Annotated in this window: 38 protein-coding genes; 21 read left to right on the forward strand and 17 right to left on the reverse strand. The window is 68.9% G+C overall.

The window, feature by feature from the left end; translation table 11 throughout:
• Positions 1–42: 42 nt before the first annotated feature.
• On the reverse strand, positions 43–978 hold the full coding sequence (lhpI, locus tag F3J14_RS16220; RefSeq protein ID WP_166723869.1) for a bifunctional Delta(1)-pyrroline-2-carboxylate/Delta(1)-piperideine-2-carboxylate reductase: 936 nt from the start codon (positions 976–978) through the stop codon (positions 43–45).
• A 263-nt stretch (positions 979–1,241) separates the two neighbouring features.
• Between lhpI and F3J14_RS16225 the strand changes: the two genes are divergently transcribed.
• From F3J14_RS16225 to F3J14_RS16255, 7 genes are all read left to right on the forward strand, one after another.
• Positions 1,242–1,979, forward strand: coding sequence for a GntR family transcriptional regulator (locus F3J14_RS16225; RefSeq protein WP_105831017.1), 738 nt, complete (start codon positions 1,242–1,244; stop codon positions 1,977–1,979).
• 121 nt (positions 1,980–2,100) lie between these two features.
• A complete protein-coding gene (locus tag F3J14_RS16230; protein ID WP_166723870.1) occupies positions 2,101–3,222 on the forward strand; it encodes a branched-chain amino acid ABC transporter substrate-binding protein in 1,122 nt (373 codons plus the stop codon).
• Positions 3,223–3,276: 54 nt separating this feature from the next.
• The gene (lhpH, locus tag F3J14_RS16235; protein WP_166723871.1) at positions 3,277–4,284 is read left to right on the forward strand and encodes a trans-3-hydroxy-L-proline dehydratase; all 1,008 of its coding nucleotides are present in this window, start codon (positions 3,277–3,279) and stop codon (positions 4,282–4,284) included.
• A 196-nt stretch (positions 4,285–4,480) separates the two neighbouring features.
• The gene (locus tag F3J14_RS16240; RefSeq protein WP_166723872.1) at positions 4,481–7,048 is read left to right on the forward strand and encodes a transglycosylase domain-containing protein; all 2,568 of its coding nucleotides are present in this window, start codon (positions 4,481–4,483) and stop codon (positions 7,046–7,048) included.
• A gap of 78 nt (positions 7,049–7,126) precedes the next feature.
• Positions 7,127–8,002, forward strand: a complete 876-nt coding sequence (locus F3J14_RS16245; protein ID WP_166723873.1) for a PilZ domain-containing protein — start codon at positions 7,127–7,129, stop codon at positions 8,000–8,002.
• Between the two features lie 281 nt (positions 8,003–8,283).
• Positions 8,284–8,613 carry a DUF4148 domain-containing protein gene (locus tag F3J14_RS16250; RefSeq protein WP_006755661.1) on the forward strand — a complete coding sequence of 110 codons (330 nt, stop codon included), beginning with the start codon at positions 8,284–8,286 and terminating at the stop codon, positions 8,611–8,613.
• A gap of 270 nt (positions 8,614–8,883) precedes the next feature.
• Entirely contained in the window at positions 8,884–9,288 is a 405-nt protein-coding gene (locus tag F3J14_RS16255) for a lysozyme inhibitor LprI family protein (RefSeq protein WP_006755660.1), read from the forward strand.
• Positions 9,289–9,359: 71 nt separating this feature from the next.
• Here F3J14_RS16255 and F3J14_RS16260 read toward each other — a convergent pair whose 3' ends face one another.
• Both F3J14_RS16260 and F3J14_RS16265 read right to left on the reverse strand, forming a co-directional pair.
• On the reverse strand, positions 9,360–10,007 hold the full coding sequence (locus F3J14_RS16260) for a response regulator transcription factor (protein ID WP_166723874.1): 648 nt from the start codon (positions 10,005–10,007) through the stop codon (positions 9,360–9,362).
• Positions 10,004–12,115, reverse strand: a complete 2,112-nt coding sequence (locus F3J14_RS16265) for a PAS domain S-box protein (RefSeq protein ID WP_166723899.1) — start codon at positions 12,113–12,115, stop codon at positions 10,004–10,006. The genes F3J14_RS16260 and F3J14_RS16265 overlap by 4 nt, the downstream gene beginning before the upstream one ends.
• 321 nt (positions 12,116–12,436) lie before the next feature.
• On the opposite strand from F3J14_RS16265, the gene F3J14_RS16270 reads away from it, so the two are divergent.
• The 4 genes from F3J14_RS16270 to F3J14_RS16285 all read left to right on the forward strand — a co-directional run bounded on the left by F3J14_RS16270 (position 12,437) and on the right by F3J14_RS16285 (position 16,262).
• Positions 12,437–12,910: a universal stress protein gene (locus tag F3J14_RS16270; RefSeq protein WP_166723875.1), complete on the forward strand. Its 474-nt coding sequence runs from the start codon at positions 12,437–12,439 to the stop codon at positions 12,908–12,910.
• A gap of 363 nt (positions 12,911–13,273) precedes the next feature.
• Complete coding sequence (locus tag F3J14_RS16275) at positions 13,274–13,780, forward strand: cupin domain-containing protein (protein ID WP_166723876.1); 507 nt, start codon at positions 13,274–13,276, stop codon at positions 13,778–13,780.
• A 166-nt stretch (positions 13,781–13,946) separates the two neighbouring features.
• Positions 13,947–14,975, forward strand: a complete 1,029-nt coding sequence (locus tag F3J14_RS16280; RefSeq protein ID WP_166723877.1) for a DedA family protein/thiosulfate sulfurtransferase GlpE — start codon at positions 13,947–13,949, stop codon at positions 14,973–14,975.
• Positions 14,976–15,326: 351 nt separating this feature from the next.
• Positions 15,327–16,262: a universal stress protein gene (locus F3J14_RS16285; protein WP_166723878.1), complete on the forward strand. Its 936-nt coding sequence runs from the start codon at positions 15,327–15,329 to the stop codon at positions 16,260–16,262.
• A gap of 531 nt (positions 16,263–16,793) precedes the next feature.
• On the opposite strand, the gene F3J14_RS16290 is transcribed toward F3J14_RS16285, so the two are convergent.
• Together F3J14_RS16290 and F3J14_RS16295 are read right to left on the reverse strand one after the other, a co-directional pair.
• Complete coding sequence (locus tag F3J14_RS16290; protein WP_166723879.1) at positions 16,794–17,198, reverse strand: hypothetical protein; 405 nt, start codon at positions 17,196–17,198, stop codon at positions 16,794–16,796.
• A 93-nt stretch (positions 17,199–17,291) separates the two neighbouring features.
• Entirely contained in the window at positions 17,292–17,690 is a 399-nt protein-coding gene (locus F3J14_RS16295; protein WP_166723880.1) for a hypothetical protein, read from the reverse strand.
• Between the two features lie 99 nt (positions 17,691–17,789).
• Here F3J14_RS16295 and F3J14_RS16300 point away from each other — a divergent pair, with 99 nt between their 5' ends.
• Both F3J14_RS16300 and F3J14_RS16305 read left to right on the forward strand, forming a co-directional pair.
• Complete coding sequence (locus F3J14_RS16300; RefSeq protein WP_166723881.1) at positions 17,790–18,047, forward strand: DUF3562 domain-containing protein; 258 nt, start codon at positions 17,790–17,792, stop codon at positions 18,045–18,047.
• Positions 18,048–18,289: 242 nt separating this feature from the next.
• Positions 18,290–20,089: a methyl-accepting chemotaxis protein gene (locus F3J14_RS16305; RefSeq protein WP_166723882.1), complete on the forward strand. Its 1,800-nt coding sequence runs from the start codon at positions 18,290–18,292 to the stop codon at positions 20,087–20,089.
• A 54-nt stretch (positions 20,090–20,143) separates the two neighbouring features.
• Here F3J14_RS16305 and F3J14_RS16310 read toward each other — a convergent pair whose 3' ends face one another.
• Positions 20,144–21,181 carry a sigma-54 dependent transcriptional regulator gene (locus F3J14_RS16310; RefSeq protein ID WP_166723883.1) on the reverse strand — a complete coding sequence of 346 codons (1,038 nt, stop codon included), beginning with the start codon at positions 21,179–21,181 and terminating at the stop codon, positions 20,144–20,146.
• A gap of 373 nt (positions 21,182–21,554) precedes the next feature.
• On the opposite strand from F3J14_RS16310, the gene F3J14_RS16315 reads away from it, so the two are divergent.
• Together F3J14_RS16315 and F3J14_RS16320 are read left to right on the forward strand one after the other, a co-directional pair.
• Positions 21,555–23,549 carry an ATP-binding protein gene (locus tag F3J14_RS16315; RefSeq protein WP_166723884.1) on the forward strand — a complete coding sequence of 665 codons (1,995 nt, stop codon included), beginning with the start codon at positions 21,555–21,557 and terminating at the stop codon, positions 23,547–23,549.
• 125 nt (positions 23,550–23,674) lie between these two features.
• A complete protein-coding gene (locus F3J14_RS16320) occupies positions 23,675–24,319 on the forward strand; it encodes a DUF4142 domain-containing protein (RefSeq protein WP_166723885.1) in 645 nt (214 codons plus the stop codon).
• Between the two features lie 28 nt (positions 24,320–24,347).
• Here the strand turns inward: F3J14_RS16320 and F3J14_RS16325 are convergent, their stop codons facing one another.
• The 3 genes from F3J14_RS16325 to F3J14_RS16335 all read right to left on the reverse strand — a co-directional run bounded on the left by F3J14_RS16325 (position 24,348) and on the right by F3J14_RS16335 (position 25,944).
• Positions 24,348–24,845 (reverse strand): PRC-barrel domain-containing protein, encoded by a 498-nt coding sequence (locus F3J14_RS16325; protein WP_166723886.1) that lies wholly within the window; start codon positions 24,843–24,845, stop codon positions 24,348–24,350.
• A gap of 67 nt (positions 24,846–24,912) precedes the next feature.
• Positions 24,913–25,344, reverse strand: a complete 432-nt coding sequence (locus F3J14_RS16330; RefSeq protein ID WP_105785220.1) for a CBS domain-containing protein — start codon at positions 25,342–25,344, stop codon at positions 24,913–24,915.
• A 348-nt stretch (positions 25,345–25,692) separates the two neighbouring features.
• A complete protein-coding gene (locus F3J14_RS16335; protein WP_166723887.1) occupies positions 25,693–25,944 on the reverse strand; it encodes a hypothetical protein in 252 nt (83 codons plus the stop codon).
• A gap of 570 nt (positions 25,945–26,514) precedes the next feature.
• On the opposite strand from F3J14_RS16335, the gene F3J14_RS16340 reads away from it, so the two are divergent.
• The 4 genes from F3J14_RS16340 to F3J14_RS16355 all read left to right on the forward strand — a co-directional run bounded on the left by F3J14_RS16340 (position 26,515) and on the right by F3J14_RS16355 (position 32,009).
• Complete coding sequence (locus tag F3J14_RS16340; RefSeq protein WP_006750981.1) at positions 26,515–26,826, forward strand: hypothetical protein; 312 nt, start codon at positions 26,515–26,517, stop codon at positions 26,824–26,826.
• Positions 26,827–27,033: 207 nt separating this feature from the next.
• Positions 27,034–27,912 carry a MipA/OmpV family protein gene (locus F3J14_RS16345; protein ID WP_166723888.1) on the forward strand — a complete coding sequence of 293 codons (879 nt, stop codon included), beginning with the start codon at positions 27,034–27,036 and terminating at the stop codon, positions 27,910–27,912.
• Between the two features lie 105 nt (positions 27,913–28,017).
• A complete protein-coding gene (locus tag F3J14_RS16350; protein ID WP_166723889.1) occupies positions 28,018–29,712 on the forward strand; it encodes a VRR-NUC domain-containing protein in 1,695 nt (564 codons plus the stop codon).
• Complete coding sequence (locus F3J14_RS16355) at positions 29,709–32,009, forward strand: ATP-dependent DNA helicase (RefSeq protein ID WP_166723890.1); 2,301 nt, start codon at positions 29,709–29,711, stop codon at positions 32,007–32,009. The genes F3J14_RS16350 and F3J14_RS16355 overlap by 4 nt, the downstream gene beginning before the upstream one ends.
• A 42-nt stretch (positions 32,010–32,051) precedes the next feature.
• Here the strand turns inward: F3J14_RS16355 and F3J14_RS16360 are convergent, their stop codons facing one another.
• Positions 32,052–32,822 carry an IclR family transcriptional regulator C-terminal domain-containing protein gene (locus F3J14_RS16360; protein ID WP_006759962.1) on the reverse strand — a complete coding sequence of 257 codons (771 nt, stop codon included), beginning with the start codon at positions 32,820–32,822 and terminating at the stop codon, positions 32,052–32,054.
• 249 nt (positions 32,823–33,071) lie between these two features.
• On the opposite strand from F3J14_RS16360, the gene F3J14_RS16365 reads away from it, so the two are divergent.
• Entirely contained in the window at positions 33,072–33,683 is a 612-nt protein-coding gene (locus F3J14_RS16365; protein WP_166723891.1) for a hypothetical protein, read from the forward strand.
• Positions 33,684–33,768: 85 nt separating this feature from the next.
• Here F3J14_RS16365 and F3J14_RS16370 read toward each other — a convergent pair whose 3' ends face one another.
• On the reverse strand, positions 33,769–35,070 hold the full coding sequence (locus F3J14_RS16370; RefSeq protein WP_166723892.1) for a UDP-N-acetylglucosamine 1-carboxyvinyltransferase: 1,302 nt from the start codon (positions 35,068–35,070) through the stop codon (positions 33,769–33,771).
• 211 nt (positions 35,071–35,281) lie between these two features.
• Positions 35,282–36,589 carry a shikimate transporter gene (gene shiA / locus F3J14_RS16375; protein WP_166723893.1) on the reverse strand — a complete coding sequence of 436 codons (1,308 nt, stop codon included), beginning with the start codon at positions 36,587–36,589 and terminating at the stop codon, positions 35,282–35,284.
• Between the two features lie 356 nt (positions 36,590–36,945).
• On the opposite strand from shiA, the gene F3J14_RS16380 reads away from it, so the two are divergent.
• The gene (locus F3J14_RS16380; RefSeq protein ID WP_166723894.1) at positions 36,946–38,073 is read left to right on the forward strand and encodes a VOC family protein; all 1,128 of its coding nucleotides are present in this window, start codon (positions 36,946–36,948) and stop codon (positions 38,071–38,073) included.
• Between the two features lie 54 nt (positions 38,074–38,127).
• On the opposite strand, the gene F3J14_RS16385 is transcribed toward F3J14_RS16380, so the two are convergent.
• From F3J14_RS16385 to F3J14_RS16405, 5 genes are all read right to left on the reverse strand, one after another.
• A complete protein-coding gene (locus tag F3J14_RS16385; protein ID WP_166723900.1) occupies positions 38,128–39,363 on the reverse strand; it encodes an NADH:flavin oxidoreductase in 1,236 nt (411 codons plus the stop codon).
• Between the two features lie 110 nt (positions 39,364–39,473).
• Positions 39,474–40,808, reverse strand: coding sequence for a type II toxin-antitoxin system HipA family toxin (locus F3J14_RS16390; RefSeq protein WP_166723895.1), 1,335 nt, complete (start codon positions 40,806–40,808; stop codon positions 39,474–39,476).
• Positions 40,809–40,810: 2 nt separating this feature from the next.
• The gene (locus F3J14_RS16395; RefSeq protein ID WP_166723896.1) at positions 40,811–41,242 is read right to left on the reverse strand and encodes a helix-turn-helix transcriptional regulator; all 432 of its coding nucleotides are present in this window, start codon (positions 41,240–41,242) and stop codon (positions 40,811–40,813) included.
• A 171-nt stretch (positions 41,243–41,413) separates the two neighbouring features.
• Entirely contained in the window at positions 41,414–42,538 is a 1,125-nt protein-coding gene (gene ribBA / locus F3J14_RS16400; protein ID WP_166723897.1) for a bifunctional 3,4-dihydroxy-2-butanone-4-phosphate synthase/GTP cyclohydrolase II, read from the reverse strand.
• Positions 42,535–43,013 (reverse strand): alpha/beta hydrolase fold domain-containing protein (locus F3J14_RS16405; RefSeq protein WP_166723898.1); only part of this gene is annotated, 479 nt, incomplete at its 5' end. The genes ribBA and F3J14_RS16405, both read right to left, overlap by 4 nt.

Here is a 43,013-nt window from a genome sequence, read left to right on the forward strand (position 1 = left end):
TCGGCCGCCGCCGTCGTTGCCGCCGGTGCCGCCGCCGTGGAATCAGCCGCGCCGGCGCGCGTCCAGCGCATCGCGTGCCGTGCGGCACGCGGCCAGATCCCATGCGGCACAGCCGACGGTCTTGAACAGCAGCGGTCCGCTCCGCTCGAATGTGCCGCCCAGGACGTCGGCGAGCGACGCGACCTGTTGCCAGTCGACCTGCGCGACGATCAGGTCGCCGGCCTCGTGGCGCGCGCCGGCCGGGTCGTCGACGACGAGCCGGCTGTGGCGCACGGTGTCGGCGTCGATCTCGGCGGCGTCCGCGGTGAACGCGCCGACGCCGACCACGAGGCGGCCTTCGCGCGCCGCTTCGCGATAGACGGGCGTGCGGCTTGTCGTCAGCGTGACCACGACATCGATCGCATCGGGAATCGCGTCGCCGTCGAGCGGCGCGAGCTGCGGCGCCTGCGCGCGGTGCGCGGCGCAGAACGCGTCCGCGCGGTCGGCGCGTGAGCCGCGCACATGCAGGCGCGCGTCCGGAAAGATCGCCGCGAGCGCTTCCGCGTGATTGGCCGCCTGCTTGCCGGTGCCGATCAGCAGGATGTCGCGCGGCGCGGCGCCGTGCAGCGCCTGGATGCCGAGCGCGGTGATGGCCGCCGTGCGGCGCCCGGTGACGGTCGGGCCGTCGAGCACGAAGCGCATCTCGCCCGTCGTCGCGTCGTACGCGCTCACCTGGCCGAGAATCGTCGGCAGCCCGCGCGCGGCGTTGCCGGGACACACGTTCACGAGCTTGTGGCTCGCGAGGTCGCGCGCGCTCGACGGCATCGACAGCATCACGCCGCCCGCCTGCAGCGGCACGACGAGCCGTTCGGGGCTGACGATTTCGCCTGCCGCGTATTCGGAGACGGTGTGCGTGAGCGTGGCGAGCAGCGCCGGGTAGTCGAGCAGCGCGGCCGTTTCGGCGGCATCGAAAGCGGGAATCCGGGAGAGGGCGGTCATCGTGTCGGTCGGTTGGGTCGGTGAGCGTGGACGACGGGCGCATCGCGCGCTCGCCACGAGATCTGCCGGAAATCGCGACGGCAGACGGTCTGGATCAAATCTATACCAGTTGATGGCCGCCCCGCAATCCGTAAAATCAGGCAGATTGCCGATTTTGGTTCTAATATCCGTCCAGATGGGCCGTCGCACGTGCCGGCCCGGTGCGCTTCGGTATCGTGCGCACCCATTCCCGAACCACGCCCCCGACCTGGCAGGAGCCCCAGATGATGTCCGCGCGTCCCGAATCCCTTGAAGCCGGTTTCCGGCCGCTGCAGATCTACGAGCAGGTCGCCGAGAAGATCCGCGACGAGATCCGCGCGGGGCGCTATGCGGCCGATTCGAGGCTGCCGTCGGAGCGCGAACTCGCGGCGCTGTTCCAGGTCGGCCGGCCGGCGGTGCGCGAGGCGCTCGGCGCATTGCAAAACGAAGGGCTGGTGTTCACGAAGCGCAATTCGGGCACCTACGTCGTGCCGGCGCCGCTCGACGTGCTCGCGCAGCGCGGCGACACGCGAAGCGCGCCGGATGCGGACTTCAGCCCGACGTCGACGCTCGACGTGCGGCTCATCCTCGAGCCCGCGATCGCGCGCCTCGCGGCCGCGCACGGCCGTGCCGATCCCGTCGCCGAAGGCTATCTCGCGCAGATGGAAACCATCACCGATGTCGACGACCCGCGGCAGCGCGCGCTGTGGAACGAGAGCGACCGGCTGTTCCACCGGCAGCTCGCGCTGATGACCGGCGACGCGCTGATCGTGAAGATCGCCGACGAAGTCGCGAAGACGATGGACCAGCCGCTGTGGAAACGGCTGAAGGACGACGGCATCTACGACGCGGGCCGAATCCGGCTCTACGTGTCCGAGCACCGGCTGATCTACGAGGCGATCGTGTCCGGCGACGCCGATGCGGCCGCGTTCTACGTGGAGCAGCACATTCTCCGGGTGCGGCGCGATATCACGCCGAAGTAACACATGTCGCGTCATTCTGGTCTGAAATATGACCAGAATCGTAAATAGTATTTTGAAATTGCTTGCGCCGTGACCATACGTGTCCTACATTGGTTTCACACAAAACCAATCAGGAGACATCATGCGACACCTCATTACCGCGCTGTCGGTGGCCGTTGCCGCCGGCGCGCTGACTTCCGCGCACGCGCAGGAAGTCGTGACGATCGGCCACTCGGCGCCGCTGACCGGCCCGCAGGCCGCGAACGGCAAGGACAATGAAAACGGCGCGCGCCTCGCCGTCGAGGAGCTCAACAAGGCGGGTGTGAAAGTGGCCGGCAAGACGGTCACGTTCAAGCTGGTGTCCGACGACGACCAGGCCGACCCGAAGGCGGGCGTGCAGGTCGCACAGAGCCTGGTCGACAAGGGCGTCGTCGCGGTGCTCGGCCCGTACAACTCGGGCGTCGCGATTCCCGCGTCGCGCGTGTACGCCAATGCCGGCGTGCCGATGTTGCCGGTCGCGTCGAACCCGGCGCTCACGCGCCAGGGCCTCAAGAACATCTTCCGGATCGGCGCGAGCGACGAGCAGCTCGGCGGCACGATGGCGACCTTCGCCGCGAAGACGCTGAACGCGAAGACCGCCGTGGTCATCGACGATCGCACCGCGTACGGGCAGGGCGTGGCCGAGCAGTTCGCGAACGTCGCGAAGGCCAACGGGATCAAGATCGTCGACCAGGAGTACACGAGCTCGTCGGCGACCGATTTCCTCGGCATTCTCACCAAGATCAAGGCCAGCAATCCCGACGTGATCTTCTTCGGCGGCTACGCGGCGCAGGGCGCGCCGATGGCGAAGCAGATGAAGCAGCGCGGCTTGCGCGCGAAGCTGCTCGGCGGCGACGGCATCTGCTCGGCCGACATGGGCAAGGTCGCGGGCGAGGCCGCTTCGATCGTCTATTGCGCGCAGGGCGGCGTCGCGCTCGAGAAAACCCCGGCCGGCCGCGCATTCCTGAAGAAGTACCACGACACCTATCACACGGAGACGCAGGTCTACGGCGTCAACTACTACGACGGCATGAAGCTGCTCGCCGACGCGATGGTCAAGGCCGGCACGACCACCGACAAGGCGAAGCTGATCGCGCAACTGGCGAAATCGAACTACGCGGGTGTCGCGGGCACCTATTCGTTCGACGAACACGGCGACCTGAAGGGCGCGCCGACCACCGTCTACGTGATCCGCAACGGGCTGCCCGAGCCGTACGCGAAGTAACCGCCACCGGACGGCGCCGCGGCGCCGTCCTTCGTCTTCACGCTTTCGATCCTCATGAAAATTTCCCGATCCCTTTCCACCGTCGAAGTCCATACCGGCGGCGAAGCCTTCCGCATCGTCACGAGCGGGCTGCCGCGCCTGCCCGGCGATACGATCGTCCAGCGCCGCGCGTGGCTCAAGGAGAACGCCGACGAAATCCGCCGTGCGCTGATGTTCGAACCGCGCGGCCACGCCGACATGTACGGCGGCTACCTGACCGAACCGGTATCGCCGAATGCGGATTTCGGCGTGATCTTCCTGCACAACGAGGGCTACAGCGACCATTGCGGGCACGGCGTGATCGCGCTGTCGACCGCCGCGGTCGAGCTCGGCTGGGTGCAGCGCACGGTGCCGGAGACGCGCGTCGGCATCGATGCGCCGTGCGGCTTCATCGAGGCGTTCGTGACATGGGACGGCGAACACGCGGGGCCCGTGCGCTTCGTCAACGTGCCGTCGTTCATCTGGCGGCGCGACGTGTCGGTCGACACGCCGTCGTTCGGCACCGTGACCGGCGACATCGCGTACGGCGGCGCGTTCTACTTCTACGTCGACGGTGCGCCGTTCGACCTGCCGGTGCGCGAAGCGGCGGTGGGCAGGCTGATCCGCTTCGGCGCCGAAGTGAAGGCCGCCGCGAACGAGAAGTATCCGGTCGTGCATCCGGAGATTCCGGAAATCAACCATATCTACGGCACGATCATCGCGAATGCGCCGCGCCATCCGGGCTCGACGCAGGCGAACTGCTGCGTGTTCGCGGATCGCGAGGTCGACCGCTCGCCGACCGGCTCCGGCACCGGCGGACGTGTCGCGCAGCTGTACCAGCGCGGCCTGCTCGCGGCCGGCGACACGCTCGTCAACGAGTCGATCGTCGGCACGGTGTTCAAGGGGCGCGTGCTGCGCGAGACGACGGTCGGCGAGATCCCGGCCGTGATCCCGGAAGTGGAGGGCAGCGCGCACATCTGCGGTTTCGCGAACTGGATCGTCGACGAGCGCGATCCGCTGACCTACGGTTTCCTCGTGCGCTGAACGCCGGCGCACGGCATCGGGTTGTACCAGGTTGGCGCGCGGTCCCGCTGCGGGCCGCGCGCCTTTTTTGTGGTGAAACTGCGCGATCGGATGCCATTCGCACGGGCCCGGCACGGCCGCCGGCCGGTGTGTCGCGCGAGTTTTGGTACGATGCTGCCTTTCCAGCCGATCCCCCACCCGCGTGAATCGCCGAAACGTGTCGTCAGTGCGTGACCTCTGTGTCAAATGGGTCGCGCGCGCCCAACCCGTCGCGGCCGCTGCCGCCGTGCCCGTCAAGCGTGTCCTGGCCACCGCCTGGCGCCGTCTCCGTCATCCGACGCGCCGCGGCGTGCTGCTCGCGGCCGCCGCCGTGCCGGTGCTGTTCCTGCTGTACGTGCTGGCGCTGATTCCGTTCACGCCCGGCATCGGCGACATCCGCAAGGCGCGCGTCGACCAGCCCGCGCAGGTGCTGTCCGCCGACGGCAAGCTGCTGGCGGAATTCAAGCCGTCGAACCGCGAATGGGTGCCGCTCAAGCAGATTTCGCCGCACATGGTCGATGCGCTGATCGCGACCGAGGACCACCGCTTCTACGAGCACCACGGCCTCGACTGGAAGCGCACGGCGTCGGCCGCGCTCCATACGTTCTCCGGTAACCGCCAGGGCGGCTCGACGATCACCCAGCAGCTCGCGCGCAACCTGTATCCGGACGAGATCGGCCGCGCGCCGACGCTCACGCGCAAGGTGAAGGAGGCGATCACCGCGCTGAAGATCGAGGCCATCTACAGCAAGCCCCAGATCCTCGAGACCTACCTGAACACGGTGCCGTTCCTGTACAACGCGTACGGCGTCGAGATGGCCGCGCGCACCTATTTCGACAAGTCGGCCGACCAGCTCGACGTGCTCGACAGTGCGACGCTCGTCGGGATGCTGAAGGGCAACAGCTACTACAACCCGGTGCTGAACCCCGAGCGCGCGCTGCAGCGGCGCAATACGGTGCTCGGCCAGATGGTGAAGTACGGCAAGCTGTCGCCGGCGCAGTTCGCGCAGTTGCAGCGCCGGCCGCTGCGCATCGACTTCGAGCGCCAGAAGGAGCCGCCGGGGCCCGCGCCGCATTTCGCCCAGCAGTTGCGCAAATGGCTGATCGGCTGGGCCGACCGCAACGACTACAACATCTACTCGGACGGGCTGATCGTGCGCACCACGATCGATTCGCGGCTGCAGCAGATGGCGACCCAGGCGCTGGCGCAGCAGGCGAACCAGTTGCAGGGGATCGCGAACAACGCGTGGAGCGGCCGCGACGGCTGCGGCACCGACAACGAGGTGTTCCGCACCTTCATGCGCGAGTCGCCCGAGTACAAGGCCGCGCAGGACGCCGGCAAGGACGATGCGGCCGCGATGAAGCAGCTCGCCGCCGATCGGGGCTTCATGCGCGCGCTGTGCAAGGCGAAGACCGACGTGCAGGCCGGCTTCGTCGCGATCGATCCGCGCGACGGGCAGATCCGCGCGTGGGTCGGCAGCCGCGACTTCACGAGCGAGCCGTTCGATCACGTGTCGCAGGCACGGCGCCAGCCGGGTTCGACCTTCAAGCCGTTCGTCTATGGCGTCGCGTTCGCGAACGGGATGAAGCCGGAGGACACGTTCGTCGACCAGGCGGTCGAGATTCCGCTGAAGGGCGGCGAGATCTGGCGGCCGAACGACGACGCGCCGCCGTCCGGCAAGCCGATGACGCTGCGCGACGCGGTCGCGCTGTCGCGCAACCGGATCACCGCGCAGGTGATGGAGAAGGTCGGCCCGGCGGCCGTGGCGCGGCTCGCGCGCGACATGGGCGTGCGCGAGAGCCCGCTCGAGCGCGTGCCGTCGCTTGCGCTCGGCACGAGCCCCGTGACGCTGAAGGAGATGGTCGCGTCGTACGCGACGATCGCGAACGGCGGGCTGTACGTCGAGCCGCAAATGGTCACGCGCATCGAGACCCGCCAGGGCGACGTGCTCGCCGAATACGCGCCGGCGCCGCCCGAGCGCGCGCTCGACGCCGAAACCGACAAGACGCTGCTCGACGTGATGCGCGACGTGGTGACGCGCGGCACCGGCGGCAGCGTCCGCACGCGCTTCGGGATTCGCGGCGACGTGGCCGGCAAGACCGGCACCACGCAGGACAACGCGGACGGCTGGTTCATCCTGATGCAGCCCGGGCTGGTCGCCGGCGCGTGGGTCGGCTTCGACGACGGCCGCGTGACGCTGCGCAGCGACTACTGGGGGCAAGGCGCGCACAGCGCGCTGCCGATCGTCGGCGACTTCTTCCAGCGCGCGCAACGCGCCCGGATCGTCGACACGAAGCTGAAATTCGATACCGAGCCGTCGCCCGGCTGGTTCGCGTCGGCGCGCGAACGGGTGACGGACCTGTTCGCCGGGTGGTTCGGGCCGGAGTCGAAGCAGGCGGCGGCGCCAGTAAGGACGCAGCGTATCGAGCGTCAGCCCGAGGCGGACGCAGACGAGGCGTCGGCCGCGTCCGCCGCGTCGGCGCCCGAGGCGGCATCCGGCGGCATCGTCGAGGAATGGATCCCGGCGTCTGAGGTGGCGGCGTCGGCGGCTGCATTGTCGGCGGGTGCGTCGCAACCGCAGGCCGTGCAGCCGCCGGCGGCGGGGGGCAGCGCGGCGAGTTCGGGCAACACCGCTGGCGGTGGCCTCGGCTCCGCACCGGCCACCGCGCCTTCTGCCGTACCGGCGCCGTCACCGGCACCGGCCCCGGCGCCGGTTTCACCCGACGCTGCCAGCGGTTCGGAGTAACGAGCCGTTCAGAATTCGCGCGATGCTGCCGTAATCACGTTGTCACGACAGCTCGCGCGGTTGCGCCGCGCCTTTCCGATGCGGCCTATCACCGATCACGTCGCGCTCGCGCGCGATGACGTCGCCGCCGGCGTCCCGCTCCGCTTCGATCTCTACGATGCGGGCGGCGCCGCGCTGTTGCCCGCCGGCGCCACGCTGCGCGATCCCGCGCAATATGACTTCCTGTTCGATCACTTCCGGCCCGTTCGCAGGCGCGATGACGCCGGACCCGGTGCGTCCGAGCACGACACCGTGCCGGCGGCCGCGCACATGGGACTGTTGGCCGGCGCCGCGATCGGCATCCGCCGGCGGGTCGGTGCGGCCCGCGTGCTGCAACGCTGCCGGTTGATCGGGGTCGGCGCATCGGGCGTGCTGTTCGTCGAACCGCGGCCGTCGGCCGTGTTCGATTTTGCCCGCGGCGACGACGTCGAGGCGGTCGCGATCGGCCGCTCGGCGGTGTCGCGCTTCGGTGCGACGGTCGAGGCTGTGCAGGCCGCGGGCGGCGCGCCGTTCATGGTGCTGTCGCCGCCGGGCTTCGTCGACCGGTTGCGCACGCGCGCCGAGCCGCGCGTGCCGGTACGGATTGCGGCCTGCTGCACCGGCGGGCCGACGCAGGCCGACGGCATCGGGATCGTTCACGATCTGAGCCTGAACGGATTGTCGATCACGGTCGACCGGCCGCTCGCCGCGGCCGGCGAGCCGTTGCACGTGCAGTTGCCGTACATGGACGGAGACCGTATCGCATTGCTGACGCTCGACGGCACGGTGCGCGCGGTGCACGTCGATCCCGCGACACCGGGCTGGACGCTTCATCACGCTGCGTTCAGCGAAATCGCCGCGGCCGACCGGATTCGCCTCAAGGCATTGCTGTTCGACCTGTCGGTGGAAAGCACCGAGGCCGATCAGGTCCGCTGACGTGCGCTCGCCGTTGCATATCGGGCGGCCGCCGTTCATGGCCCGGTGGATCGGCCGGCCCAGGCGGGGCATGTCACAGCGCGCCGCGGTTTATTGGGTGCGGATGTGACGTTAATCCTCTGATGATTAGACCGAATGCGCGGCAATTGTACGGAATTCGGTCAACAGTGAATTTGCGATTTAAGTATTTACCCTGATAGCCGAGCCGCCTAGACTTTCACTCATGCGCAACGACTACCGAGTCCGAAGCGCCTGACAAAACAATCTGGAGGTAACGCATCATGAAATCGCTGATCAAGGCAGTTGCACTGGCCGCACTGGTGGCCGCACCGATCGTGTCGTTCGCCCAATCGAACCAGCAGCCGCTGACGCGCGCGCAAGTGCGTGCCGAGCTGGTCCAGCTCGAGAAGGCCGGCTACAACCCGAACGACTGGATGAACTATCCGGAAAACATCCAGGCCGCACAGGCGAAGATCGCCGCAGCCCAGAACACCGGTGCGCAGGCTGACGCAACGGGCTACGGCTCGAACCCGGTCGCGACGTCGCAGTCGGGCCAGCGCGTGACGGTGCCGGCCGTCGCCGACCGTTCGTCGGTGTACTTCGGTCACTAAGCCATCCGCAGCGCGGCCTCCGGGCCGCCGGCGAGACCGTATCGAAAAGCCCGCACTCATGTCGAGTGCGGGCTTTTTTTGCGTCCGCGGCACGCGTGGCGCCGGCTGACAATCCGCCGCGCGTGCGCTAGCATCGCGGTCGGCATCGCCACGCCACGGCAGCCGTGGCGGATGGCGTGGCGCCGGCTTGTCCGCGATGCCGCGCGCCGAGGCGCGGCGGCAAGCCCGGCACGAGGTTCCACCAATCAACGAAAACAAACAGGAGCATCCATGCGTGTCTTGACCGGTCTGCTGTGCGCGCTCGCGCTGACGGCTAACCTTGCCCATGCGCAGTCGAATTGTGCGGACGTGACGGATCAGGCGGCGATGACGGCGTGTGCCGATCGCGCGTACAAGAAATCCGACGCGGAGCTGAATCGCACCTACCAGGCTATTACCGCGCGCCTGCGCGATGCGAAGCCGCTCGCCGAGAAACTCGTGAATGGGCAGCGCGCGTGGATCGCCTACCGCGATGCCGAATGCAACTTCTCCAGCGCGAACGCCGAAGGCGGCAGCGCATATTCGATGGTCGTGTCGACCTGCCTCGACGATCTGACCAAGATCCGCAACGAGACGCTGAAGGGGTATCTGTCCTGCGAGGAGGGCGATCTTGCGTGCCCGGTGCCGGCGAAGTAAAAGCCGCGCGGCGTCCGGCCGGCCCGCACGTCGCGCGGCCGGCGCAAGCCCGTGGTTAGCGTGAACAGGCGCTAGACGTCGTCCGTTTCGTCGAGCAGCTTGTGCCGCATCGCATAGCGGACCAGCGCCGCTTCGTGCGGCATCTGCATCTTTTCGAGGATCCGGGTCTTGTAGGTGCTGACCGTCTTCGCGCTCACGCACAGCGCCTGCGCGATCTCGGTCAGCGTCTGTCCGGCGGCGATCCGGCGGAACACGTCGAATTCGCGATCGGACAACCGCTGGTGCGGCAGCGTCTCGGCCGGCTCGTTCAGGCTCTGCGCGAACTGCTCGGCCATCGCGAGGCTCACATAGACGCCGCCCGACGCAACCTTGGTCACCGCGCCGACCAGTTCGGCGCTCGCGCTTTCCTTGGTCAGATAGCCCGATGCCCCGGCACGGAACGCGCGCACCGCGTATTGCTGTTCCGCGTGCATGGTCAGCACGAGCACGCGCAGCACGGGCTTCTCGTCCTTGATCTGCTTGATCAGCTCGACGCCGTTGCGGCCCGGCATCGACAGGTCGAGCACCAGCACCTGCGCGGGCGTCGAACGAACCAGCGCGATCGTCGACGGGCCGTCGCACGCTTCGCCGGCCACCTCGAATCCGGTGGCGTTCTGGAGGATGTGCCGCAGACCGTCGCGCACGAGCGTATGGTCGTCGGCGATGAGCACCTTGATCATGTGAGGGTGGTTTCCTGTTGAACTGTGCCGAGCGGGAAGGCGACGGTGATCGAGAAGCCGCGCGCGAGCGCGGTGTCGATCGTCACGTTGCCGCCCAGCATGTGTGCGCGTTCGCGAATGCCGATCAGCCCGAACGATTTGTCCTCGTGGGCGCTGCCGCCCGGTGCCGCGCCGCGGCCGTTGTCCGCGACACGCAGTACGCAGAAGCCTTCCTCGATGTCGAGCCGCAGCGCGACGCGTGTCGCATCCGCGTGGCGCGCGACGTTCGTCAGCGCTTCCTGGACGATCCGGAACAGCGTGGTCGCTCCCGCGCTGGTGAACGTGAGCCCGCCCGTTTCGATGTGGCGTTCGACGTCGATGCCGTAGCGGTTCGTGAAGTCGTTCGCCAGCCACTCGATCGCGGGCACGAGGCCGAGATCGTCGAGCATCACCGGGCGCAGGTCGGCTGCGATGCGCCGCACCGACGCGACGGTCGCGTCGATCAGACGGCGCATGCCCTGCAGGTGCGACAGCACGTCGTCGTCGGGTTGCGCACGGCCCGGCGCGCGCAATTGCTGCTCGATCACCGACAGGTCCATCTTCAGCGCGGTCAGTTGCTGGCCGAGATCGTCGTGCAGTTCGCGCGCGATGCGGGTCTTTTCCTCTTCGCGTACGTTCTGCAGGTTCGCCGAGAGTTCGCGCAGTTCCTCGCGCGACTGCTTCAGCGCATTCTCGGCGCGTTGCCGCTCGGTGATGTCGCGCAGCATCACCGTATAGAGCTTGCCCGACGCATCGCGGATCTGCGAGATCGACGCCTCGATCGGGAATTCCTCGCCGTTGCCGCGCAGCCCGAACAGCACGCGCTGGCGGCCCATTTGCCGCTCGGACACACCGGTCACGCCGAACTGATCGACGTGCTTCGCATGCGCGGCGCGAAACCGCTCGGGGATGAAGCGCGACAGCGGCGCGCCGATCGCCTCCATCGCCGACACGCCGAATACCTGTTCGGCCATCGGGTTGAAGATCACGACCGTCTGCTTCTCGTCGATCGTGATGATCGCTTCCATCGACGAACGGATGATGCCCATCATCCGCGCCTCGTTGAGGATGCCGCGGCTGCTGGCGCCGGTGTCGGCCGTACCGGCGCGGCCGCGCAGCAGTGCATGGATCAGTGCCGCGAACGCAAACGACGCGATCAGCCCGGCGGCGAGCACCGTGCCCGCCGCGCGCTGCGCGCCGGTCGCGCTCGGGCGGCCGTCCGCGGAATAGGCGAGCGTCAGCACGGTGCCGCCGAAATTCAGCTGGTCGGTGCGGCGCATCAGGTCGGGCGACGCGGAGGCTTCGTCGGTCGTCGTCTCCGCACTCGCGATCGGATGCGGATCGTCGCCGGCGCTCATCCGCAGGTCGAGCCCGCGTTCCGCGTCGAGCGCGCGCTCAACCACGCGATTCGGGCTGAGTTCCGCGAACAGCACGCCGCCTGCGCCCGTGTCATGGGCGCCGGCTGGCGTGACGGGCGTGCGCGATGAAGCCGTCGCCGGTACGAACAGCATGAGGATGCGGGTATCGCGGGACGTATCGTCGTCGGCCGGATGGATGCCGAGCGCGACATTGCCGGTCCGCAGCGCGCGTGCCAGCGGCGCCTGATCCGGTGCGCCGAAGCGCGCGCCGACCACGCTCGACGGCGGCGCGCTAAGCGTCGCGACCGCGAACGGGCCGGCCGGCATCGGCGCGTCGCCGGCGAGCGCGCTGCGCATCGCGGGCGACAGCGGCGCATAGCCGAGCTGCCGGACCGGCGAACGCCCGCTGTCGAGATCGAGCGTGTCGGCATACCGGCGCCATTGCTCGGGTGTCATCTGCGGCGCGAGCAGGAACGCGCCGCGCGCGCTTTCGAGCACGGCGGCGCCGGCTTGCAACTCGTGGCGCAGCATCGCCGTCACGTGCGTCGTGCGGCGTTCGAAACGCGTATGCACGGCGCCTTGCCACTGCTCGCGCACCAGCAGCGCGACGCCGAGCGACAGCGCCGCGCCGGCGAACAGCGCAGCGACGCCAGCCGCGAGCGGCTGGCGTAACATGGTTTGAAAGCGCGTGGGCCCTCGGGCGTCACGCGACGGGGTGCCACTGGCGGTCATTCGATCGGCCATTCTGGTGTCGGGGCCGCCCGTGGCGCTCGAGCGGTGCGGCAATAGCGGGAAAAACTCGCACCGGCCGCGTGCGACGTCTATTTTCAAGATGAAATTGTGCGCGTTTTATACGTTTTTTGTAATAGGGTCAGCTAAAAACGCGGTAGCCGGGCGGAGCGGCGGACGTTCCGGCGGCGTTTGACGCGCGTCAACGGGCGCGTCGGCATGTGGGGGCAGACTGTTCGGCAGACGAGCCGGCATCGGGCCGGCTCGCGGTGACGGGCGCGTCGTTGCGCGATGCGCGGCGCGTGCCCGGTCGGAGGGCGGACCATGTACAAGCGGATTTTCGTCGGGCTCGACGGCGGCCCGAGTGCGCGTCTCGCGCTGAACGAGGCGATCCGGATTGCGGTGGCATCCGGTGGCGAGGTGACGTGCGCGTATGTCGTCGAGCATCGGCCGCAACTCGTCGACGTCGACGCGGGTTTTGCGGCCGAACGCGACCGCGACGCGGCGGCGACCGCTGCGGCGACGCCCGTGCTCGACGACGCGAGAGCGGCGCTCGCGCAGCAGCATGTGCCGGGCACCGTGCGCGCGCTCGACGCGTACGGCGAGGACATCGCCACGGTGCTGATGCGCACGGCGGCCGAGACCGGTGCCGATCTGATCGTGATGGGGACGAGCGGGCGGCACGGTTTGCGCCGGCTGCTGCTCGGGAGTGTCGCGGAATCGCTGCTGCGCTCGGCCGACCGGCCGGTGCTGCTGGTGCGGCACGACGAGCCGGCCGCGGTGGCCACCGCGCGATGACGGTGGTGCGGCGCCGAGGCGCTGACGCGCGAGCGGCGGCGGGCAGGGGGCTGCCGCGCGGATGACGGCGTGAGGGCGTGACCGTGTTGTCGGTCGCGCGTCCGGCACATCGATCAACGGGCCGTGCATGCGCGGCCACACGGGGCGTGATCGCATCGCCCCGGTTGCATCGTGACCGGCACTTCTGGCAGCATCGACCGGTGTCCGCTTCATCGTCGCGCGGGTTCCTCGCGCGATCCCGTCGCCGCGTGCATGGCCGCGGCGATCGACGCAGCGGCACGCGACGGTGCGGGAGATTGCATGTGCGATCGGCCGCGCGGTGCGTCGCGTGCCCGGTTTCCTCCATTACCCACGTCATCCGCCATGCCGATTTCCGCCGCCGACCTGATTCACCAGTTCGATCTTCAGCCGCATCCCGAGGGCGGCTATTTCCGGGAAACCTACCGCGCGTCCGATACCGTCGTGCGTCCTGCCGACGGCGCGCCGCGCGCGGCGTCGACCGCGATCTACTACCTGTTGTGCGACGGCGCGTATTCGTCGTGGCACCGGATCCGTTCCGACGAGGTCTGGCATTTCTACGCGGGCGATCCGCTCGAAGTGTGGGTGCTCGACGAGCATGACGGCCTGACGATCCATCGGCTCGGCAACCCGCTCACGCATCCGGGCACCGTGTTCCAGGCCGTCGTGCCGGCCGGACGCTGGTTCGGCGCGCGCTGCGCGTCGCCGGAGCACGTGGCGCTCGTCGGCTGCACGGTCGCGCCGGGGTTCGAGTTCGCGGAATTCGAGCTCGCGGACGCGACGGCACTGGCCGCCGCGTTTCCCGAATACGCGGAATACGTCGCGGGGCTCGCGCAGCGCCCTGACGCGTGAGCGTGCCGGCTGCCGCCGACGGCAGCCGTTCCGCGCGGTCCCGGCCAAACCCGTTTAGAATGCAACGTGGTGCAGGATCGGCCGCGGACCTGCCGCAGCGATCGCTGCCAGCCGTATCGACGGCCGCCTCCGTCGCACGGTCCGCATGTTTTCCAGGAGCGCCGCCGTGTGGCACTTTCCCATTGCGATTCCCTCGTCGCTCGGCCCGTGGGCCGTGTTCGCGAGCGTACTGATCACGCAGCTCGGCGTGCCGGTGCCGGCCGTGCCGATGCTGATTCTCGGCGGTACGATGGCGGCGATGGGGCAGGCGTCCTGGACGAGCATGTTCGTGGCGGCGATCGGCGCGACGATGCTCGCCGATTCATTGTGGTTCTTCATGGGCCGCACGCGCGGGCGGCGTTTGCTGAACGGGCTCGTGCGCTTCTCGCTGTCGCTCGACACGACGTTGCGCTTCGCGCGTAATGTATTCGAAAGATACGGCGCGCCGCTGCTCGTTCTCTCCAAATTCCTGCCGGGCCTCGGCCTCGTGTCGGCGCCGCTGCTCGGCACGACCGCGATCGGCGTCGGCGTGTTCCTGTTCTGGGATCTGGCCGGCGCGTCGTTGTGGGCCGCGTTCTGGCTCATCGGCGGCGCGGCCGTGCATGACCAGATCGTCCAGTTCGTGCTGTGGGTGCGCGCGAGCGGCGGCACGATTCTCGACGCGTTCCTCGCGATCTTCATCACGTTCCTGCTGTACCGCTGGGTGCGTCGCGTGCAATTCCGCCGCTACCTCGCGCAGGTGCGCATCTCGCCGCCGCAGCTCGTCGAGATGATGACGTCGAGCGAACCGCCGCTGATCTTCGATGCGCGGCCGCGCGCGATTCGCGAACGGGAGCCGTACCGGATCGCCGGTGCGGTGCCGGTCGATCTCGATTCGCCGGACCTGCTCGATCCGGAGCTGCTGAAGCGGCCGATCGTCGTGTATTGCGTGTGCCCGAACGAGGCGACCGCGAAGCGTCTGATCGCGAAGATGCAGCGCAAGAAAATGCTCCACAACATCAGGGCGCTGAAGGGCGGCCTCGATGCGTGGGAGAAGCACGGTTATCCGGTCGAGCCGATGCCGGCCGATGCCGATGCGTCGCGGTATTTCGTGCGGCCGGCCCACGCCGCCCCGCTCGAGGGCGAATATACGGTGCGGGCGACGTTGTCGAAATGAATCGTGCGCGCGATGCCGCGCACGTTCCGATTCCGCCACCGGTTTCGCGCTTCTCGTTCGCGCGAAAATCGGCTGGCGCGAAACCTCTGATCCCGTAAGCGAACCAGCGAAAATCCGCCGCGCCGCGCGCCGTCCACGCGCACGCGGCGTATCTCGGCCCGCACGCGTATTGATCCCGATCATGCACGCGCCGGCCGGACGTCATATGCTGTCTGAATCGCTTGTCCGCGCTTCGCGTGGCCATCCACCGATCCCCGCGACCGCGCCGGCCGTCCGCCACGCCGCGTGCCGCTGCCCGCGCGAAGCTCCGGTCGTCGTCCGCGACGACGCGTCCGCAAGGAGGCCTTCGCCATGCAAACCACCCCGACCATCCCGCCGCTCGCGCGGATCGCGCTGGCCGTCGATCTGACGCCCGAGTCGCTGTCCGCCGCGCGCTATACGCGAACGCTGCTGCGTCCCGGCATGCAGGTGCGCATCGTCTGCGCGATCGACAATCCGCGCCTCGTGCTGCCCGACATCCCGCGCGTCGACGCGCTGCTGACATCGGCGCGCGAGGAGATGATGCACGAAGCGCAGGCGACGCTCGAACGGATCGGCGCACTGTTCGCCGGCAGCGGCGTGGTCATCGAGCAGGTGATCCTCGATACGTCGGTCACGGGCGGTACGGTGGCCGATGCACTCGCGAAGGACACGTCGGGATGGCATGCCGACGTGCTCGTGGTCGGCGCGAATCCGCACCACGGCCTGCTGCGGCTCGTCGAAGGCGCGATGTCCGACACGTTGGCCGCGCGCGCACGCTGCGCGCTGCTGATCGTGCCGGCCGACTATGCGCGGCCGGCGGACGGCCCGCTGCAGCGCCTGATGTTCGCGGTCGACGGCAGCGAGCCGTCGCTGCACGCGGTGCGCGTCGGGCTCGGCTTCGCGGCGCCGACGACGCTGCTGTACGCGGCCTATGTCGTCGATCGCGCGGTTCGTCTGACGGATCTCGTGCCGGTGCGCGCGCTCGAGGACGCGTATCGCGCGGAAGGCGAGGATGCGCTGGCGCGGATCGGCCCGCTGTTCCATGCCATGGGGAATCCGACCAAGCGCGGCGTCGTCGAAACCCGTCCGACCAGCGACGACGTCGCCCATGCGCTGATGCGCGACGCGGTGCACTGGCGTGCGGAATTGCTGGTGGTCGGCACGCACGGCCGGCGCGGCATCGCCGCCTGGCTGATCGGCAGCGTCGCGCGCCGGGTCGCGCATCTCGCGCAAGTGCCGGTGCTGCTCGTGCGCGGCGACGCGTGAAGAGCGCGATGCGATGGATGCGAAGCGGGCTTTCGTTGACCTGCATCAGAAACGTCGTGCGCGTCGCGTGAGACAGTGACACAGCGTCCGGCATGGCGGACCGGCTGTCGTCCGTATGTGATGTTGCGATTCGACGCGTCGAGTCCGAGCCGTGCGAACGCACGCATGTCCGAGGCCGTTGCGATCAACCGATTTCCGGAGCCGTGCCACGCATCGCGTGGCGCGTGAGCCGATCCAGAACTCTCCGGCACGAGGGTAGGCAGCCGACGGCTGCCTTGGAACGACGGACGGGGTGTATCACCCCGTCCGCTTCCTGGCCCCGTGCAGACTACTTTCCTCGCAGGTATTGTCTTCGTCGATGTCGCCGGGTGGAACGGCGCGTGGTGGCACGCGATCGCGCGACGGCGGATCGGTGTGAAGGGCGGTATGCGCTGTCGCGCGCGCTCGGCGCGCAGCGCTCGCTGCCGGATGGGTGTCGCAGTCGCCGCAGCCATCGCGCGGCCCCGTGCCGCGCCTGCTGCGTTCAGGTTCTCACACGTAGCACGGCGTTCGCTGGTCATGCCCGCGGCTGCTCATGCGGCATACGCAGCCGCCGCGACGCACGCCATGCAGACGTCCTCGTCCGCCCGGTGCGTGATTGCGCAACCGCGGCCAGCCGGGTCGCGCCTTGCGGCGCGGCTCCGCAACGACCGGTGCGTCGGCGCCGGCCCGCGCGCGCAGGGCAGCGGCGAACCGCTGCAGCGCGAGCACCGACCCCGCGACGCTCTGATATTTCTCGCGGCCGATCTGCCCGTCGAGCGTCACGAGCAAGCCCGCTTCGCGCGCGAGCGCGAGCAGCGCGTCGAGATCCTCGGGCGGCCGGATACCGGCCGGCGCAGCGGGCTCGGACAGCGTGCGCCGCCGTCCGTCCCGGGCCTTGAAGTTGCGATGTCTCATGGTTGGTCTCCTGCGCCGGACCCCGCGTGCCGGCTCAACGGCCGGCTGAGCGATGACCGGATATGAACGTATCGTTCATGAGATCAGTATCCGTCACCGATACTGCGCTGCCAATCGGCGCGCGCTGAAGTCGCTGTCAGACATTACGTGCGGCGTATCGGAATCCGCTGACAAGCTGGACCGGCGTTCGGCCGCCGCGGCGCGCTCCGCGGGCCGGACCCGCCATGTGCGGCGCGGCGATGCGGTGCATAAAAACAGACGAATCGCGGCCGGAACACGTCGCTTGACGCAGGATTTCGACCGGTCTAAGTTGCTCAGTGCATCGGCGTCGCGCGACGGTTCATGTCTGCGCGAGCGGCGATGCCGCGCCTCGGGGTGGCGTGGCAACCCTTCCAGTCGTTCGCGGGCCATGCGCACCGCGAATCCCGCGCGCGGGCCGATCCAGCAACCGATCGGCGCGGCGGCACGCAAGGTGCCGTTGATCGTGCGCAAACACGCTTCGGCGCATCGTACGCCGGGCGGCCGTCCAGTCTTTAATCTTCCGGTAGTGTCTTTTTTTCCTTTCGTTCCTCGACCGTCAGGAGCCCGTCGATGTCACAACAGGACAACATGCTTGAAGCCTTGAAAGCCGTCGCCGAACAGCGCGAGATCGGCGACGACCAGTTGCGCACGATGCTCGACGACGAAGTGCGTGCGTTGTCGTCCGATGCCCGCGTGCACGACTACATTCACGTCTTCGCGATTCGCCACCTGCGCGAACGGATGCGCAGACAGGACGAACTCGAGCGCGACACGTCGCCCGGTACGCAGCACAAGGAGCCGGACACGAGTGCCGATCGCCGTCTGTGACGGACGCTGGCCGCGATCCACGCCACCAGCGCTCCGGGGCCGCGGCCGGCCTTCGACCGGCGCACGCGCCTCCCGCAGCGGAAACCGCCGCCCGCGGGCCCGCAACACGCTTGCGCGCTGGCGGCGCCTTTCTTCATATGTTTCATTGAATTGCCACAACGGCCTCAAGTAAGCGGCGCGGATGCCGTTTACCCGGTGAATTCGTCCACCGGGCGTTCCCGCTCCCTTACCGAGTCGTTGCCATGTTCTCGTCCATCCGGACCCGCATTCTTGCCGCGTGCGTCGCCATCGTCGTCTTCGCGCTCGTCGCCACCACGCTGATCAACTATTTCATCGCGCACTCGTACAACGAAGACGCGATCGACCGCAACCTGACCTCCGTCGCGAGCGGCCATGTGGTCGGCATCGGCGACTGGGTCGCGACCAAGAGCCGGATGATCGCGTCGCTGCAGGACGCCGCGCTGTCGCCGGATCCGTTGCCGGTGTTCAAGCAGATGGCCGCGGCCGGCGGCTTCACGAACGTGTACGCGGGCTACGCGGACAAGGTGTTCCATTTCTCCGACCCGACCGGCATCCCGCCCGACTACGATCCGACCGGCCGCCCGTGGTACAAGCAGGCCGCGCAGGCCGGCAAGCCGGTCGTCACGCCGCCGTACGTCGACGCGGGCACCGGCAACCTGGTCGTCACGTTCGCGGTGCCGATCCTGCGCGACGGCGCGCTGAAGGGCGTCGTCGCAGCCGACGTCGCGATGGACAGCGTGATCGCGAACGTGAAGTCGATCCACCCGACGCCCGCGAGCTTCGGCATGCTGATCGACAGCAACGGCCACGTGGTCGCCCATCCCGACGCGAAGCTCACGCTGAAGCCGGTCGCCGACGTGTCGGCCGACCTCGGCGGCATGAGCGCCGCGTCGCTGGCCGCGGCCACCGCGCCGGTCGAAGTGCACGTGGGCGGCGACGCGAAGCTGGTGCGCGCGCAGGCCGTGCCGGGCACCGACTGGTATGCGCTGGTGCTGCTCGACAAATCGGAAGCGACGGCCGGGATGCGCTCGCTGCTGACCGCGTCGCTGATCACGCTGGTCGTGATCGTCGGCGTCGCGTCGCTGATCATCGGCGCGATCACCACGACCGCGTTCCGCCGCCTGTCGCAGGTGCGTCAGGCGATGGCGTCGATCGGCTCGGGCACGGGCGACCTGACGCAGCGCCTGCCGGCCGAAGGCAGCGACGAGGTGGCCGATATCGCGCGCTCGTTCAACAGCTTCGTCGACAAGCTGAACGACGTGATGCGGCAGATCCGCGACGCGAGCGAATCGGTGCGCACGGCCGCGAACGAAATCGCCGCGGGCAACCAGGATCTGTCGTCGCGCACCGAATCGGCGGCGGCGAGCCTCGAGGAAACGGCCGCGTCGATGGAAGAGATCACCGCGACGGTCGGTCAGTCGGCGGCGGCTGCCGGCCAGGCCGACGAACGCGCGGCCGCGGCATCGCGGATCGCGTCGCACGGGGGCGTGGTCGTGTCGGACGTGGTGGCGACGATGGGGAAGATCGAGGAAGCGTCGGGCCGGATCGGCGACATCATCGGCGTGATCGACGGCATCGCGTTCCAGACCAACATCCTCGCGCTGAACGCGGCCGTGGAAGCGGCGCGCGCCGGCGAGCAGGGCCGCGGTTTCGCGGTCGTCGCGCAGGAAGTGCGCAGCCTCGCGCAACGCAGCGCGCAAGCCGCACGCGAGGTGAAGGTGCTGGTCGAGTCGACCGTGGCGAGCGTGTCGGCCGGGTCGGGGCAGGTGCGTCAGGCCGGCGACACGATGCGCGAGATCGTGTCGAACGTCACCAACGTGACGACGATCATCTCCGAGATCACGCATGCGGCGAACGAGCAGACGCGCGGCATCCAGGAAGTGAACCGCGCGGTCACGCAGCTCGACGAAATGGTGCAGCAGAACGCGGCGCTCGTCGAACAGTCGACCGCGGCCGCGACCGCGCTGCAGACGCAGGCGAACGCGCTCGCGACGACGGTCGGGCAGTTCAAGGTCGCATGACCCGGGCCGGGTGACGCAGGTCGAGCCGCCCGCGCGCCACGCGCGCGGCGACGCTCAGGCGGGGCCGCCGTCGCGCATCAGCGCAAGCCGGTTGTAGAGCGTCTTCAGGCTGATGCCGAGCGCTTTCGCCGCTTGCGGCTTGTTGCCGTCGAAGTGGTCCAGCGTCGCCGCGATGAAGCGCTGCTGCGTGTGGTGAAGCGTGGCGCCGAGCGGCAGCGCCATTGCGTCGTCCGACGTTTGGTCGGGCAGCATGGTCGGCTTCGGCAGCGCGACGTCGATGCCGTCGTCCGCGAGGATGTACGCGCGCTCGATCGTGTTGTGCAGCTCGCGCACGTTGCCGGGCCACGAATACGCGCGCAGCGCGGCGATCGCGGCATCGGTCAGCCGCTTGTGCGAGCGGTGCCGTTCGTTGAGCGCTTCGACGAACTCCTGCGCGATCGTCTCGACGTCGCCGTTGCGCTGGCGCAGCGGCGGCACATACAGCGCGAACGCGGCGAGCCGGTAGAACAGATCCTCGCGCAGCCGGCCGTCTCGCACGGCTTCGGCCGGATTGTGGCGGGTCGCCGACACGATGCGCACGTCAAGCGGAATCGCCTCGGTGCCGCCAACGCGCACGATCGTGTTCGATTCGAGCGCCCGCAGCAGCTTCACCTGCAGCGCCGCGGGCATTTCCGCGATCTCGTCGAGGAGCAGCGTGCCGCCGCACGCGGCTTCGAAGAATCCCTCGCGCTGCGCGATCGCGCCGGTGAAACTCCCTTTCTCGTGGCCGAACAATTGCGCTTCGGCGATGTCGGCCGGAATCGCGCCGCAGTTGACGGGCACGAACGGCCCGTCGCGGCGCGCGCTCAGGTCGTGCAGCCGGCGCGCGACGATATCCTTGCCGACCCCGCTTTCACCGGCAATCATGACGCTGGCGCGGGTCGGCGCGATTTTCTCGATACGGCCGAGCAGCGTGCGCATCGCCGCGGAGCGGCCGGACAGCTGGCGTGCGTCGGCGCGTTGCTTCGGACGGTTTGCGGTTTCAGCCATAGGCGTGAGCGGGCCGTTTTGAAAATCGGCACCGCGCGTTTTCCTCGTTGCAATATTTATCATCGACAGCGGAACGGCCCAAAAGGTGCCGCGACATAGAAATTTCCAATGTCCGGTGCGATACCCGAAGAAATGTGCGATCGCCGCATCGCGATGCCGGTATGTGGCTGCCACGCACGCGAGCGATGCCTTTTTACACCCGCCGAATGAAAAATCGAAAGGCACTTGCAAGCGCGCGTTCGGCGTCAGCCAACGCGGCGGCGGCCGCGCGACAGGGCAGCCACGCATCAACGCGGTCACGCGGCGATGGCGCGGCACGTTGCAACTGGGCACGCGTGTTGCTGCGCCACGTAGCTCGCCCGGCACGCGTGACGGATGCCGACCGCCGAGGCGGCATGCCGTCGAGCGACGGTTGCCGGGGCGATGCAGGGAAACGATGAGGACCTTTACCCGTGAGCTGTTTCGGCAGGGCATATGGGTCGTGCTGGCCGTCGGGGTGGCGGCCGTGCTGCAGGCGTGGGCGATTCACGTCGTCGGCATGCACGAACCGTTCGCGCCGCTGCCTTTCTATGCCGGTGTCGCGGCTGCAGCCTGGCTGACGTCGTTCGCCGGCGGCGTGGCCGCGTGCGCCGTGAGCATCGCCGTGATAGGCGGCTTGTGGTGGCGCGATGCGCCGCTGCCCGACCTGCTCTCCCAAGCGGGCGCTTTCGTCGCGATCAGCTTCGTCGAGTGCGTGCTCGTGACGGCCGTCAAGCCGCTGCTCGCCAACGATCGGCTGCGCGGTGCCGAGGATGCGGAAGACGACGCGCGCATGCCGCGCCGCGAACCTGAACCGGTATCCCCGGCGCGCGCGCCCGACGACAGCCTGCTGCGCCGCGTGGTCGATGCATCGCCCGACGCGATCGTCGGCGTCGATGTTGCCAGGCGGATCACGAGCTGGAACCCCGCCGCGCGGCGCCTCTTCGGCATCGACTCGGCGGCGGCGATCGGGCACGACGTCACGATGCTGATCGCGCCGCGCTGGCTGCGATTGCATCCGGTGCCCGCATCGTTCACGAACGCGAACGCGGGCACGCCGGCCGGCCCGCTCGACGTGCTGTGCCTGCGGCGCGACGGCGGCCGCTTTCGCGCGACCTTCACGGCGTCGCCGATCGTCGACGCGCAAGGCAATTGCACCGGCTTGTCGATGACGCTGCGCGAGGCGCGCGAACGCCGTCGCTGCGAGCAGCGCGACCTGCGCACGTTGCGCGGCGCGCGCGACGCGCGCATGCAGGCCGACGAGTCGAACCGGCTGAAGGACGAGCTGCTGGCCACCGTGTCGCATGAACTGCGCACCCCGTTGAACGTGATCTACGGCTGGGTCGAGGTGCTACGCAGCGGCGAGGGGCAGGGCTTCGCGCATCAGGCGATCGACGCGATCGATCGCAGCGCGCGGTCGCTGTCGCGGATGGTCGGCGACCTGCTCGACGCATCCTCGCTCGCGACGGGCCGCGTGCGCCTCGAACGCACGCCGGTCGACCTCGTGCGCATCGTGCAGGAGTCGGTGCGCGAACTCGGCGAGACCGCGGAGGCGAATGGCCTCGAGCTGTCGACGGAGTGCGCGATGCCCAGCTGCGTGATCGCCGCGGACGGCGAGCGACTGCGCCAGTTGCTGGCGAACCTGCTGTCGAATGCGATCAAGTTCACGCCGCCGGGCGGCCGCATCAAGGTGTCGTTGAACCCGGCCGGCGCGCGCGTGCGGCTGTCGGTCGCCGATACGGGGCAGGGCATTTCCGCGGAACGCCTGCCGCACCTGTTCGATACGTTCAGCCGGCCGGAAGGCGCGCCTGCGTTGCCGAAACGCGGCCTCGGGCTTGGCCTGTCGATCGTGCGCAACATCGTGCGGCTGCACGGCGGCGAGGTCTCGGCGGCGAGCGAAGGCGCCGGACGCGGCACGACCGTGACCGTCATGCTGCCGGCGGACCTCGGTGCCGGCGATCCGACCAGCCACCCGATACGGCCGAGCGGTGCGTCGACGGCGGTCGCGCTCGACGGCCGGCGGGTGCTGGTGGTCGACGACGATGCGACGTCGCGCGCCAGCCTCGCGGCAGCGCTCGAAACGCTTGGCGCCCAGGTGTCGACCGCGCAATCGGGACACGACGCGCTCGACGTGGTGGCGCAGCAGCACCCGAGCGTCGTGCTGTCCGATCTCGCGATGCCGGACGGCGACGGCTTCTGGCTGCTCGACCACATTCGCCATTTGCCGGACGGCGGCGGGCGCCTGCCCGTCGTCGCGGTGACCGCGCATGCGGGCACGGCGGACCGGAGCCGCGTGATGGCCGCCGGCTTCGATGCGTATCTGTGCAAGCCGGTCGACGTGCCGACGCTGGCCAGCGTGATCGTCGACGTATCGCCGACCGACGCGGCGGGGGGAACCGGGCGGCGCCACTGAGCGCGTCGAAGGTGCATGGAGCGAGGGTGCGTGGACCGATTTCCTCACGTCCGCACATCGTCGCGCATGACGGACGGACCGCAGCGTTCGGCCAGACCGATCCGTCGACGGATCCGGAGGTCCGGATGAAAGTGAACGACAGTAACCCGCACCAATTTGCCGTGCTTGCCGGCACCGCGTGCATGCTGGTATCGGCCATGCTCGTGGTGCTCGGCGCGCCGGCATTCCTGCCGGCGCATGCGCAGGCGCCGTCAGCATCGTCCATTCATGTCGCGCCGGGCGTCATTCGTCCCGGCGAGACCGCCGACGAGGCGGACATGACGCGGCGGCCGAGCGGCATCGACGCCGAATTCGTCGACAAGGCCGGCATCATCGGCAAGACGGAGTCGCAGGCGAGCGAACTCGCGCTCGATCGGTCGTCGAATCCGCACGTGAAGGCCTTTGCGCGGCGGATGATCGACGATCACGACCGCCTGGCCACGCGGTTGCGCCGCCTCGGCGCGCAAAAGGGGGTGCCCGTGCAGGCGCGCATGGTCGTCGATCCCGAGTTGACGGCGCTGCGAACCCTGAACGGCAGCGCATTCGACAAGAGTTATATCGCGCTGGTGGGGCCGAGCGCGCACGAGGCCGCGATCAGGCTCTACGAAGCCGAAGCGCGCAACGGGCGCGACCCGCAGCTTCGCGCATTCGCGGCAAGCGCGCTGCCGATGCTGAAGGCGCATCTGAGCGCCGCGCGCGCGCTCGAGAATTCGATCGCGGCCGCGCACTGATCCGCACGGCCGTCCCGCCGCGCGTCGGTCAGTGCCGCGTGTCGCTTTCCGGGCCGCCCGGCGACGCCTCGTAAGGCGGCGCGTCGAGCGCTGTTTCGCCTTCTTCGATCAGCCAGTACGGCGACGCACCGTAGTACGTGTGCAGCGCCTCGGCCCAGGCCGGATCGGCCATCGCCGGCCAGCGGTCCTTCTCGAAGCCCGGGGCTTCGCGCACGCGCTCGGTCGATACGGGCAGCACGAAGCAGTGACGCTCGGCATCGAGCGTCAGCACGTTCCACGGCACCGCGAGCAGCTTGTCGCCGATCCCGAGAAAGCCGCCCGACGACACGACCGCGTAGGCGATCCGGCCGGAGCGGACGTCGAGCATGATGTTCGTGACCTTGCCGATGTCGTCGCCGTCGATCGTCAGGACGTGATCGCCCTGCAGCGTGCCGGCAGCCATCACGTCCGGTCCCGGCCCGCCGGCCGAACGGCCGCTGTCGCCGACGATGCGCGCCTGCATGGGCGACGGTCTGTCCGTTGTCATCGCTTTTCTCCTGGTCGAAGCGGCGCGGCGCAGTGGCTCGCGGCCGCGCAGGTAAGGGTCGGCCGCTTCAGCGGCGGCGCGGCAGGGACACGTCCTCGAGCGTATTGGCCAGCTCGTCGCGTGCCGGGCCGCCCGCCCGCGTCGCGATGTCGCCCAGCGATACGATGCCGACGATCTGGTGCTTGGCATCGAGCACCGGCATCCGGTGCAGTTGCAAGTCGGCCATCCGTTGCTGGACATCGCCGACGCCGTCGTCCTCGACACACCACTGCACGGGCGCGGATGCGACGGCCTTCACCGGGGTGTCGGGCGAATGCCCGTGCGACAGTGCGCGCACCGCGAGGTCGCGGTCCGTCACAACCGCGACGAGCTCGTTGCCGTCGCAGACCGGCAGCACGCCGATGTCGAAGCGCTGCATCAACTGGGCCGCATGGCGAATCGTGTCGGTCGGCGCGACGCACACCACGTCGCGCGACATGATCTCATTGACGCGATACATGAACGCCTCCTTCGTGAGCGAGACGAAACGGGAGCAGAATGCGTGCCGCGTTCAATCGACACACGTGAGGCCTGCGCGGCCGGGCCACGGAGAAATTTGCCAGTCGGCTTGTACATCTTCCACGGCGGTAGCCGTGGCCCGGCCGTAAGCGACGGCCAGGGATGATCAGTGGCCGACGCCCGTCATCGCAACGATGGCGAGCACCAGCGCGCTCTCGATCGCGGCCAGTGCCGCGACGCCCGCGGCGCCGCTGACTTCGTTCCATGCACGTTCGATGCGGTTCATCACTTCCTCCCTTCGTGCCGGTCCCGCGCTACGCTGCCGCGCAGGGTGGGCGGGGTGCCGCCGTCAGCCGTGATCGCGGGGCGGGGGTGGGGCGTCGGGCGCGCGACGTTCGCGTTGGCCGGACGGCTTCGCGGGGTCGATACGGGTCGCGCCGCCAACGGCGGGCGGATCGCTGGCCGGGAAACTCTCATCGAGCCCTTCGTCGATGCGCTCCTCCGTCTTCTTGTCATCGGACGGCTTGCGCGACGCGGCGCGCAGGACTCTACCGGCAGCCGGAGACACGGCATCGCGGCGGCCGGGGGCATGAGCGGTCATGATCGAACCTCCTTACACGTAACGAAAGCGCAAGCGCCGTGCCCGTGCGGGGTGAGGCGGCAGGACGCTCGCAGCCCATTAAGCCGGCCGGACGGGGGGCACATGGCCCGCCCGCCGCTGGCTGAACCGCACCCCGTTTACGCGGGCCGGCGAGCGCGCAGCGGGGCGCTGGTCGCACGATGCGCACCGTCCGATCCGTTCGCGCTTGCGGTGAAGCTCGCCGCCGAAGGGTGCATCGTGTCGCTGCTGATTGGAGCTTAGGACGGATGACGCGCCGCGTGTCGGCAATGATGCGCAGGCACGCTGCTTGCATACGGTCGCCGCGCCAATCGACACGCGCGAGCCGCCGCGCAGGAGCGACATGAACACGCCATCCATGCTGCACCGTCCCGAACCGACACCCGACGTCGATCCTCACCCGACGCTGCCCGAGCACGACGATCCGGTGGATCCGCCCGTGCCCTTGGGCCCGCCGCATGGCGATCCGCCGTCGCAGCCGCCGCCGATGCGGATGCCGGGCGGGCGCAGCGTAACGCGGCCGGCCGCGCGATCACTGAAAGGAGGACCATCATGGACATTCACGTGCAATCACCGGACAAGCGCGCGATCGCCCAGGTGCTGGGCCGCTATTTCGAGTCGCGCTCGTTGCGCTATCACATCGAGGAGTTGCCGGGCGGTGTGCTGCATATCGGTTTTCGCGCCAGCGGCCGCCCGGTCGCCGTCACCGTATCGTTCGACGATTCGGCCTACGACACCTACACGCACTGGGATGCGAGCCAGAAGCAGCTCGCGCTCGGGCGGCTCGCGGACGGGTTCTCGCGCATGATGTCCAAGCGCAGCCCGGCCGCGCTCGCCGGCGACTACCACGTCGAGCGTTTCTGATTCCGCAACCATCCGCCCGCTCGTGCCGGAAACCGGCAAAGTGCCCGTGCTCAACGGGCGCTTTGCGGGTTCGCTACGCCTCGCGTAGGATGTTCGTTAATTCAGCGCACGCTACGTTCGCGCCGTCAGCTGCCTGCCGTTGCAGCTGGACAAGCGCGACGCGCTTTCCTGCAGGTTCGTTTCGCACAACCGACGGAGACCGCCTTGATGACCGTTGCTCGCCCGTTGCTGTCACCCGCCACCCGCCGGTTCGTGTCCGGCCTGTCGGCCTTCGCCGCGCTCGCGGCCGCCGGCGCCCGCGACGCGTCGGCCCAGACGCCTTCGCCGCTCGGCGAATGGCAATACTCGGCGGGGGTGCCCCTGCAGAAGCTGTTCAATCCGACCGTTCCCACGTGGCAGGTCAGCGTGGGCGCGGCGATGACGTTGCAGCCGCGCTACGCGGGTTCCGACCGCTACCGCGTGATGGGCGGCCCGAATTTCGACGTGCGCTATCGCGACCTGTTCTTCCTGTCGACGGGCGACGGGCTCGGCGCGAACGTACTGCGCGGGCCTAACTGGCGCGTGAGCCTGTCGGTCGGCTATGACCTCGGCCGCCGCTCGGCCGACGATCTCGACCACCTGAACGGGCTCGACAACATCAACGCGGCGCCAGTGATGAAGCTCGCGGCCGATTACGTGATCTCGAAGGAGTTCCCGCTCGTGCTGCGCGCCGATGTCCGGCGCAGCATCGGCGGCTCGAACGGCTGGGTCGGCGATTTCTCCGCGTACATGCCGATGCCGGGCAGCAACGAGCACTTCTTCTGGTTCGCCGGCCCGACCGTGTCGTTCGCCGATTCGCGCTACATGAACGGCTGGTTCGGCGTGAATCAGGGGGCGTCAGCGCGTTCGGGCCTGTCGACCTATTCGCCGGGTGCGGGGATGAAGTCGTTCGGCGCCGGCGTGACGATGGTCTGGTTCGTCAACAAGCACTGGTTCGTGACGGTGGACGGCGCGATCGAGCAACTCGTCGGCCGCGCAAGGCGCAGCCCGATCACGCAGCAGTCGACGAACGGCGTGTTCGACATGTCGGTGAATTACCAGTTCTGACCGGATTGGCGCCGGCGGGTAGGCCGGGCGGCGTTGCGGCGTGCGGCATTGTTCGTCGCATTTGGTATGATTGCTACCTGTACAAACGTACAGTGATCGATCACCGTGACGCCTGCATCGCCGACGCCCCCGGCGTTTTACTACCTGACCAATTTCGAACGCGCGCTGGCCTGGCTCGGCGAGCGTTACGACGACCTGCTCGACGCGCACGAACACGCGTTTCTCCGGCATTTCGCGCAGCTGCCGAAAGCGTCGCGCGCGTTGCTCGTGCGGATGCTGATGCGCAGCGGATCCGACTTCCGGGCGAGCAAGCTCGTGTACGACGAAATCGGCAGCACGCTCGACGCAGCCGCGCCGCTCGTCGCACTCGGCTGGATCGATCCGGCGCCCGCGCTCACGCTCGACGAGCTGTTCGCGCTGTCGACCAAGGCCGATCTGCTGAAGGCGTTCCCGTCGCTCGCCGCGCACGCGGGCGAGCGCAAGCCCGACTGGCTCGAGCGGCTGCGGCTCGTGCACGATGTCGCGCAGCCGCTCGACGCGTGGTGCGCGCAGGCCGACGACTGCGTGCTGCGCGTGACGGTCGGCGCGCTGTGCGACCGGCTGCGGCTGATGTTCTTCGGCAATCTCCATCAGGACTGGAGCGAATTCGTGCTCGCCGATCTCGGCGTGTTCCAGTACGAAAGCGTGCCGTTCGCGCCGTCCTCGCGTGCGTTCCAGCAGCGCGCCGACGTCGATGCGTATCTCGCGCTGCAGACCTGCCGCGAAGCCCTCGACGCATGGCCCGACGACCTGCCGTTCGACGAACTGTTACAGGCGATCGACGCGGTCGGCTGCGCGCAGCCGTGGCTCGCGACCCGCCGCTCCAAGCTGCTGTTCTCGCTCGGGCAAGCCTGCGAGCGGCGCGCCGACTGGGATGCCGCGCTCGACGCGTATGCGCGCAGCGCATGGCCGGGCAGCCGGCATCGGCGTATTCGCGTGCTCGAACGCTGCGGACGCGATGACGACGCACTCGCGCTGGCGCTCGACGCGCGCGGCGGTTTCGAAAGCGACGAGGAACGCCAGCGCGTCGAGCGGATGCTGCCGCGCCTGCAGCGCCGTCTCGGGCAGCGGGTCGAACGCGCGCGCAGCGCGCCCGACGTGCCGCGCGAAACGCTCGTGCTGGCGCGTCCTGACGCGTTCGTCAGCGTCGAATTCGCGGTGCGCGACCATCTTGCGCAGCCTCACGCGCCGGTTCATTACGTCGAGAACACGCTGATCAATTCGCTGTTCGGGCTGCTGTGCTGGGAGCCCGTGTTCGCGGCCGTGCCCGGCGCGTTTTTTCACCCGTTCCAGCGCGGCCCGGCCGACCTGCACGCGCCCGATTTCGCGGTGCGCCGCACGGACGCATTCGCCGCCTGTTTCGCCCAGCTCGACTCCGGCGCGTACCGCGACACGATCCGCCGGCACCATGCGACGAAAGCGGGGCTGCAATCGCCGTTCGTGTTCTGGGGCGTGCTGACCGACGAGTTGCTCGACGAGGCGCTGGCCTGCCTGCCGCCCGAGCATCTGCGGCTGTGGTTCACGCGCCTGCTCGCGGACATCCGCAGCAACCGTTCGGGGCTGCCCGACCTCGTGCGTTTCTGGCCCGGAGAGCGGCGCTACGAGCTGATCGAGGTGAAGGGTCCGGGCGACCGGCTGCAGGACAACCAGACGCGCTGGCTCGCGTACTGCCTCGCGCACGGGATTCCGGTGCGTGTCGTCGATGTCGAATGGGCGGGCACCGACGTCGCGCAGGCCGAGGCGGCGGGGCTGTCCGCATGAGCTATGTCGTCGCCGTGCGGGCGATGTGCGAGTTCACCGCGCGACGCGGCGATCTCGACCTGCGCTTCACGCCCGCGCCGACCGCGCTCGAAGGCATCGCCGGTCACGGCGCCGTCACGTCGAAGCGCGGCGTGCGCTACGAAACCGAGATCGCGCTGACCGGCACGTGGGGCACGCTGACCGTGCGCGGGCGCGCGGACGGTTACGATCCGGTCGCGAACCGGATCGAGGAGATCAAGACCTACCGCGGCAGCCTCGATGCGATGCCGGCCAATCACCGCGCGCTGCACTGGGCGCAGGCGAAGGTCTATGCGCACCTGATGTGCGAGGCACGCGGCCTCGCGGAAATCGACGTCGCGCTCGTGTACTTCGACATCGTGTCCGAGCGCGAGACGGTGTTGACGGAAACACTCAGCGCGGGCGTGCTCGCCGCGTTCTTTGCCGAGCAGTGCGCGTGCTTCGTCGGCTGGGCCGAGCGCGAGACCGCGCATCGCACGGCCCGCGATGCGGCGCTGCGTGCGCTGGCGTTTCCGCATGGGCAATTCCGCAGCGGTCAGCGCGAACTGGCGGTGTCCGTCTATCGGGCGGCGCGCGACGAACGCTGCCTGATGGCGCAGGCGCCGACCGGCATCGGCAAGACGCTCGGCACGGTATTCCCGCTGCTGAAGGCGTGCGGCGAGGGCGAGCTCGATCACGTGTTTTTCCTGACCGCGAAGACGCCCGGCCGCGCGCTCGCGCTCGAGGCGGCGACGACGCTCGGCGCCGGTACGCCGGCGCTGCCGCTGCGCGTGCTGGAGCTCGTTGCGCGCGACAAGGCGTGCGAGCATCCGGACCGCGCGTGTCACGGCGAATCGTGTCCGCTCGCGCAAGGCTTCTACGACCGGCTGCCGGCCGCGCGCGACGCGGCGATCGGCGCCGGGCTGCTCGATCGCGGCACCGTGCGCGAGGCTGCCCTCGCGCACGACGTCTGTCCGTACTACCTCGCGCAGGAGCTTGCGCGCTGGTCGGACATGGTGATCGGCGACTACAACTACTACTACGACGGCAGCGCGATGCTGCACACGCTCGCGCAGCAGAACCAGTGGCGGGTCGGCGTGCTCGTCGACGAGGCGCACAACCTGCTCGATCGCGCCCGCAGGATGTACAGCGCGTCGCTCGACCCGTTTGCGTTCGCGGCCGCGCGCGAGGCGGCGCCGGCGGCGCTGCGCAAGGCGTTCGACCGGCTCGCGCGCGCATGGGGCACGGTCAATCGCGCACAGGCCGAGCGCTATGCGGCCTATCCGGAGATTCCGGGCCCCATCGTGTCGGCCGTGCAGAACCTCGTCGCGGCGATCGGCGAACACCTGACCGATGCGCCGCGCGCGAACGGCGACGCGCTGCTGCGCTTTCATTTCGAGGCGATCCAGTTCGGCGTGCTCGCCGATGCGTTCGACAGCGCGTCGATCTTCGACGCGACGCTGCACGGCGAGCCGCTGCCGCGCCAGTCGGGGCTCGACGGCGTCGCGCCGGCCGGAGGCCGGCGCCGCATCCAGTCGACGCTGTGCGTGCGCAACGTGATTCCGGCCGCCTTTCTCGCGCCGCGCTACGAAGCCGCGCGCGCGACCGTGCTGTTTTCCGGCACGCTGAGTCCGTTTCATTTCTATCGTGACACGCTCGGGCTGCCGGCCGACACGGGCTGGCTCGACGTCGACGGGCCGTTTCGCGCCGAGCAACTGACCGTGCGCGTCGCGAGCCATGTGTCGACCCGCTGGCGCGACCGCGACCGTTCGCTCGAACCGATCGCGGATCTCATCGCCGCGCAGTATGCGACGCGACCCGGCAACTACCTCGGCTTTCTCAGCAGCTTCGACTATCTCGGTCGCGTCGTCGCGCTGATGCAGATGCGCCATCCGGACGTGCCCGTGTGGGCCCAGGCGCCCGGCATGGCCGAAAGCGAGCGCGACGCGTTTCTCGCGCGCTTCGACGCGGGCGGGCGCGGTGTCGGCTTCGCGGTGCTGGGCGGTGCGTTCGCGGAAGGCGTCGATCTCGTCGGCGAGCGGCTGATCGGCGCGTTCATCGCGACGCTCGGGCTCCCGCAGGTCAACGACGTCAACGAACAGATGCGGCGCGCGATGGATGCGCGTTTCGGCAACGGCTACGACTACATGTATCTGTACCCGGGCTTGCAGAAGGTCGTGCAGGCGGCCGGGCGCGTGATTCGCACCGAGCACGACGAGGGCGTCGTGCACCTGATCGACGATCGTTACCGGCGGCGGGAGGTGCGCGATCTGCTGCCACGATGGTGGCGGATCGGGTGACCGTCCGGAGGGAGTCCGGGCGTGCGCGCTTGCGCCGAATCCCTACAGCACGTTGAGCATCGCCAGCGCGGCTTCCTGCAGATGCGGCAGCACGCGCCGCACGGCCGCGTCCGTCGATTCCGTGCCGATCGGCATGTTCGTGCTCAGCGCAGCGACGACTTCGCCATGACGGTTCTTCAACGGCACCGCGATGCCGCGCACGCCGACCTGCAGTTGCTGCTCGATGACCGCGAAGCCCGCGTCGCGCGCGTGGTCGACCTGTTCGAGCAGTCGTGCCTTGTTGGTGATCGTGTGCGGCGTGAACGGCGCGAGTTCGGCGTCGGCGAGCCACGCGCGGACGGCCTCCCGATCCGGATGATGCGCGAGCAGCACGACACCGGGTGACGTCAGCGGCGCCGGCACGCGTGCGCCGAGCACGAAGCCGGTCGTCATCACACGCGACACGCCGTTGCGGGCGATGAACACGAGTTCCCAGCCATCGAGCACGCTCACGTACGCCGATTCGTTCAGCGACGCGCTCAGTTGCTGCAGATAGGGCTGGACTGTACGCGGCAGCCGCGCTGAATCGAAGTACGACCAGCCGACCCGCAGCACGCGCGGCGTGAGGCCGTACAGCTTGCCGTCGGTGTACACGTAGCCGAGCGATTCGAGCGTCAGCAGGTAGCGCCGCGCGGCCGTGCGCGTGAGGCCGGTGCGGGCGGCGGCCTGGGTGGGCGTCATCCGTGCGTGCTGGCTGTCGAATGCTTCCAGGATCGCCAGGCCTTTTTCGAGGCCGGCGATCCAGTCGCGTCGGTCGAGGTCGGTTTTTTTCATCGTCGGGGGTGCACGGGCGACTGCGCGATGCTCGCGCGGGAGTGGGCGATTATCGCGCGAATCGAACCGGCTGCGGGCGCGCCGCCGGGCGGGATTGCATGATTGGAGGCTGGACTCTCGGCCCGAGCGCGGGGAAATGAACGTCGACAACAACCGATTCGCGCGCCATCTCGTGCGCTGCGCCGTATGGGTCGCGCGTGCTTGCTTGCAAAGCCGCGCTAGAATCGCCAACCCGACTGGAACAGAACAATGAAAATTCGCGAATCCGCTTTGGCCGTGCTCGTCGCGGCCGTGCCGCTGCTTGCCGCGGCGAATCCCTCGACCGGCGCGACACTCCCGAAGCCAACCGTCGACGTGCGTGCCTGGCCGCGCATGACGTCGCCGAAATTCGGCTGCTACGTCGAAACGGCGTTCGGCTACCGTGACAGGCGCTTCAATTGCACGCTGAAGAAGTACCGGAACACCGGTGACGCGTGCAAGAACACGAAGGCGTACTACGAAGGCCCAGCGTTCCCCGACCGGCTCGCGATCAGCGTGCATCCGCTCGCGACGAAGGTCGACCTGGACTGGGAGCATGGCGACCTGCAGATGGTCACCGTCACGCTGAAGGGGACATGGAACGAAGCGGACGTGCGCAACGCGTTCGGGCTGCCGCGTGCCGAGGGGCGCAAGCTGACCGAAGCAGAGTTGCGGACGCAGCCGGACAACCTGATGGACACGAGCGTCCAGTATCCGTCGAGCCCGCTCGATGAAAGCCTGGCGAAGCGCCCGAGCAACCCCGCGCGCGGCACGACGGCCGTGATGCTCTACGGGTTCGACCACATGGGCGCCGGCGACGGCGACTGCGGGGGAGGCGAGTAGCGCAGGAGGGGCGGCCGGCGGTGCGTCCGACCGAATGCGGGGTGCGGTACGGCGCTCGCATGACGCGCGCCGTACCGTCAGGGTGTTACTCGCTGCTCGTCCACTCGACGTTCGCACCAACCGAACGCAGATTTTCGACGAAATGCGGGTGCGCGCGGCGGATCGGCAGCGCGTTCATGATTTCCGAGCGGCCTTCGATACTCGCGGCCACCATCAGCAGCGCGATCGCGACGCGGATGATGTACGGGCTCTCGACGCGCGCCGGCGTCAGTTGCAGCCCGCCGAACGTGATGAGCCGGTGCGGATCCGACAGCAGCACGTGCGCGCCGAACTTCGACAGTTCGCCGGACCAGCCGAGCGCGCCGTCGTAGACCTTGTTCCAGAACATCGCGCTGCCTTCCGCGCGCACGCCGAGCGCGATGAAGATCGGCAGCAGGTCGACCGGCACGTACGGCCACGGCGCGGCTTCGACCTTGGTCAGGATGTTCTGCGTGAACGGCCGGCGCACGCGCAGCGGGCCGTCGCGTTCCGCGCGCGACCAGCCGTCGCGGTGCGTGACGGTCACACCGAACTTCGCGAACGTGCGGTCGATCAGCGGGAAATGCTCCGGCGACGAGTTGCGCACGGCGATGTCGCCGCCCGTGATCGCGCCGAGCGCGAGGAACGTCGCGATTTCGTGGAAATCCTCGGCGAAGCGGAATTCGCCGCCGCCGAGCTTGGCGCCGCCCGTCACGCACAGACGCGACGTGCCGATGCCCTCGATCGCGACGCCGATCATCGCGAGGAACTGGCAGAACTCCTGCACGTGCGGCTCGGACGCCGCATTCATCAGCGTGGACGTGCCGCTTGCTGCCGTCGCGCACAGCGCGAAGTTTTCGGTGGTGGTGACGGAGGCGTAGTCGAACCAGTGATCGTTGGCCGTCAGCGGGCCATCGGCACGAACGATCAGCGAATCGGGCGTGCGCTCGATATGCGCGCCGAAGCGCTCGAACACCTCGACGTGCGGATCGATCTCGCGCACGCCGAGCGTGCAGCCTTTCACGTCGTTTTCGAGGCGCGCGACGCCGAAGCGCGCGAGCAGCGGCGGAATCAGCATGATCGACGAGCGCATCGCCTCAGGCAGGCGGTGAACGGCCGGGTCGAACGTCGTGTTGCGATGGTGGAGCTCGAGGATGCCCGTGACGAAGTCGACCGACACGTCGCTGCCGAGCGTGCGGAAGATGTCGAGGATCTTGCGCACGTCGGTGATGTCCGGCACGCCGACGAGGCGCAGCGGCTGATCGGTCAACAGGGTGGCGCACAGAATCGGCAGGACGGCGTTCTTGTTCGCGGACGGCTTGATGTCCCCGCGCAGCGGAGTGCCGCCGTGGACGATGAGATTCGACATGATATGGGGGCGTATCGGTGACTGACGTAGGCCCATATGATGCCATTGGTCGGCGGCCGGCGTGGAATGTTCAGCGGGGAAAAAGGGCTTCTGCGTGCGGGATTGACCGTGTTTGACGTTGGGCGGGCGCGGCTTGCGCCCGACTGCCGGCAGTGGGAAGCCGGTGCGGAAATGGCCGGCCGCGCAGCGGGCCGGCCATGCCGTCATTGCGTCACTGCGCCGCGCGCATCCGCGCGGCGACCACCAGCGAGATCAGGCAGCCCACCGCGAGATAAGCGGCGACGAAGTGCCACGAACCGCCGGCCATGCTGACCAGCGCCACCGCGATGAACGGCGTGAACCCGCCGCCGACCACACTCGCGAACTGATAGCCGACGCCTGCGCCGCTGTAGCGGTATTCCGCGCCGAACAACTCGGTGAAGAGCGGCTGCTGGACGCTCACGACCATGTCGTGCGCGGCATTGGCCAACAGGATCGAGAACACGACGATCCACGCGATCGAGCGCGACTCCAGCGCGACGAAGAACGGCACCGCCGACACGAGGCCGATCACCGCGCCGATCAGGTAGATGCGGCGCAGGCCGAAGCGGTCGGCGAGCCAGGCGAAGCACGGGATCGTCACGCAGCTCACCGCGCCGACCAGCAGGCCGATGTTCAGGAACAGGTCGCGCGACAGGCCCAGGTTCGACGTCGAATAGCTGAGCGCGAATGCCGTGACGATATACATCGTGAACAGCTCGGCGAGGCGCAGCGCGACGATCAGCAGGAACGCCTTCGGATGGCGCGTCAGCGCTTCGAGCACCGGCAGGCGCAGCTTGCGGTTGCCGTGCTCGACCTTCTCGACGAACTCCTGCGACTCGTCCATGCTCTTGCGGACCCACAGCCCGATCAGCACCAGCACGATGCTGAACACGAACGGCAGGCGCCACCCCCATGACTTGAACGCGGCCTCGCCGAGCGTATGGCTCAGGATCGACACGATTCCCGTCGCCAGCACGAGCCCGACGCCGTAGCCGACCTGCACGCCGCTGCTGTAGAACGCCTTCTTCTGCTTTGGCGCGCTCTCGACGGCCATCAGCGCCGCGCCGCCCCATTCGCCGCCGACCGCGAAGCCCTGGATCGCACGCATCAGCACCAGCAGCACGGGCGCCCACCAGCCGATCGTCGCGAAACCCGGCAGCAGGCCGATCGCGACGGTCGACAGTCCCATCAGCATCACGGTCAGCACGAGCATCCGCTTGCGGCCGAGCCGGTCGCCGAAATGGCCGAACACAACCCCGCCGAGCGGACGGAACAGGAAGCCGACGCCGAAGGTCGCGAACGCCGCGAGCGTGCCCATGGTCGGGCTGATCTTCGGGAAGAATTCGGAATTGAATACGAGCGCGGCGACGATCCCGTACAGCAGGAAGTCGTACCAGTCGACGACGGCGCCGACAAAGCTGCCGATCGCGGCCTTGCGGGCCTGGCTGCGCGCGCGGGCGCCGGCGGCGGCGTCGAGGGTCTCGAAGGTTGGGGTCATGGCGTAGTCTCCTGGCACGGCGCATCGTGGAATCGTGGCGCCGCCGCGTCCGATGCTGCATTAAGTCGATGGGGTGAGCGGAGAATAGGGTGCGCGCGCCGTCCCGGCAATTGGCCGATCGGTCAAAGTGCGCGATTATCGTTCTATTATGTGCGATTATCGAACGCTTTTCGGGTTTGCACTAAGCGAGGTACCGATATCCCGTTCGGTCAGGGTGTGCCGCCGTGAACGATCTGGTTAAAATCTGGACCATCAAAACCTCGCCCGGATCGGGCGGATGTCCGGCCGTCGCATCGGCCGGGCGTGCCGCGCGCGCCGGGCGTCATCCTCATCGACTGCATGCCCCGGAGACTGGAATGCCCGGCAATTCCCACCCCCTGTCCAGCGATACGCCGCCCGTCGCCGATCCGGCCGCCAATCCGCTCGGGATGGCCGGACTCGAATTCGTCGAGTTCGCGGCGCCGGTGCCGGACGCGCTCGCGCAACGCTTCGAGCAGCTCGGGTTCAAGGCGATCGCGCGCCATGTGAGCAAGAACGTCACGCTGTATCGGCAAGGGCAGATGCAATTCCTGATCAACGCCGAGCCCGAATCGTTCGCGGCGCGCTATGCGGAGGAATACGGGATGGGCGTCTGCGCGATCGGGCTGCGCGTGGCGAGTGCGCGGCGCGCGTTCGAACGGGCGATTGAGCTGGGCGCGTGGGCGTTCGAGGGTGAGCGGATTGGAGTCGGTGAGCTGAAGATTCCCGCGATCCAGGGCATCGGCGATTCGCACCTCTATTTCGTCGACCGCTGGCGCGGACGGGACGGCCAGCGCGGCGGCGTCGGCGACATCTCGATCTTCGACATCGATTTCCGGCCGATCGATATCGCGACCGCCCATACCGATCACGATTGCGTGGGCACGGGCCTGCAACAGGTCGACCACTTCACGCAGACGGTCGGCGCGGGGCGCATGCGCGAATGGCTCGACTTCTACCATGACCTGCTGCACTTCCGCGAAATCCATGAGATCGATGCGCACTGGCATGTATCGGAAGAGTCGCGCGTGATGGTGTCGCCGTGCGGCGCGGTGCGGATTCCTGTGTATGAGGAAGGCACGCGGCGCACCGAGCTGATGCACGCGTATCTGCCGGACCATCCCGGCGAAGGCGTCCAGCACGTTGCGCTGTCGACCGACGACATCCTGGCGAGCGTCGATGCGCTGCGCGCGAACGGCGTCGAATTCATCGAGCCGCCGGCGCGCTATTACGACGAAGTCGATGCGCGGCTGCCGGGGCACGGCGTCGATCTCGATGCGCTGCGCCGCCGCGCGGTGCTGGTCGACGGCGAAATCGGCAGCGATGGCGTGCCGCGGCTGTTCTTCCAGACCTTCGTCAAGCGCCGACCCGGCGAGATCTTCTTCGAGATCGTGCAGCGGCAAGGGCACCACGGATTCGGGGAAGGGAACCTCGCGGCGCTGGCCCGCGCCCGCGACGCCGGCTGAACGGCAGAGGGGCGCGTCGGTAGCCGCGAGCGCGGCATCAGCCGCGGCCCGACCTCAAGCACCCACGGCCGGCACACGGTTCGGCGCCGGGTCGTTCGGCTCCTTCAGCACGCACGCGGTGCCCCCGGGCGTGTACATCGACACGACGCAGCGGTTGCATGACGTGCAGCCCGACTGCGCGATTCGGCCGTCGCGCAGCCCGTTCACGAAGCCCGGCTCGAACACCAGCGCGCGGGCGAGCGCCACCGCGTCGAACCCTTCGCGCATCGCCAGCGCGACGTTCTCGCGCGAGCGCACGCCGCCGAGATAGGCAAGCGGCATCCGGACGGCCGCGCGCACTTTCTTCGAATGCTCGAGGAAATACATTTCGCGAAACGCGCCCAGCTTCGGCTCGGTGAGCTTTTGCAGCGCCATCGCGGCGCGCACGATCGCGTTGTCGGCGTTCGCGCGCGCGTCGCCGGGCAGCGGGCTGCCGAACAGCTGCCATACCGACTCGACGTTCATCCCGCCGCTCAACACCAGCAGATGCGCGCCTTCGGCCTCGAGCCGCCGTGCGATCTCGCAGGCGTCGTCGGCCGTCCCGCCGCCGCGCACGCCTTCGGTTACGCCGATCTTGCAGACCACGGCGAGATCGCGGCCGACCGCATCGAGCACACGGCGCAGCACCTCGACGGGGAACGCCGCGCGCCGCGCCGCATCGCCGCCGTACGCGTCGCGGCGACGGTTGTACAGCGGCGACAGGAACTGGCTCAGCAGATAACCGTGCCCCATGTGAATCTCGACCGCGTCGAAGCCCGCGTCGCGTGCATGCCGCGCCGCACGCGCGAATTCGTCGGCGATCACGGTCATCTGGTCGCGCGTCATCGCCTGCTTCAGGAAGCGGCCGCTCATCACGCCGACCTTGTTGAAACCGCCCGATGCGCTCAACGGCCGTTTCGTCGACAGCGACGGCAGGAACGTGAAGCAGCCGCCGTGCGTGATCTGCGCGGACGCCGCCGCGCCGTGGCGATGCACCGCGTCGGTCAGCGCGCGGAATTGCCGGACCGTCGGCGCATCGAGCTGCGCCTGGTCGACGAACGTGCGGCCGTCGTCGCTGATCGCGCAGTACGCGACGGTCGTCAGCGCGGCGCCGCCTTCGGCGATGCGCTCATGAAACCCGACGAGCGCACGCGACGGGACGCCGTTCGGCGTCATGCCTTCGTTGGTCGCCGACTTGATCAGGCGGTTGCGCAACGTCAGCGGGCCGATCTGCAGCGGGCTGAACGCGGTATCGAGGGCGGCGGGTTCCATGTCGGGGCGGGCGTCGGGAATGGGCATGGCGACCATTGTGCGGAGCCGGCGCGGCGCCGCATCGTCCACGTGGACGACCCGCCGCCGTGGCGCGGCCGCGCCCGTACCGCCTAGTCGGCCGCGCCGAGCTTGCGCGCCTGGCGGCGCATCCCGTCGAAGATCGCATCGGACACGTCTGCGGGGAAGTCCGCGGGAATGCGCGAGGCGACGTCGGCGATCGCCGGTTCGGTGCGTTCGGCCACGCCGGCCATTGCCGCGCGGACCTCGTCTTCGGTCAGACCGACACGTGCGCCTTGCGCGATCCAGTGACGCGGCTGGATGTCGGCGATCACGTAATGGCGATTCTTCCCGCACACGGCCATTGCCAGCCGCGCGCGTCGCGGCGGCAGCTGGTTGCGTCGCGTGCCGATGATCGGATGCGCGGACAGCACGTCGTACAGCGGCGTGCTCCGATATGTGTTGCCCGGCAGGTGCGCGATGCTGAAATTCTTCGCATGGCCGTCGATGGCCGCGAGTACCCAGAACACGAGCTGCGTGACGAAGAAGTTCTTCCGGTCCTGCGCGGCCTCGGCGGAATTCGCGAGGATACCCATGATCGTCGCGATGCCGGGGCCGCCGTCGGATTCGTATTTCGCGCCCGACGGCGTGCCGGTCGCCTGGCACATGTCCTCCTGCGGCAGCCGCAGGATCCACGTGCCGTCGCGGGACGGGCGGCGGTCGAAGCGCTCGACGATCAGCGCCTTCTGGTCGTCGAACCGGCCGATGTCGCACGCGGCCACCGGCAGGCCGTAGGCGGCGACGATCTTCGAGCACAGCCATTCGTTCTCGACCGACGTGCGCATGTCGGCCTGCATGTTCCCGACGCGCCCCAGCGGCAGCTTGAAGATATGCGTGGTGGGCGTGCTGCCCGCGGGCAGCAGCCAGCGGTTGCCGTGGTGCAGCAGCGCGGTCTTTTCCTGCGCGCCGGCGATCGACAGACGTAATTCGCCGTCCGGTTCCGCGTGGCCGGGCAGCGGCGCGGCGGTCGCGTGGCGCAGCACGTCGGCGACGGCTGCGTCGTCGAGCGCGGTGCCGTCGATCGCCTGCAGGTCGACCGGCGTCTCGTCGGGCGGCAGCAGCTGCAGCGCACCGACGCAATCGCGCCCGATCGACGCGAGCAGTTCGAACGGCGCCGTCGATCCCAGCCGGTAGCGCTGCGCGATGCGGCGGCGGATCGGCTGGCTGTCCGGTAGCAGATTGTCGAAGTAATCGGCGACGACCGCGCCCTGGTGCGGCTGGTTGCCGGGCGTGAACGGCAGGGACAGCGACAGCGGACGCCCCTGCGGATCGTCGATCCATGCCGGCAGGTAGACGAGGCGCTCGGCGCCGCGCCGGACTTCCCAGTATCCGACCGGGATGCCGTTCATCCACAGGTCGAGGCGGTCGTGGCGGGGGCGGCGGGCCATCGTCACCAGTCCTCCCGCTTCGGGTTCCGGGGCTTGCCGGGTGTCGCCGCGGCAGGCCGTTTCCGCGCGCCGGCGGAGGGGGCCTTCGCGGCGGCCGGCGGGCGGCCCGGCGTATCGGACGAGGCGGCCGAGCCGGACGAACCTGACGAGCGACCGCGCGCGGACGTTGCGCGCTTGGGCGCGGGCGCGGCGACGTCGGGCCTCGCTGTGTCGTCCGGCGTGCCTGGATCCAGCGTCAGGCGCACCCCGAGCACGTTCAGCACCTTGAAAAACCGTTCGATGCTGACCGCGGACGGATTGGCTTCGAGCTGCGCGTACGACTGCTGCGTGACGCCGAGGCGGGCGGCGAGCTGCGCCTGCGTGAACCCCGCGGACTTCCGGAAGCCGACGAGTATCGGGCGCAACTGACTCAAGGTCTGGACTGGGAATGCCATGGGGCTCTCCGCGAAATGACAGGCGATCGCTTGTAATCGAAAAATACAGTCTATGGTATGTATCGTCAAAATACAAACCCGAGACTGTATTTCACAAAAACAAACGATAGCCTGTCAGGCGGAAACCCACGGGTCGATGCAACGACGGGCGAAGCGCCCGCCGGCGCTGCGTCACGCCGCCCGCAGCGGGCTCGCCTGCGCGGCGCGCGCGCTTTCCGGATCGTCGTCGCCGAGCGGGATGAACGCCATGATCTCCAGGTCGTGCCCCGACAGCGCCGGCAGCCGGAACGGGCTCGACAGCACGTTCAGCCGTCGCAGGCCGAGCTCGCGCAGGATCTGCGATCCGATCCCTGTCACGCGGCCGTCGCGGCGCGCATGGCCTGCCGGCGTGCGCATCGCGTCGCCGCGCATGTCGCAGTCGAGCAGCACCGCGACGCCGCAGCCGACCGCATCGATCCGCTGCAGCGCCGCGTGCAGCGGCCACGAATGCGCGGACGGCTCCGCGTCGAGCAGGTCGAGCAGTGAATGGCATTCGTGCACGCGCGTCAGCACGGGCGTCGACGGATCGGGCTCGCCGCGCACCAGCGCGAGATGCGGTGCGCCATGCACCGTGTCGCGATACTCGATCGCGCGGAACCGGCCCCACGGCGTATGCAGCGGCCGCTCGCCGACGCGCTCGACGAGCGATTCGTGCTCGCGGCGATAGTGGATCAGGTCGGCGATCGTGCCGATCTTCAGCCCATGCTGAGCGGCAAACGCCTTCAGCTCGGGCAGCCGCGCCATCGTGCCGTCGTCGTTCATCACCTCGCAGATCACCGACGCGGGCGTGAGCCCGGCGAGCGCCGCGAGATCGCAGCCGGCCTCGGTGTGCCCCGCGCGCACCAGCACGCCGCCCGGGCGCGCAGCGATCGGAAATACGTGGCCGGGCTGCACGAGATCGTCCGCGCGTGCGCCCGAGCGGACCGCCGTGCGGATCGTGTGCGCGCGATCGGCCGCGGAAATGCCGGTCGTCACGCCGTCGGCCGCCTCGATGCTGACCGTGAACGCGGTACCGAACGGCGTGCCGTTGTGATCGGCCATCGGCGGCAGCCTCAGCTGCTCGCAGCGCTCGGCGGTCAGCGTCAGGCAGATCAGCCCGCGCCCGAAGCGCGCCATGAAGTTGATCGCTTCGGACGTCACGTGATCGGCCGCGATCACGAGATCGCCTTCGTTTTCGCGATCCTCTTCGTCGACGAGCAGGACCTTCCGCCCAGCACGCAGCTCGTCGACGATTTCCAGCGTACGGGCGAGCGTCATTGTGCCTCCGTCGCGTCGAATGCACGGCGCAGTGCGTCGGCGCTGAACGTCAGCACGCGATCGGCCGCGTCGAGCGCGCCGAGCATGCTCGCGAAACCGTGCAACTGGCCCGGCCAGCGTACGAGCGACACCGGTGTACCCGCCTGCGCGAGCCGCAGTGCATACGCTTCCGCCTCGTCGCGCAGCGGATCGAATTCCGCGCTGACGATGGTGGCCGGCGCCGCGCCCGACAGGTCCGCCACGGCGAGCGGGCTCGCGAGCGGCGATGCGCGGTCGGCGCCGTCGTCGAAATACTGGCGCTTGAACCAGCGCATCGCGTCCGCCGTCAGGAAATAGCCTTCGCCGAGCGATTCGTAGGACGAATGCTCGTTCGCGCAATCGACGACCGGATACAGCAGCAACTGGTGCGCGATCGCGATGCCCGAGCCGCGCAGCTGCAGCGCGGCGACCGCGGCCAGGTTGCCGCCCGCGCTGT

Source organism: Burkholderia sp. Tr-862 (assembly GCF_011753085.1).
Classification (GTDB): Bacteria; Pseudomonadota; Gammaproteobacteria; order Burkholderiales; family Burkholderiaceae; genus Burkholderia; species Burkholderia ambifaria.

Bases quoted from the DNA above. Each gene is read 5' to 3' on its own strand.
- lhpI (WP_166723869.1), bottom strand. From the start codon at position 978: ATGACCGCCCTCTCCCGGATTCCCGCTTTCGATGCCGCCGAAACGGCC.
- F3J14_RS16225 (WP_105831017.1), top strand. From the start codon at position 1,242: ATGATGTCCGCGCGTCCCGAATCCCTTGAAGCCGGTTTCCGGCCGCTG.
- F3J14_RS16230 (WP_166723870.1), top strand. From the start codon at position 2,101: ATGCGACACCTCATTACCGCGCTGTCGGTGGCCGTTGCCGCCGGCGCG.
- lhpH (WP_166723871.1), top strand. From the start codon at position 3,277: ATGAAAATTTCCCGATCCCTTTCCACCGTCGAAGTCCATACCGGCGGC.
- F3J14_RS16245 (WP_166723873.1), top strand. From the start codon at position 7,127: ATGCGGCCTATCACCGATCACGTCGCGCTCGCGCGCGATGACGTCGCC.
- F3J14_RS16250 (WP_006755661.1), top strand. From the start codon at position 8,284: ATGAAATCGCTGATCAAGGCAGTTGCACTGGCCGCACTGGTGGCCGCA.
- F3J14_RS16255 (WP_006755660.1), top strand. From the start codon at position 8,884: ATGCGTGTCTTGACCGGTCTGCTGTGCGCGCTCGCGCTGACGGCTAAC.
- F3J14_RS16260 (WP_166723874.1), bottom strand. From the start codon at position 10,007: ATGATCAAGGTGCTCATCGCCGACGACCATACGCTCGTGCGCGACGGT.
- F3J14_RS16265 (WP_166723899.1), bottom strand. From the start codon at position 12,115: ATGACCGCCAGTGGCACCCCGTCGCGTGACGCCCGAGGGCCCACGCGC.
- F3J14_RS16270 (WP_166723875.1), top strand. From the start codon at position 12,437: ATGTACAAGCGGATTTTCGTCGGGCTCGACGGCGGCCCGAGTGCGCGT.
- F3J14_RS16275 (WP_166723876.1), top strand. From the start codon at position 13,274: ATGCCGATTTCCGCCGCCGACCTGATTCACCAGTTCGATCTTCAGCCG.
- F3J14_RS16285 (WP_166723878.1), top strand. From the start codon at position 15,327: ATGCAAACCACCCCGACCATCCCGCCGCTCGCGCGGATCGCGCTGGCC.
- F3J14_RS16290 (WP_166723879.1), bottom strand. From the start codon at position 17,198: ATGAGACATCGCAACTTCAAGGCCCGGGACGGACGGCGGCGCACGCTG.
- F3J14_RS16300 (WP_166723881.1), top strand. From the start codon at position 17,790: ATGTCACAACAGGACAACATGCTTGAAGCCTTGAAAGCCGTCGCCGAA.
- F3J14_RS16305 (WP_166723882.1), top strand. From the start codon at position 18,290: ATGTTCTCGTCCATCCGGACCCGCATTCTTGCCGCGTGCGTCGCCATC.
- F3J14_RS16310 (WP_166723883.1), bottom strand. From the start codon at position 21,181: ATGATAAATATTGCAACGAGGAAAACGCGCGGTGCCGATTTTCAAAAC.
- F3J14_RS16315 (WP_166723884.1), top strand. From the start codon at position 21,555: ATGAGGACCTTTACCCGTGAGCTGTTTCGGCAGGGCATATGGGTCGTG.
- F3J14_RS16320 (WP_166723885.1), top strand. From the start codon at position 23,675: ATGAAAGTGAACGACAGTAACCCGCACCAATTTGCCGTGCTTGCCGGC.
- F3J14_RS16325 (WP_166723886.1), bottom strand. From the start codon at position 24,845: ATGACAACGGACAGACCGTCGCCCATGCAGGCGCGCATCGTCGGCGAC.
- F3J14_RS16330 (WP_105785220.1), bottom strand. From the start codon at position 25,344: ATGTATCGCGTCAATGAGATCATGTCGCGCGACGTGGTGTGCGTCGCG.
- F3J14_RS16335 (WP_166723887.1), bottom strand. From the start codon at position 25,944: ATGACCGCTCATGCCCCCGGCCGCCGCGATGCCGTGTCTCCGGCTGCC.
- F3J14_RS16340 (WP_006750981.1), top strand. From the start codon at position 26,515: ATGGACATTCACGTGCAATCACCGGACAAGCGCGCGATCGCCCAGGTG.
- F3J14_RS16345 (WP_166723888.1), top strand. From the start codon at position 27,034: ATGACCGTTGCTCGCCCGTTGCTGTCACCCGCCACCCGCCGGTTCGTG.
- F3J14_RS16355 (WP_166723890.1), top strand. From the start codon at position 29,709: ATGAGCTATGTCGTCGCCGTGCGGGCGATGTGCGAGTTCACCGCGCGA.
- F3J14_RS16360 (WP_006759962.1), bottom strand. From the start codon at position 32,822: ATGAAAAAAACCGACCTCGACCGACGCGACTGGATCGCCGGCCTCGAA.
- F3J14_RS16365 (WP_166723891.1), top strand. From the start codon at position 33,072: ATGAAAATTCGCGAATCCGCTTTGGCCGTGCTCGTCGCGGCCGTGCCG.
- F3J14_RS16370 (WP_166723892.1), bottom strand. From the start codon at position 35,070: ATGTCGAATCTCATCGTCCACGGCGGCACTCCGCTGCGCGGGGACATC.
- shiA (WP_166723893.1), bottom strand. From the start codon at position 36,589: ATGACCCCAACCTTCGAGACCCTCGACGCCGCCGCCGGCGCCCGCGCG.
- F3J14_RS16380 (WP_166723894.1), top strand. From the start codon at position 36,946: ATGCCCGGCAATTCCCACCCCCTGTCCAGCGATACGCCGCCCGTCGCC.
- F3J14_RS16385 (WP_166723900.1), bottom strand. From the start codon at position 39,363: ATGGAACCCGCCGCCCTCGATACCGCGTTCAGCCCGCTGCAGATCGGC.
- F3J14_RS16390 (WP_166723895.1), bottom strand. From the start codon at position 40,808: ATGGCCCGCCGCCCCCGCCACGACCGCCTCGACCTGTGGATGAACGGC.
- F3J14_RS16395 (WP_166723896.1), bottom strand. From the start codon at position 41,242: ATGGCATTCCCAGTCCAGACCTTGAGTCAGTTGCGCCCGATACTCGTC.
- ribBA (WP_166723897.1), bottom strand. From the start codon at position 42,538: ATGACGCTCGCCCGTACGCTGGAAATCGTCGACGAGCTGCGTGCTGGG.